The 57,005-nt window shown below is 59.3% G+C and carries 51 protein-coding genes, 4 tRNA genes and 4 pseudogenes (1 of these 59 running past the window's edge); 15 read left to right on the top strand and 44 right to left on the bottom strand.

The window, feature by feature from the left end; translation table 11 throughout:
- Positions 1-69: 69 nt before the first annotated feature.
- The 17 genes from AXW79_RS06930 to ruvA all read right to left on the bottom strand — a co-directional run bounded on the left by AXW79_RS06930 (position 70) and on the right by ruvA (position 12,050).
- Positions 70-145 (bottom strand) — tRNA-Val (locus tag AXW79_RS06930).
- Positions 146-166: 21 nt separating this feature from the next.
- Positions 167-242, bottom strand: a tRNA-Lys gene (locus AXW79_RS06935).
- 58 nt (positions 243-300) lie between these two features.
- A tRNA-Val gene (locus tag AXW79_RS06940) sits at positions 301-376 on the bottom strand.
- 30 nt (positions 377-406) lie between these two features.
- A tRNA-Lys gene (locus AXW79_RS06945) sits at positions 407-482 on the bottom strand.
- A 174-nt stretch (positions 483-656) separates the two neighbouring features.
- Positions 657-1,457 carry a tol-pal system protein YbgF gene (gene ybgF / locus AXW79_RS06950; protein WP_005313281.1) on the bottom strand — a complete coding sequence of 267 codons (801 nt, stop codon included), beginning with the start codon at positions 1,455-1,457 and terminating at the stop codon, positions 657-659.
- An 86-nt stretch (positions 1,458-1,543) separates the two neighbouring features.
- Positions 1,544-2,068: a peptidoglycan-associated lipoprotein Pal gene (gene pal, locus AXW79_RS06955; RefSeq protein ID WP_005313284.1), complete on the bottom strand. Its 525-nt coding sequence runs from the start codon at positions 2,066-2,068 to the stop codon at positions 1,544-1,546.
- A 49-nt stretch (positions 2,069-2,117) separates the two neighbouring features.
- Entirely contained in the window at positions 2,118-3,443 is a 1,326-nt protein-coding gene (gene tolB, locus AXW79_RS06960) for a Tol-Pal system beta propeller repeat protein TolB (protein ID WP_011898362.1), read from the bottom strand.
- A 94-nt stretch (positions 3,444-3,537) separates the two neighbouring features.
- Positions 3,538-4,704 (bottom strand): cell envelope integrity protein TolA, encoded by a 1,167-nt coding sequence (gene tolA / locus AXW79_RS06965; protein WP_005313288.1) that lies wholly within the window; start codon positions 4,702-4,704, stop codon positions 3,538-3,540.
- A 5-nt stretch (positions 4,705-4,709) separates the two neighbouring features.
- The gene (gene tolR / locus AXW79_RS06970) at positions 4,710-5,156 is read right to left on the bottom strand and encodes a protein TolR (protein WP_005313291.1); all 447 of its coding nucleotides are present in this window, start codon (positions 5,154-5,156) and stop codon (positions 4,710-4,712) included.
- On the bottom strand, positions 5,156-5,845 hold the full coding sequence (gene tolQ, locus AXW79_RS06975; protein ID WP_005313294.1) for a protein TolQ: 690 nt from the start codon (positions 5,843-5,845) through the stop codon (positions 5,156-5,158). Before tolQ ends, tolR begins: the two co-directional genes overlap by 1 nt.
- Complete coding sequence (ybgC, locus tag AXW79_RS06980) at positions 5,835-6,242, bottom strand: tol-pal system-associated acyl-CoA thioesterase (protein WP_005313296.1); 408 nt, start codon at positions 6,240-6,242, stop codon at positions 5,835-5,837. Before ybgC ends, tolQ begins: the two co-directional genes overlap by 11 nt.
- Positions 6,243-6,347: 105 nt before the next feature.
- A complete protein-coding gene (locus AXW79_RS06985; RefSeq protein WP_005313299.1) occupies positions 6,348-6,659 on the bottom strand; it encodes a cyd operon YbgE family protein in 312 nt (103 codons plus the stop codon).
- Positions 6,646-6,762 carry a cytochrome bd-I oxidase subunit CydX gene (cydX, locus tag AXW79_RS06990; RefSeq protein WP_005313303.1) on the bottom strand — a complete coding sequence of 39 codons (117 nt, stop codon included), beginning with the start codon at positions 6,760-6,762 and terminating at the stop codon, positions 6,646-6,648. The genes AXW79_RS06985 and cydX overlap by 14 nt, the downstream gene beginning before the upstream one ends.
- A gap of 14 nt (positions 6,763-6,776) precedes the next feature.
- Positions 6,777-7,913, bottom strand: a complete 1,137-nt coding sequence (gene cydB / locus AXW79_RS06995; protein WP_005313305.1) for a cytochrome d ubiquinol oxidase subunit II — start codon at positions 7,911-7,913, stop codon at positions 6,777-6,779.
- 12 nt (positions 7,914-7,925) lie between these two features.
- A complete protein-coding gene (locus tag AXW79_RS07000; protein WP_005313307.1) occupies positions 7,926-9,482 on the bottom strand; it encodes a cytochrome ubiquinol oxidase subunit I in 1,557 nt (518 codons plus the stop codon).
- Positions 9,483-10,416: 934 nt separating this feature from the next.
- Positions 10,417-11,427 (bottom strand): Holliday junction branch migration DNA helicase RuvB, encoded by a 1,011-nt coding sequence (gene ruvB / locus AXW79_RS07005; protein WP_005313309.1) that lies wholly within the window; start codon positions 11,425-11,427, stop codon positions 10,417-10,419.
- A gap of 8 nt (positions 11,428-11,435) precedes the next feature.
- The gene (ruvA, locus tag AXW79_RS07010; protein ID WP_005313314.1) at positions 11,436-12,050 is read right to left on the bottom strand and encodes a Holliday junction branch migration protein RuvA; all 615 of its coding nucleotides are present in this window, start codon (positions 12,048-12,050) and stop codon (positions 11,436-11,438) included.
- A gap of 239 nt (positions 12,051-12,289) precedes the next feature.
- On the opposite strand from ruvA, the gene AXW79_RS07015 reads away from it, so the two are divergent.
- Together AXW79_RS07015 and AXW79_RS07020 are read left to right on the top strand one after the other, a co-directional pair.
- Positions 12,290-14,299: a methyl-accepting chemotaxis protein gene (locus tag AXW79_RS07015; protein ID WP_011898361.1), complete on the top strand. Its 2,010-nt coding sequence runs from the start codon at positions 12,290-12,292 to the stop codon at positions 14,297-14,299.
- Positions 14,300-14,435: 136 nt separating this feature from the next.
- Complete coding sequence (locus AXW79_RS07020) at positions 14,436-16,160, top strand: proline--tRNA ligase (RefSeq protein ID WP_005313318.1); 1,725 nt, start codon at positions 14,436-14,438, stop codon at positions 16,158-16,160.
- Positions 16,161-16,268: 108 nt separating this feature from the next.
- Here AXW79_RS07020 and AXW79_RS07025 read toward each other — a convergent pair whose 3' ends face one another.
- Positions 16,269-16,835: a TetR/AcrR family transcriptional regulator gene (locus AXW79_RS07025; protein ID WP_005313321.1), complete on the bottom strand. Its 567-nt coding sequence runs from the start codon at positions 16,833-16,835 to the stop codon at positions 16,269-16,271.
- Positions 16,836-17,022: 187 nt separating this feature from the next.
- Between AXW79_RS07025 and AXW79_RS07030 the strand changes: the two genes are divergently transcribed.
- Positions 17,023-18,060, top strand: a complete 1,038-nt coding sequence (locus AXW79_RS07030) for an alkene reductase (protein ID WP_034283709.1) — start codon at positions 17,023-17,025, stop codon at positions 18,058-18,060.
- 205 nt (positions 18,061-18,265) lie between these two features.
- A pseudogene (locus AXW79_RS22110) lies at positions 18,266-19,198 on the top strand (bifunctional helix-turn-helix transcriptional regulator/GNAT family N-acetyltransferase).
- Positions 19,199-19,293: 95 nt separating this feature from the next.
- Here the strand turns inward: AXW79_RS22110 and prfC are convergent.
- Together prfC and AXW79_RS07050 are read right to left on the bottom strand one after the other, a co-directional pair.
- Entirely contained in the window at positions 19,294-20,883 is a 1,590-nt protein-coding gene (gene prfC, locus AXW79_RS07045; RefSeq protein WP_085941416.1) for a peptide chain release factor 3, read from the bottom strand.
- Positions 20,884-21,133: 250 nt separating this feature from the next.
- Entirely contained in the window at positions 21,134-23,014 is a 1,881-nt protein-coding gene (locus AXW79_RS07050; RefSeq protein WP_005313329.1) for a GGDEF domain-containing protein, read from the bottom strand.
- Between the two features lie 241 nt (positions 23,015-23,255).
- On the opposite strand from AXW79_RS07050, the pseudogene AXW79_RS07055 reads away from it, so the two are divergent.
- A pseudogene (locus AXW79_RS07055) lies at positions 23,256-24,251 on the top strand (diguanylate cyclase domain-containing protein).
- A 6-nt stretch (positions 24,252-24,257) separates the two neighbouring features.
- Here AXW79_RS07055 and AXW79_RS07060 read toward each other — a convergent pair.
- Positions 24,258-24,710, bottom strand: coding sequence for an Lrp/AsnC family transcriptional regulator (locus AXW79_RS07060; RefSeq protein ID WP_005313332.1), 453 nt, complete (start codon positions 24,708-24,710; stop codon positions 24,258-24,260).
- Between the two features lie 138 nt (positions 24,711-24,848).
- Between AXW79_RS07060 and AXW79_RS07065 the strand changes: the two genes are divergently transcribed.
- Entirely contained in the window at positions 24,849-25,733 is an 885-nt protein-coding gene (locus AXW79_RS07065) for a DMT family transporter (RefSeq protein WP_005313336.1), read from the top strand.
- On the opposite strand, the gene viaA is transcribed toward AXW79_RS07065, so the two are convergent.
- Both viaA and AXW79_RS07075 read right to left on the bottom strand, forming a co-directional pair.
- Positions 25,680-27,134: an ATPase RavA stimulator ViaA gene (gene viaA, locus AXW79_RS07070; protein WP_005313338.1), complete on the bottom strand. Its 1,455-nt coding sequence runs from the start codon at positions 27,132-27,134 to the stop codon at positions 25,680-25,682. The two genes, AXW79_RS07065 and viaA, sit on opposite strands and share 54 nt — an antisense overlap.
- Complete coding sequence (locus AXW79_RS07075) at positions 27,135-28,760, bottom strand: ATPase RavA domain-containing protein (RefSeq protein ID WP_005313339.1); 1,626 nt, start codon at positions 28,758-28,760, stop codon at positions 27,135-27,137. It lies immediately after the preceding gene.
- Between the two features lie 238 nt (positions 28,761-28,998).
- Between AXW79_RS07075 and AXW79_RS07080 the strand changes: the two genes are divergently transcribed.
- Together AXW79_RS07080 and rimI are read left to right on the top strand one after the other, a co-directional pair.
- Positions 28,999-29,415: a DNA polymerase III subunit psi gene (locus AXW79_RS07080; protein ID WP_005313342.1), complete on the top strand. Its 417-nt coding sequence runs from the start codon at positions 28,999-29,001 to the stop codon at positions 29,413-29,415.
- 97 nt (positions 29,416-29,512) lie between these two features.
- On the top strand, positions 29,513-29,962 hold the full coding sequence (gene rimI, locus AXW79_RS07085; RefSeq protein WP_005313345.1) for a ribosomal protein S18-alanine N-acetyltransferase: 450 nt from the start codon (positions 29,513-29,515) through the stop codon (positions 29,960-29,962).
- A gap of 24 nt (positions 29,963-29,986) precedes the next feature.
- Here the strand turns inward: rimI and AXW79_RS07090 are convergent, their stop codons facing one another.
- On the bottom strand, positions 29,987-30,532 hold the full coding sequence (locus AXW79_RS07090) for a thioredoxin domain-containing protein (RefSeq protein ID WP_005313348.1): 546 nt from the start codon (positions 30,530-30,532) through the stop codon (positions 29,987-29,989).
- Positions 30,533-30,717: 185 nt separating this feature from the next.
- On the opposite strand from AXW79_RS07090, the gene AXW79_RS07095 reads away from it, so the two are divergent.
- Complete coding sequence (locus AXW79_RS07095) at positions 30,718-32,508, top strand: AMP-dependent synthetase/ligase (protein ID WP_005313351.1); 1,791 nt, start codon at positions 30,718-30,720, stop codon at positions 32,506-32,508.
- A gap of 78 nt (positions 32,509-32,586) precedes the next feature.
- Here the strand turns inward: AXW79_RS07095 and AXW79_RS07100 are convergent, their stop codons facing one another.
- The 5 genes from AXW79_RS07100 to AXW79_RS07120 form a co-directional block, all read right to left on the bottom strand.
- On the bottom strand, positions 32,587-33,801 hold the full coding sequence (locus tag AXW79_RS07100; RefSeq protein ID WP_005313354.1) for an aldose 1-epimerase family protein: 1,215 nt from the start codon (positions 33,799-33,801) through the stop codon (positions 32,587-32,589).
- A 281-nt stretch (positions 33,802-34,082) separates the two neighbouring features.
- Positions 34,083-35,681, bottom strand: a complete 1,599-nt coding sequence (gene gshA / locus AXW79_RS07105) for a glutamate--cysteine ligase (protein WP_005313356.1) — start codon at positions 35,679-35,681, stop codon at positions 34,083-34,085.
- A gap of 59 nt (positions 35,682-35,740) precedes the next feature.
- The gene (locus AXW79_RS07110; RefSeq protein ID WP_005313359.1) at positions 35,741-38,554 is read right to left on the bottom strand and encodes a M16 family metallopeptidase; all 2,814 of its coding nucleotides are present in this window, start codon (positions 38,552-38,554) and stop codon (positions 35,741-35,743) included.
- Between the two features lie 26 nt (positions 38,555-38,580).
- A complete protein-coding gene (locus AXW79_RS07115) occupies positions 38,581-39,018 on the bottom strand; it encodes a YqaA family protein (protein ID WP_005313362.1) in 438 nt (145 codons plus the stop codon).
- 68 nt (positions 39,019-39,086) lie between these two features.
- Positions 39,087-40,085, bottom strand: coding sequence for an NADP-dependent oxidoreductase (locus AXW79_RS07120; RefSeq protein ID WP_011898357.1), 999 nt, complete (start codon positions 40,083-40,085; stop codon positions 39,087-39,089).
- A gap of 44 nt (positions 40,086-40,129) precedes the next feature.
- On the opposite strand from AXW79_RS07120, the gene AXW79_RS22800 reads away from it, so the two are divergent.
- Positions 40,130-40,297: a hypothetical protein gene (locus tag AXW79_RS22800; RefSeq protein WP_162096735.1), complete on the top strand. Its 168-nt coding sequence runs from the start codon at positions 40,130-40,132 to the stop codon at positions 40,295-40,297.
- 52 nt (positions 40,298-40,349) lie between these two features.
- Here the strand turns inward: AXW79_RS22800 and AXW79_RS07125 are convergent, their stop codons facing one another.
- On the bottom strand, positions 40,350-41,348 hold the full coding sequence (locus AXW79_RS07125; RefSeq protein WP_005313372.1) for a hypothetical protein: 999 nt from the start codon (positions 41,346-41,348) through the stop codon (positions 40,350-40,352).
- A gap of 258 nt (positions 41,349-41,606) precedes the next feature.
- Here AXW79_RS07125 and AXW79_RS07130 point away from each other — a divergent pair, with 258 nt between their 5' ends.
- Positions 41,607-41,900 carry a hypothetical protein gene (locus tag AXW79_RS07130; protein ID WP_225854264.1) on the top strand — a complete coding sequence of 98 codons (294 nt, stop codon included), beginning with the start codon at positions 41,607-41,609 and terminating at the stop codon, positions 41,898-41,900.
- Positions 41,901-41,919: 19 nt separating this feature from the next.
- Positions 41,920-42,282 carry a hypothetical protein gene (locus tag AXW79_RS07135; protein WP_011898355.1) on the top strand — a complete coding sequence of 121 codons (363 nt, stop codon included), beginning with the start codon at positions 41,920-41,922 and terminating at the stop codon, positions 42,280-42,282.
- Positions 42,283-42,333: 51 nt separating this feature from the next.
- Here the strand turns inward: AXW79_RS07135 and AXW79_RS07140 are convergent, their stop codons facing one another.
- From AXW79_RS07140 to rpsF, 4 genes are all read right to left on the bottom strand, one after another.
- Complete coding sequence (locus AXW79_RS07140) at positions 42,334-43,077, bottom strand: ferredoxin--NADP reductase (protein WP_005313383.1); 744 nt, start codon at positions 43,075-43,077, stop codon at positions 42,334-42,336.
- Between the two features lie 100 nt (positions 43,078-43,177).
- Positions 43,178-43,624, bottom strand: coding sequence for a 50S ribosomal protein L9 (gene rplI / locus AXW79_RS07145; protein ID WP_005313386.1), 447 nt, complete (start codon positions 43,622-43,624; stop codon positions 43,178-43,180).
- Positions 43,625-43,673: 49 nt separating this feature from the next.
- A complete protein-coding gene (gene rpsR / locus AXW79_RS07150; RefSeq protein ID WP_005313392.1) occupies positions 43,674-43,904 on the bottom strand; it encodes a 30S ribosomal protein S18 in 231 nt (76 codons plus the stop codon).
- A 30-nt stretch (positions 43,905-43,934) separates the two neighbouring features.
- On the bottom strand, positions 43,935-44,324 hold the full coding sequence (gene rpsF, locus AXW79_RS07155) for a 30S ribosomal protein S6 (RefSeq protein WP_005313395.1): 390 nt from the start codon (positions 44,322-44,324) through the stop codon (positions 43,935-43,937).
- Positions 44,325-44,561: 237 nt separating this feature from the next.
- On the opposite strand from rpsF, the gene AXW79_RS07160 reads away from it, so the two are divergent.
- Together AXW79_RS07160 and AXW79_RS07165 are read left to right on the top strand one after the other, a co-directional pair.
- Positions 44,562-45,785 carry an Nramp family divalent metal transporter gene (locus tag AXW79_RS07160; RefSeq protein WP_005313398.1) on the top strand — a complete coding sequence of 408 codons (1,224 nt, stop codon included), beginning with the start codon at positions 44,562-44,564 and terminating at the stop codon, positions 45,783-45,785.
- A 107-nt stretch (positions 45,786-45,892) separates the two neighbouring features.
- Positions 45,893-46,740: pseudogene (locus AXW79_RS07165) on the top strand (hypothetical protein).
- Positions 46,741-46,785: 45 nt separating this feature from the next.
- On the opposite strand, the pseudogene AXW79_RS07170 reads toward AXW79_RS07165, so the two are convergent.
- The 6 genes and pseudogenes from AXW79_RS07170 to rnr all read right to left on the bottom strand — a co-directional run bounded on the left by AXW79_RS07170 (position 46,786) and on the right by rnr (position 53,036).
- Positions 46,786-47,600: pseudogene (locus tag AXW79_RS07170) on the bottom strand (EamA family transporter).
- Between the two features lie 137 nt (positions 47,601-47,737).
- The gene (locus AXW79_RS07175; RefSeq protein WP_005313407.1) at positions 47,738-48,598 is read right to left on the bottom strand and encodes a DMT family transporter; all 861 of its coding nucleotides are present in this window, start codon (positions 48,596-48,598) and stop codon (positions 47,738-47,740) included.
- A gap of 217 nt (positions 48,599-48,815) precedes the next feature.
- Positions 48,816-49,265 (bottom strand): GNAT family N-acetyltransferase, encoded by a 450-nt coding sequence (locus AXW79_RS07180; protein WP_005313409.1) that lies wholly within the window; start codon positions 49,263-49,265, stop codon positions 48,816-48,818.
- A gap of 55 nt (positions 49,266-49,320) precedes the next feature.
- On the bottom strand, positions 49,321-49,887 hold the full coding sequence (locus tag AXW79_RS07185) for a Crp/Fnr family transcriptional regulator (RefSeq protein ID WP_005313413.1): 567 nt from the start codon (positions 49,885-49,887) through the stop codon (positions 49,321-49,323).
- 9 nt (positions 49,888-49,896) lie between these two features.
- Complete coding sequence (gene rlmB / locus AXW79_RS07190; protein ID WP_005313416.1) at positions 49,897-50,646, bottom strand: 23S rRNA (guanosine(2251)-2'-O)-methyltransferase RlmB; 750 nt, start codon at positions 50,644-50,646, stop codon at positions 49,897-49,899.
- On the bottom strand, positions 50,643-53,036 hold the full coding sequence (gene rnr / locus AXW79_RS07195; RefSeq protein ID WP_005313418.1) for a ribonuclease R: 2,394 nt from the start codon (positions 53,034-53,036) through the stop codon (positions 50,643-50,645). Before rnr ends, rlmB begins: the two co-directional genes overlap by 4 nt.
- 134 nt (positions 53,037-53,170) lie before the next feature.
- Between rnr and AXW79_RS07200 the strand changes: the two genes are divergently transcribed.
- On the top strand, positions 53,171-54,193 hold the full coding sequence (locus tag AXW79_RS07200; protein ID WP_005313421.1) for a GGDEF domain-containing protein: 1,023 nt from the start codon (positions 53,171-53,173) through the stop codon (positions 54,191-54,193).
- A gap of 62 nt (positions 54,194-54,255) precedes the next feature.
- On the opposite strand, the gene luxS is transcribed toward AXW79_RS07200, so the two are convergent.
- The 4 genes from luxS to AXW79_RS07220 all read right to left on the bottom strand — a co-directional run.
- A complete protein-coding gene (luxS, locus tag AXW79_RS07205; protein ID WP_005313423.1) occupies positions 54,256-54,765 on the bottom strand; it encodes an S-ribosylhomocysteine lyase in 510 nt (169 codons plus the stop codon).
- Between the two features lie 18 nt (positions 54,766-54,783).
- The gene (locus AXW79_RS07210; RefSeq protein ID WP_005313426.1) at positions 54,784-55,377 is read right to left on the bottom strand and encodes a transglycosylase SLT domain-containing protein; all 594 of its coding nucleotides are present in this window, start codon (positions 55,375-55,377) and stop codon (positions 54,784-54,786) included.
- A 61-nt stretch (positions 55,378-55,438) separates the two neighbouring features.
- A complete protein-coding gene (gene glnB / locus AXW79_RS07215) occupies positions 55,439-55,777 on the bottom strand; it encodes a nitrogen regulatory protein P-II (protein ID WP_005313429.1) in 339 nt (112 codons plus the stop codon).
- Between the two features lie 9 nt (positions 55,778-55,786).
- On the bottom strand, positions 55,787-57,005 hold the 3' portion of the coding sequence (locus AXW79_RS07220) for an NAD+ synthase (protein ID WP_005313432.1). Its footprint extends 404 nt past the window's final position; only the last 1,219 of its 1,623 coding nucleotides appear in the window; its start codon lies beyond the right edge, outside the window; its stop codon occupies positions 55,787-55,789.

Below are 57,005 nucleotides of genomic sequence, written 5' to 3' on the forward strand. Positions count from 1 at the left end.
ACCAATTGATTAAAAGTCAACTGCTCTACCGACTGACCTAACTACCCATCTAAATCATTTTTTACAAACTGGTGGTCGTTACTGGGATCGAACCAGTGACCCCCTCCTTGTAAGGGAGGTGCTCTCCCAGCTGAGCTAAACGACCTGGGAATGCTTGTTGCCAAACTGGTGGGTCGTGCTGGGTTCGAACCAGCGACCAATTGATTAAGAGTCAACTGCTCTACCAACTGAGCTAACGACCCCCACCTTTGCCTGGCACTGTTCGCCTTCGGCAAACAGTTTCAACTCTACTCACAAAACTGGTGGTCGTTACTGGGATCGAACCAGTGACCCCCTCCTTGTAAGGGAGGTGCTCTCCCAGCTGAGCTAAACGACCTGGGAATTCTGTCTCCACCTAGTGGAGAAATGGTGGGTCGTGCTGGATTCGAACCAGCGACCAATTGATTAAAAGTCAACTGCTCTACCGACTGAGCTAACGACCCTCACCACGACCAGGACCGGCTGCAATACTGCTCCGGCTCTGACGGCGGCCTATATTACGGATTTATCATCCTGGCGCAATAGAAAATTCTTAAATTAAATCTGTTTGTTCACTGCGCATACAAAGCAGGGCCGTATTTACAAGATTGTTACGAAAACAGTGACCTACGGCAATGTTACAACTTGCTCAGACTCTGCTTGGCCAATTGGGCCGGCGAGGTATTGGGGTAGCCCTTGATCACCTGCTCATAGAAGGTTTTGGCTTCCGCTTTCTTGCCATCGAGTTGTGCCAGCATACCCAGTTTCAGCAGGCCATCGGCCCGCTTGGGAGACTTGCTGAACTTGTTCGCTACCGTGGAGAACTGCGCCGCGGCACCGGTCCTGTCCCCCTTGTTGAACAGCAGTTGACCGAGCCAGTAGTGGGCATTCGGCACATAGCTCGAACTCGGGTACTGCTTGATGAACCCTTCGAAGGCGGGAATGGCCTTGTCGTAGTTCTTGTCCTTGAGCACCATGTTCACGGCCGCATCGTAGGCCTGGTTCTCATCCAGATTGGCAGAGTAGTTTGCCGCAGGGGCTGCACTCGCACCGGCCGCAGGCGTGGCGGGGGCAGCAGCAGGCTTGCTGTTGGCCACCTTGTCCAGCTCTTGATAGAGCTGACGCTGACGCTCTTGCGACTGTTCCATCTGGTAGGTTTGCTGCTCCAGCTGGCCACGCAGTTCAGAGACCTCCCCTTGCAGGGAATCCACCTGTTGCTGCAATTCGGCCTGCAGGCGCAGACGGGCATTGAGGGTGCGTTCCAGCAAGGCAACCCTGTCTTCCAGGCTGCCTGTGGGCATGATGGCGCCATTGTTGCCGCTGAGGGCCACGCCACCACCGCCATTGCCACTGAGGTCGCTCACAGGCGCAGCCGCCTGAGCACTCAGTGCAAATAAGACGGCCATCACAATAGTCGCTTGCTTATACACGAGCTTCATTCGGAATAAACCTTAGCGTTTAGTGCAAATAAAACGGCCATCGAAATGGCCGCTTGCTTATATACGAATTAAATTCGGATCAAACCTTAGTAAACCAGAACCGCACGGCGGTTTTTGGCAAAGGCATCCTCGGTGTGAGACAGATCCAGCGGCTTCTCTTCGCCATAGCTGACGATGGAGAGCTGCTCAGCCTGCACACCCAGGGTTTGCAGATACTTGGCAACAGCCTTGGCACGACGCTCGCCCAACGCGATGTTGTATTCCGGAGTACCGCGCTCATCGGCGTGGCCTTCGATCAACACCTTGACGGACGGACGCTCACGCAGGTAGCTGGCGTGTGCATCCAGCAGGTCGGCGTACTGACCCTGAATGTCATAGCCATCAAACGGGAAGTAGATCACGTTGTCACGTTGCAGTGCTTCAAACTTCTGACGCATCTGCTCTTCCGGGGACAACATACCGTTGGCGCCACCGGTTTGTACACCGCCCATGCCGTCGGTCATACCTGACTCGGCGCCAGCGGCGTCAGAATCAGAAGAGGAGCTACAAGCGGCCAGGGTGAACAGTGGCAGTGCGATGGCCAAACCCTTGAGCAGTTTATTGAGTTGCATGCTATTTCCTTAAACCTTTATAACAAAACAAAAAACAATCGAATTTTTATCAATTCAAGAAGGGCGACCAAGCTGGTGCACGAATTTCACCGCTACTGGTCGGAAGGACCGCCTTGAAACGACCATCGGTCGATACCAACGCCAGGCTCTTGCGACCTTGATAGATGGTGGCATAAATGATCATGCTGCCATTGGGAGCCACACTTGGCGACTCATCCAGAGCACTCTGGGTCAATACCAACATTGCTCCGCTTTCCATATCTTGACGAGCGATGCGATATTGTCCCTGAACCCGGGTCACCATCACCATGGACTTGCCGTCCGGCGTGACAGAGGCACCCTGGTTGGATTCTCCTTCCCAGGTCATCCGGCGAGTGACGCCAGTCGCCAAATTTACGCTATAAATCTGGGGTTTGCCACCACGTTCAGAGGTGAAAATCAAAGTTTGCCCGTCAGGCATCCAAGCCGGTTCAGTATCGATCACCCGGGTATTTGTCACCCTTGTCAGCTGCTTGCTTGCAACATCAATGACATAGATATCAGGCTGACCATCTTTGGACAGTACAATAGCCAATCGACGACCATCTGGAGACCACTTTGGCGCCCCGTTGATACCGCGGAAACTGGAGATCAGGCTACGCTGCTGGTTGTAGATGTCCTGCACATAGATTTCAGACTTCTGGTTCTCGAAACTCACGTAAGCCAGCTTGCTGCCGTCCGGCGACCAGGCCGGTGACATCAGCGGCTCGCGGGAGCGCAGCAGCGTCTTCTCGTTGTAGCCGTCGTAATCGGAGATACGCAGCTGATACGGGAACTGGGCCCCCTGCTCGATCGAGACATAGGCAATCCGGGTCAGGAAGGCACCACGTTCGCCCGTCAAACGCTCATAGACGATGTCGGAGATACGGTGAGCAAATTGGCGCATCTGGGCACCCGGTATGGTCGCCATCCGGCTGTCCAGAATGTAACCGTTGCTCTCCCCGCCCTGAGTCTTGGCCAGCTGGCCCTTCAGTACGTCGACCAGCTCGAAGTTGATCTTGTAAGTACCGTCGCCGACGGCAGCAATGGAACCGACCACGACTGCCTCAACCCCCTGGGACGCCCAGGGTGCGAAGTTGATCTCGCCACTGGAGCTAGGGGTTTGCGGCATCTGGCCACGGGCCAGCGGTTTGAACTTGCCACTTCGCATCAGGTCGTTGGAGACCACTTCCGCGATATCCTGCGGCAACTGGCCATTGCCTTCCCACTTGAAGGGTGCAATGGCAATCGGTCGCGCACTGTCGATACCGCCAGTGATGACGATGTCCAAGGCCGCCTGAGCACTCTGGCTCAGCAACAAGCAGCCAACCAAAGCAAAAAACACTTTTCTTATCATGGCTTAAATACTCGGTTCCAATAAAAATGAGAGGTTACATTCCATTCTCAGCAAGACGCTGCCAACCACAGTAAACGACCCCGTTTTCTCATGCCTAGATGCTCGGTTCCAACTTGAGGTTGAATTCCTTCAACATCTCGAAGGCCGCAGGATCCTTCGGTACCGGCAGTTGATTGGCCTTCAATACGGCCGCTTTGCCGGAACGACATACTGCCGGGTCACCCTGGCCGTTATCTACCGATATGACAAAGCCAGTGCTGGCAAGCCGCACACCGATAGTACATGTTTTGCCCCGCATGGTGGGATCCAAAATCATATAACGCTCAACAGTGGCCTTGATGAGAGCCGCATATTTGTCGACTTCACCTTGCGCTGCCGCGGATGCAGCCTGACTGCGGGCATTGGCCTCAGCCGCCAGCTGCTGCTGCATCATGTCTTCCATCTCTTTTTGCAACTTGGCTTGCTCGGCTGCTTTACGCTTGCGCTCGGCCGCTATCTTGGCCTGCTTGTCAGCTTCGGCCTTGGCTTTCTTCTCTGCGTCAGCTTTTGCCTTCTTGGCAGCTTCTTCCTTGGCCTCCTTGGCTTTTTTGTCCGCTTCCGCCTTGGCCTTTTTCTCGGTCTCTGCCTTGGCTTTCTTGTCCGCTTGGGCCTTGGCTTTCTTCTCGGCCTCCTGCTTGGCCTTCTTGTCAGCGTCCGCTTTCTTGGCTGCCTCCGCCTTGGCCTGCTTCTGTTCGGCCTCTTTCCTCTCTTCCTGTTCCTTTTTCTTCTTCAGCGCCAGCGCCTTGCTCTCGGCTTCTGCAGCCTTGCGCTCAGATTCCGCCGTCTTGGTTTTCTGCTCTTCCAGCTTGCGGGCTTCCTCGGCTTTTTGGGCCTTCTCTTCCGCTTGCTTCTGCTCGGCGACTTTTTTCTGCTTCTCTGCCTCGGCCTTGCGGGTCGCCTCTTCGGCTTCCTTGCGCTTGCTTTCGGCGATACGCAGCCGCTCCTGCTGCTGGGCCAGCTCACGCTTGGCGAGGTCCGTGTCTTCCTTATCCTGCTCTTTCTCTACCTTCTGGGGCTTGGGCTGAGACTTCTGCTGCTGGATCTGCTTGGCCTGCTCATTGAGGAAGTTCTCGTCGAGCATGACGGCATTGACAATCTGCCCCTTCGACTCTGGCCGCTTCGGTTTGCTGAAGTCGACCCCGACCAGCAAAATGATGCCGACGATAAGGTGCAGCAGCAGCGACGCGATGAGATAACCGGAAATACCACGCTTCACATCCATCTCCGTCAATTCACCGGATCTGTCATCAGGCCAACCTGAGGCACGCCCGCATTCTTGAGGGCCACCATCAGCAGTATCACCTCTTCGTAGCGCACGGACTTGTCACCCGCCACCACGACGGGGGCGTTCTGGTTGATGGCCAGATAGCCCATGGCCTTTTCGGTGATGTATTGCTGCATCGCCTCGGGCGTCCCGGCAGGCACCGGCTCATCGTCGGCCTCACCGGCCTTGATGACGTACTCGCCTTCGGTATTGACGCTGACAATGAAGGGGGGCTTGGCATCTTCCGGCAACTGCTCGGATTCTGCCTGCGGCAGGTCAACCTTGACACCTTGCGTGATCACCGGCGTCACCGCCATGAAGATGATAAGCAGCACCAGCATGACGTCGATATAGGGAACCACGTTGATCTCGCACACCTTCTTGCGCCGGATCCGCTGATAGGTTTGCATTACTGATCACCCTGCTGCTGTGCAATTTGACGGTTCAGTATGGTGGTGAACTCGTCCATGAAGTTGGCGTAGGCGTTCTCCAGCTTCTCTACCTTGTTGGTAAACCGGTTATAGAAAATAACCGCAGGAATGGCGGCAAACAGGCCCATGGCGGTCGCGATCAGCGCTTCCGCGATACCCGGAGCCACCATCTGCAAAGTAGCCTGCTGCACCTGGCCCAGGGCGATAAAGGCGTTCATGATGCCCCATACGGTACCAAACAGGCCGATATAGGGGCTGATGGAGCCGACGGTTGCCAGCACTGGCAGGTTGGATTCCAGCTCGTCCACCGCGCGGGAAAGCGATACCCGCATGGCACGATAGGTACCGTCCATCACCGCATCTTGGCCACGGGCACCCGCCTTGAGCAGGCGAGCATACTCCTTGAAGCCGGAATAGAAGATATCTTCCATGCCTTCGATATCATCGCGGCGGGAGGAAGACTCCTGATAGAGGCGGTTGAGATCGACCCCGGACCAGAAGCGGTCTTCAAACTGCTCGGATGCCAGATTGGCCGCCTTGATGACCTTGGAGCGTTGAAAGATCAGCGCCCAGGAGACAACCGACATCCCCATCAGGGTCATCATGACCAGTTTTACCAACAGGCTGGCTTGCCAAAACAGGCCAATAAACGAAATTTCAGCGTGCACTTAACAGCACTCCCTTCACATTTTCTGGTATTGCAACAGGTTTCATATGCGGATGACTGACACAAGCTATCTGTACCATGGCCTGGGTGATCAGTCGTCCATCAGCCGCCAGGATCTGCTGTGAGAAGCGCATGGATGCACGTTTCACTTCAGTCACTTGCGTTATTACGGTCAACAATTCATTAAAACGGGCCGCCGAGCGGAAATCGATCTCTGTTCGACTCACCACAAACGCGAATCCGGCTTGCAGCAAGACATCCTGTTCGATGCCGCCGCTGCGCAGAAACTCGGTGCGAGCACGTTCCATAAACTTGAGATAATTGGCGTTGTAGACGATGCCCCCGGCATCTGTGTCTTCGTAGTAGACACGTACCGGAAACTCAGAGACTTCCCCCATAAAAATCTGTGATCCATTCGACAGTCAGATGGGGGGCTATCATAGCGCAGGGCTGAATAGGAAAGAAGCAGGGGGAGACAGGGAAATCCTGCCTCCCCCCGTTTTTTATGAAAGGAAATAGCCTTGGGTCAACCAGAGCCCATACAACAAACTGGGCAAGGCGAGCCAGGGGCAAAACAACACTCGGCCAATGAGGCTGCGGGGATGGAATCCCAGCCCGTGCATGACGCCGCAACAGACCGCCCACATCAGCCAGGGAGCGAGCAACAGCCCATGCTCACTGGTGTTGGCGGCCACCAGGTTTGGGGCCTGTAAAATAGCGACGGCCAACAGGGCCGCCGCTACCAACATCAACCCCTGCCAGGGTTGGCGCTCCAGAGGAGCGGCCAACCGGGCGAGCCGATCACTTGTCTTCATCGATCTGACGATCCATGTTCTCGCTGTGTTCCAGCCAGAGCGCATTGATGATGCCAAATGAACACGCCAGCAACAGACCCAGGATCCAGGTGAAATACCACATATCAGGGCACCTTCTTAGTAGAGCGATTGTTGGTTGTCTTCGATGTGCTTGCTGGTCACCCGACCAAACATCTTGACGTAGGTCCAGATGGTATAAGCCAGCACAATCGGTACCAAGATAGCTGCCGCCACCGTCATCACCTTCAGGGTGTTGAACGATGCGGTGGCATCCCACATGGTCAGGCTCAGTGACGGCTCGAGGCTCGAGGGCATCACGAACGGGAACATGGAGAAGCCTGCGGTCAGGATCACGCCGGCAACCGCCAATGAAGAACAGGTAAACGCCACCCAGCCTTTATTCAGCTTGGCAAACAGCGCAGTGAGCAGGCTCATGGAGAGGCCCAGTAACGGCGCGGCTATCATCCAGGGATAGAGGGCGTAGTTGTTCATCCAGGCACCGGCCTGGCGCACCACTTCCTTGTTCATGGGATTGGAGACCGCATCGGTCGCAGCCGCCTTGACGACCACGTAGCCGTCCATGCCACTCACCCACCAGCCAGCCAAGCCGAACAGCACCAGGGTCAGCAGGGAGCAGATCATGGCGGCAGTGCGGGAACGCGCCAGCACCTCACCATCGGTCTTCATCATCAGCCAGGTCGCACCCTGAGTGACCAGCATGAACAGGCTCACCAGACCGGCCAGAATGCCGAACGGATTGAGCAGGCCGAAGAAGTTGCCGTGATAGGTCAGCATCATGAACTGGTTGAATTCGAACGGCACGCCCTGCAGCAAGTTGCCAAAGGCCACCCCGAACACTATGGGGGGTACAGCGCTGCCAATAAACAGCGCCCAGTCCCAGTTGCTGCGCCACTTGGCGTCTTCACGCAGGGAACGATACTTGAAACCGACCGGACGGAAGAAGAGCGCCATCAGGGTCAGGATCATGGCGATGTAAAAGCCCGAGAAGGCCGCCGCATAGACCATGGGCCAGGCCGCGAACAGGGCACCGCCCGCCGTGACCAGCCATACCTGGTTGCCTTCCCAGTGCGGGCCCATGGTGTTGAGCATCACCCGACGCTCCACATCCTTCTTGCCGACGAAGGGGAGCAGTGCGCCCACCCCCATATCGAAACCGTCGGTGATGGCGAAGCCGATCAGCAAGACGCCAACCAGTACCCACCAGACCAGACGCAACATTTCGTAATCAAACATGGGTTACTCTCCTTATACCTTGCTCTGTTCGAAGTGGTACTTGCCCGTCTTCAGGCTGCTTGGGCCCAGACGCGCATACTTGAACATCAGGTACATCTCGATGATCAGCAGTACGGTATAGAACAGGAAGATCCCGATCAGGGAGAACCAGATCTCGGACGCAGGCACGTTGGATGCAGAGAGCGAGGTCGGCAGCACTTCGGCTATGGTCCAGGGTTGACGGCCATACTCGGCGACAAACCAGCCCGCCTCGATGGCGATCCAGGGCAGCGGGATACCCCACAGCAGGGCTTTCAGCAGCCACTTGCGCTCACCGATACGGTGACGAGCACTGTCATAAAAGGCCAGACCGATCAGTACCAGCATCAGCATGCCGCAGGCAACCATGATGCGGAAAGCGAAGAACAGCGGCAGAACCTGCGGGATGGAGTCATCCACGGCGGCCTTGATCTGTTCGTCGGTCGCGTCTGTCACATTGCTGGTGTAACGCTTGAGCAGCAGACCGTAGCCGAGATCCTGTTTCACTTCATCGAAGCGTGCCAGGGTATCTTCGGACTTGTCGCCGGATTGCAGCTTGGTCAGCAGATCGTAAGCGTTCATGCCGTTACGCACACGCAGCTCATGCTCGCTCTTCAGATCCTTGAGGCCGGTCACCTGGCCGTCCAGAGAGCGGGTAGCAATGATGCCGAGCGCATAGGGGATCTTGATGGCGTAATCGGTACGCATCTCTTCCTGATTCGGAATGCCGAACAGGGTAAATGCAGCCGGTGCAGGTTCTGTGTCCCACTCGGCTTCGATGGCCGCCAGCTTCACCTTCTGCACTTCACCTGTCTCGTAGCCGGACTCGTCACCCAGGATCAGCACAGAGAGGATGGAGGCCATACCGAAGGCAGCTGCGATGGCGAAGGAGCGACGGGCGAAGGCCACATCACGATTCTTCAGCAGGTAGTAAGAAGAGATGCCCAGCACGAACATGGCGCCCGTGGTGTAGCCAGCCGCGACCGTATGGACGAACTTGACCTGAGCGACCGGGTTGAAGACCAGCTCGGCGAAGCTCACCATCTCCATCCGCATGGACTCGAAGTTGAACTCGGCACCGACCGGATTCTGCATCCAGCCGTTGGCAACCAGGATCCAGAGGGCGGAAAGGTTGGTTCCCAGCGCCATCAACCAAGTTGCAGCCAGATGCTGACGCTTGGTCAGGCGGTCCCAACCAAAGAAGAACATACCGACAAAGGTGGACTCCAGGAAGAACGCCATCAGCCCTTCGATGGCCAGCGGGGCCCCGAAGATATCGCCGACATAGTGGGAGTAGTAGGCCCAGTTGGTACCGAACTGAAACTCCATGGTCAGCCCTGTGGTAACCCCGAGGGCGAAGTTAATACCAAACAACTTGCCCCAGAACTTGGTCATGTCCCGGTAGACAGTGTTGTTGGTCATCACATAGACAGATTCCATGATCGCCAGAATGAAGGCCATTCCGAGCGTCAGGGGCACAAACAGGAAGTGATAAAGGGCCGTCGCAGCAAATTGGAACCGCGATAGGTCTACCACATGCTCAGCAATCATGATGTTTCCTCACCGATTATTGGCACGGCTATTTTAAGTTTTAAGGACAAAGCTTCCGTTGGAAGTCCCCGAATGATCGGTCATGTTCCAGTTTGCACTGACGACCGGTTTCGACTGCTACCAGCATTAACAACAAGGCAATATCGAGGAACAAAAAAAGCTAATGTTTAACAATTGTAAAACAATCTAGCTTGCTTTATTCCTGCCCATAATGACCGGTGTTTTATATCACCTTTATTTGATTGAAATCAATGTAAAACCACCATGAATACATGCCTTTTAAAGGCATTTTCACGCTCAATTCCATTTAATTTGGAGAGCTGTGTCACAAAAAACTGAAAATCACAAATCATTGATTTAAATCAACTTTATTATCTCGATCAATAAGTGGCAGTTCTGTTAAAAAATGACTTCCAACGTGAATTTCATTATGTTTCCCCCGCCTGCCAGCGCTGCCAACCAACTCAATTTAAAACCAGTAAAAACGCATTTTCATGCTAATTGAACAGACCAGATAAATGATTAGTTAATCTAATCTGACATGCTCAATTTTTCTTGTTTGTCCGAGTCAGACAGAGCCCCTACAATGCGCCTCGCAGTGAGGGCATCCCCTTGGATACAGGCCGGTCAATCCGGGTTCCCGGCACGTATTCGATGAACATGTCGAACCTGTCTATTGGAATTTAAGATGAAAAAGTTTGTTGCTAAAACCATCCGTTACTACAAGCTTTCGTTCGTTCAGCTCTATCAAATGAACCGACTCTGAGGCCTCGCGACGGCTCCTCTGTTTTTTCCGGTCTGTGTCCAGACGCACTCACTGTCTGTGAACATCCATCCTGAATTGTCTTTGCCCACCGCCTGTGCCGTGGGCTTTTTTATGTCCGGATAACAAAAAACCGCCCTTGATGGCGGTTTTTTGTTCAAACAGCTGTTTTCACCTTTCATCTGGCCGTTGCAGGCCAAAATGTGCATAAGCTCTTGGTGTCGCCATCCGCCCTCTGGGTGTACGTTGCAGGTAGCCCTGCTGGATCAAATAAGGTTCCAGTACATCCTCGATAGTATCTTTTTCTTCACCTATGGCAGCCGCCAGGTTATCGAGACCCACAGGGCCCCCCATAAACTTGTCTATGACAGCCAACAATAGCTTGCGGTCCATGAAGTCGAAACCTTCATTGTCCACGTCCAGCATGTCCATGGCACGGGCCGCTATGGGTCCATCTATCCGGCCATCAGACTTGACCTGGGCAAAGTCGCGCACCCGGCGCAACAAGCGGTTAGCAATACGCGGCGTACCGCGAGAGCGACGGGCCAACTCCAGGGCCCCGTCACCTGTCATCTCCAGTCCCAGACAGCGAGCACTGCGAGAGACGATATCGGTCAGATCCTTGACGTTGTAAAACTCCAGCCGCTGGACGATGCCGAAACGATCCCGCAGCGGGCTGGTCAGGGAACCGGCCCGGGTGGTGGCCCCGATCAGGGTAAAGGGTGGCAAGTCGAGCTTGATGGAGCGAGCGGCAGGGCCCTCCCCTATCATGATGTCAAGCTGGTAATCCTCCATCGCCGGATAGAGCACCTCCTCCACCACTGGGCTGAGACGATGAATTTCATCGATGAACAAGACGTCGTTCGGTTCGAGGTTGGTGAGCAGGGCCGCCAGATCACCGGCTTTCTCCAGCACAGGGCCCGAGGTGGTCTTGATGTTGACCCCCATCTCGTTGGCGACTATGTTCGCAAGCGTTGTCTTGCCCAGACCCGGCGGGCCGAAGATAAGCAGATGATCGAGTGCCTCACCACGCTGGCGGGCCGCCTCGATGAAGATCTCCATCTGCTCGCAGACGGGATCCTGACCTGTGTAATCGGCCAGCATCTTTGGCCGGATGGCCCTATCGATGATCTCATCCTCACGCACGCCAGTGGCGGAAATGAGACGGTCCGCTTCAATCATTGCCTACCTCACACCAGACTACGCAGGGATTCACGGATGATATCTTCAACCGACATTCCCTCTTTGGCTATCTTGCTGACGATCTGGCTGGCCTGCTGCGGCTTGTAGCCAAGCGCCACCAGTGCACTGGCCGCCTCTTCGCTCGAATCCGGAGCACGCAGGACGCTCTCCCTGGCTGGCAGGCTGATCTCGGCCGGCGAGAAGAGATCGTGGCTGACCCAGCCCTTGAGCCTGTCCTTCATCTCTACCACCAGCCGCTCGGCGGTCTTCTTGCCCACGCCTGGCAACTTGATCAGGGAGCTTATCTCCTCACGCTCGACACTCAGCACAAACTGGGTGGCTGTCATGCCGGAGAGAATGGCCAGCGCCAGCTTGGGGCCGACGCCATTGGTTTTGATCAGCTCGCGAAACAGCGCCCGCTCCTGCTTGTGATTGAAGCCATACAGCAGCTGGGCATCTTCACGCACCACGAAGTGAGTGTGGATGGTCACTTCCTTGCCGATCTCGGGCAGATCATAGAAGCAGCTCATGGGCATCTGTACTTCATAACCCAGGCCCCCGACTTCCAGCAGCACCTCGGGGGGTTGTTTCTCAATGACTACGCCTCTCAAGCGACCAATCACGGCTCTCTCCTCGCCAAACCATCTATCTGTAAATTGGGTCATAGCATAAAGAATAACTGGATAAGTATCCAGCATAGGGCGGTAACGGATGACAGAGGATTCTCGGCATTCTGGCGCTTTCGGAGCCATGCTTGGATCGGATCTGGGCAGTAACTTTATTTTCCACCGGGAATGGCGAATCTTGGCCATTGATAGAACACTGAATTGGGTTTGTTCGGAACCAGGGAAGGTCCTGCATCATGAAAATTGTCACTACATCGAATCTTGGGCTGACTATCCTGCTCGGTTGCACACTGGGCATGGGAGCGATCGGCTGGTATGGCAGCCAGCGGCTGGCCGACTTGCTCTCCTATGTATTGGGCGCCGCCTGGCAAACCGCCGATGGCGCCATGGAGGGATCCATCGAGCTGGGCAACCAGTCTCTGTATATCCAGAAAATGCTAAGAGGCATGCCCCTCGACGAGCCTGAGCTGCAGCGAGCCAAACAGGCAGCCACTGACGCCCTGCAGCGGGTTGAGGAAGGCAAGCTCATCGATACGACGGCCATCAGTACCATGAACCAGCATGAGCAGACGTATCAGCAACAGCAGGAAAAACTGCTGACGCTTTACCGCACCTTTACCGGTATCGATCAAGCACTGCGCGCCAGTTCGGAGCGCATGTCACGCCTCTCAACCCAGCTGGAGGTGATCGGTGATGGCGCCGTCGAGAGCCTCACCCAGTCACCTGATCAGGCCATCAGCTGGAACGGCGGCCTCTCCACTCGCTGGCAGGCGGCTGACGGCGGCATGGAGGCCAACATTGGTTTCCTACGTCAGCTCTATGCCCTGGAGAAGATGCAGAGTGAAGGCCCCACCCCCGCCATCCAGACCGAACTGGCGGAGGCAAACCGCTTCTATCAGGAAGCGGTGGACGGCATGCTGGCGACCGGCCTGTTCGATGTGCCCGGTGAAGGGGAGTTTGCCGGCCAGTCGCTTTCCACTCAGTATCGCGCCCTGCTGGCCGACAGCACGCGGCTGACAAGTGAGTGGATCGCGGCCCTGACTGATTACCAGCGTCAGCTGGCTCTTTACGAGAGCAGTGCCGAACAACTCAAGCAGGCGCTGGTCGAGGTCGAGGCCCAGGGCGATGCGACAGTCGAGGATCAGGTAAACCAGCTCAATACCATCATCGGCTATACCAAAAACCTGATCCTGGGCGGTCTGGTGCTGAGCCTGCTGATTGTCACTCTGTGTGGCTTCTGGCTGGTACGCACCATAGTCAACCCCCTGCTGCAAGTTGACAAACGCATGCAGGACATAGCCGCGGGCGACGGGGATCTCAACGCGCGCATCAACCTCAAGCGGGACGACGAGCTAGGTTCGCTGGCGGGCAGCGTGGATCGCTTCATCGAAAAGCTGCAAAAAATGATCAGCTCCACCATGGACAACAATCAGCACATCAGCGACCACGTGCACACCTCGGTCAACCGGGTCGAGGCCATCAGCCAGAGCAGTCGTCAGACCGCCGAACACGCCCAGGCGTTGCACCACGACAGCGAGCAGATGGTACAGGTCGCCACCTCCATCTCGGATAACTGCAGTCTGGCCGCGCAAAACGCCAATCAGGTCCGTCAGCTGACAACAGAGAGCAGTCAGTATGTGGCCTCTGCCAGCGCAGGCATGCAGCGAGTGGTGGTGGAAGTGGGGGAATGTGCCAATGCCATCAACGCCCTCAAGGAGCAGGCCAGCCAGATTGGCCAGATCATCTCCACCATCAGCAGTATCTCGGAGCAGACCAACCTGCTGGCCCTCAACGCCGCCATCGAGGCAGCCCGGGCCGGCGAAATGGGCCGGGGCTTTGCCGTAGTGGCGGACGAGGTACGTACCCTGGCCAACCGCACCGCCGCTTCCAGCGCCGAGATAACCGAGGTGATTAACAGCATTCAGCAGCAGACCGAGAAGGCTTATCTGATGATGCAACGCAACCTGAAAACCGTGGAATCGGGGATGGAAGACTCCGACAACACCAAGCAGATCCTGTTCAAGGTGGAGGAGGCCATCGACCATCTGGCCGACATGGTGCAGCAGGTGGCGGATGCCACAGGTCAGCTCTCCCGCACTCTGAGCCACACCTCGGACAAGGTCTCCGGCATCAGCCTGCAGGCCCAGACAGGGGAGCAGGAGGCGCAGGAGTGCCTGCAGCTCGCCTCCTCCCTCCATCAGGCCAGCCTGCTGCAACAGCGACTGCTGTCGCAATTTCGGGTCTGACACGGGCGGGGGCCCCGCCCCCGCTTTCTCCCGCTGCGCTAAATTTAGCCCTTGGGCCACAGGGCCCTCCCTGTTAAAATTCCGCTCTTGAATTTATCCAGGGCCCCGCGGCCCGTCTTATCTAAGGTCACGAGCGATGCGTACCAGCCAATACCTGCTTTCCACTCTCAAGGAAACCCCGTCCGACGCCGAAGTCGTCAGTCATCAGCTGATGCTGCGCGCCGGCATGATCCGCAAACTGGCCTCCGGCATGTATGCCTGGCTGCCGTCCGGCCTGCGGGTACTGAAAAAGATCGAGAACATTGTTCGCGAAGAGATGAACAATGCTGGCGCCATCGAAGTCTCCATGCCGGTGGTACAACCCGCCGAGCTGTGGCAGGAGTCAGGCCGTTGGGACGACTACGGCCCCGAGCTGTGCCGCCTGACCGACCGCCACAACCGCCCCTTCGTGCTGGGTCCGACCCACGAAGAGGTGATCACCTCCCTGGTCCGTTACGAAGTGAACAGCTACAAGCAGCTGCCGCTCAACCTCTACCAGATCCAGACCAAGTTCCGCGATGAAGTGCGTCCTCGTTTCGGCGTGATGCGCGGTCGCGAGTTCCTGATGAAGGACGCCTACTCCTTCCACATCGACAAGGCCTCGCTGATCGAGACCTACGAGCGGATGCACGCCGCCTACTGCGCCGCCTTTACCCGCATGGGGCTGAACTTCCGTCCTGTACAGGCCGATACCGGCTCCATCGGCGGCACCGGCTCCCACGAATTCCAGGTACTGGCCGAGAGCGGTGAAGACTTGATTGCCTTCTCCGATACCTCAGATTACGCCGCCAACATAGAGATGGCCGAAGCGCTGGCGCCGGCTGGCGAGCGTCCTGCTGCCACCGCCGCCCTGACCAAGGTTGCCACTCCAAACGTCCACACCATCGACGACGTCGCTGCTTTCCTGAGCGTGGCACCGACCGCCATCGCCAAGACCCTGTTGGTACTGGCCGAAGCGGATGAGCACGGCAAGCAGGCCGTCATCGCCCTGGTACTGCGTGGCGATCACGAGCTGAACGAGATCAAGGCCGAGAAGCTCCCGGGTGTTGCCAATCCGCTGACCTTCGCCAACGACGAGCAGATCAAGGCTGCCGCCGGTTGCGATGCGGGCTCCATCGGTCCGGTCGGCTTTGCCGGTCGCATCATCGTCGATCGCAGCGCTGCCCATCTGGCGGACTTCGTCTGCGGCGCCAACGAGACCGGCTTCCACCTGACCGGTGCAAACTGGGATCGCGACATCGCTACCTATGAAGTTGCCGACCTGCGCAACGTGGTGGAAGGCGACCCGAGCCCGTGCGGCCAGGGCAAGCTGCTGCTCAAGCGCGGCATCGAAGTGGGCCACATCTTCCAGCTGGGTACCAAGTACTCCGAAGCCATGAAGGCGAGCGTGCTGAACGAGGGCGGCAAGTCCGTCACCATGGAGATGGGTTGCTACGGTATCGGGGTTTCCCGTCTGGTGGCGGCTGCCATCGAGCAGAACAACGACCAGTACGGCATCATCTGGCCAGACGCCATCGCTCCGTTCGAAGTGGCCATCGTGCCGATGAACATGCACAAATCCGAGCGAGTGGCCGAACAGGCACAGCAGTTCTACGCCGAGCTGAAAGCGGCTGGTGTGGACGTGCTGTTCGACGACCGTAAAGAGCGCCCGGGCGTGATGTTCGCCGATATGGAGCTGCTGGGTGTGCCGCACGCCATCGTCATCGGCGATCGCGGTCTGGACAACGGCGTGGTGGAGTACAAGTGCCGCCGCTCCGGCGAGAAGCAGGAAGTGGCGATCACAGAGATCGTTGCCATGCTCAAGGCCAAGCTGGGTCGTTAATCCCACGCCGCCACTGCTGGTATAAAAAAGCGCGCCAATCGGCGCGCTTTTTGTTTTCTGCTGACCCTGAGCCTGACAGGCCGAAGGGCCATCAGATCCCCCTACGACTCAGGCTCGCAGGGCTGTCATCAGCTGGGTGACGACGCCATCGAGCAGGGCGCGGTCGGGGCGACACTGGGCGAAGGTGACCAGGCCCTGGATGTTGATCAGCAGGAAGGCGGTCAGAGTCGGGATGTCGCGGTCGGCCATCAGCTCGCCGCGCTGCTGGGCGAGACTCAGGATCTGCGCCAGATCGGCGTCCAGCTCGGCATAGATGGCCTTGAGCCGCAGGTGCAGCTCTTCGTCCTGCTCCGCCAGCTCCATCAGGGTACGCGTCACCAGACAGGTGCCGCACAGGGCATCGTTCACTATCTGGCTGAGGTAGGCCTGCACCCCCGCCAGCGGACTCTGGCCGGCAAAGAAGCCTCGGCGCAGCGCGCTTTTTTCCTGCACATAGTGATCGACCGCCGCCAGCAGCAGGCCGCGTTTATTGCCAAACGCCGCGTAGAGGCTGCCCGGATGCAACCCGGTCGCCGCCACCAGCTCCTGCATGGTGGTCTTGGCGTAACCCTTGGCCCGAAATGCCTCCATGGCATTTCGCAAGACGTCGTCCCGGTTGAACTCGGCGCTGCGCATGGTTTCTCCGTTGAAAAAGCGATCACCGGCGCAGAGCCGATGAGGGGGAACAAAAAGGGCGGCAAGTTTACCCCAGCGGGCAGGCAAGACCAACCCATGTTGAATGCTCGTTCAAAAAAGACTTGCACACAAAACAAAAAACGTCTTGAATGCACATTCAAGAATCACTCCCTCAGGACAGATGATCATGAATACCCTGTTTCAGCCTTATCGCCTCAACGACACCCTCACCCTCGCGAATCGCTTCATGATGGCACCGCTCACCCGTTGCATGGCCGGCCCGGGCCTGGTGCCCACCGAACAGATGGCCGCCTATTACGCCCGTCGTGCCGATATCGGCCTCATCATCTCCGAAGCCACCATCATTCGCCCGGATGGCCAGGGCTATCCCAATACCCCCGGACTCTACAGCCCGGAGCAGATCGAAGGCTGGAAAAAAGTCACCAGTGCCGTACACGCCAATGGCGGCAAAATCTTCGCCCAACTGTGGCACGTGGGTCGTCTCTCCCACCCCTTCTTCCATCATGGCGAAGTGCTGGCACCGTCTGCCGTCGCCCATGAGGGGACTGTGCCACGCATGCGCGAGCTGGAGTATCAGGTGCCCCGTCCCCTGACAGTGGCCGAGATAGGCCAGCTGGCAGAGGATTACGCCCAGGCCGCTGCCAACGCTATTGAAGCAGGTTTTGACGGGGTGGAGATCCATGGTGCCAACGGCTACCTCATCGACCAGTTCCTGCACCATTCGAGCAACCTGCGTACCGATCAGTACGGCGGCAGCCCGGAAAACATGAGCCGCTTCGCACTGGAAGTGGTGGATGCGGTCAACGCCCGCATCGGGGCAGATCGAGTGGGACTACGCCTCTCCCCCGGTGCCTATGTGCATCTGGAAGGTGACAAGCGGGATCGCGCCGTGTTCGATTATCTGCTGGCCGAGCTGAACCAGCGCGCCCTGGCCTATGTGCATCTGGGCATCTTCGATGACAGCCTCACCTTCGACTATCTGGATGGCCACGCCTCCGACTATCTGCGCGCCCACTACGACGGCCATCTGGTCGGGGTTGGCAACTACAGCGCCGACACCGCCCTGGATGCCATCAAGGCCAACCGGTTCGACCTCGTCGCCATTGGCCGCCCGCTGATCGCCAACCCGGACTATCTCGCCAAAGTGCAGAAGGGCGAGGCACTGACCCCTTATGCCGACGCCATGCTGACAGAGCTGGTGTAAACACGCCGGTTCATGACCAACCAAGGATGGGATCCGCGCCGCCGGGCGCGGGTTTCCAATGTTTGGGCCCCTTTCGGGCCCTTTTTTATGTCCGGCCTCTCCTTGTCCGCCTCATGATCCACCACTCCCCCCCCATAAAAAGGTTGCCAGTGACAACTAGTTGGCTATATTAGTTGTTAAATACAACCAAATAGGAAGCCCTGATATGGATCCCCGTCCCCTGCGCGCCCTGTCGCGCGATCTGGTTCGCGAACTCGGCATGCTCTCCCAGCAGTGTGGCGAGCTGGCACTGACCCCGCTCGAAGCGCATCTGCTGATCGAACTGGAGAACGGCCCTGCTACCAACCAGCAACTGGCCGAGCGGCTGCGCATCGACAAATCCAATGCCAGCCGCCCGCTGGCCCGTCTCGCCGAGCGCGAGCTCATCAGCTGGCACCCCCATCCGTCCGATGGCCGCAGCAAGGAGGCGCGCCTCACCATCGCCGGCCAGGCCCAACTGCTGGTGCTGCATCAGGAGATGGACAGCTCCATGGAAGAGACCCTGGCCCAGCTCACCCTGAGCGAACGTGAGCAACTATGGGCCGGCCTGCGTCTCTAGCGCAGCGCCCTCTCCCGCGCCCGCCGTCAGCAGGGCTACCGCATCCGTCCCATCACAGCCGCCGACAATCCCCATATCGCCGCAGTGGTGCGCGCCGTCTCCGCCGAATACGGCCTCACCGCCGACAAGGGCTATGGGGTGGCCGACCCTGACCTCGATCGGCTGCACGAGACCTATCTGGGCGAGAAGAGCCGATACTGGGTGATCGAAGGGCCTGATGGCACCATCCTCGGCGGCGGCGGCATAGCGCCGCTGGCGGGGGAAGAGGAGCAGGTCTGCGAGCTGCAGAAGATGTACTTCATGCCCTCCCTGCGCGGGTTGGGGCTGGGTCGACGGCTGGTGCTGCAGGCACTGGACGAGGCACGCACCCTCGGTTACCAGCGCTGCTATCTGGAAACCACAGAGGTACTGCGCGAGGCGACCACGCTCTACGAATCCCTTGGCTTCGAACATCTGCCAGGGCCGCTTGGCTGTACCGGCCACGATGCCTGCGAGATCTGCATGATGCTGTCGCTCACCCGAAGCCCCTCAGCATCCTAGCAATCGATAAATCCGGTTCAGACCGGGCCCCCAAGTCGCCAACAAAAAAGACCCCGCCGAAGCGGGGTCTTTTTTATCTTGCAGGCAAGCCATTATCAATGCTCGCGAGTCTGACGGAAGTGAACGTCCGGATGACGTTCCTGAGACAGACGCAGGTTGACCATGGTCGGTGCTATGTAGGTGAGGTTGTCACCGCCATCCAGCGCCAGGTTCAACTCGTTCTTGCGCTTGAACTCCTCGAACTTCTTGACGTCGGTCCCTTCCACCCAGCGGACGGTGGAGACGTTGACCGCCTCGTACAGGGCTTCGACGTTGTACTCGCTCTTCAAACGCGAAACCACCACATCGAACTGCAGCACACCGACGGCGCCGACGATGAGATCGTTGCTGATGAGCGGACGGAACACCTGCACTGCGCCCTCTTCGGAGAGCTGCACCAGCCCCTTGAGCAGCTGCTTCTGCTTGAGCGGATCGCGCAGGCGGATGCGGCGGAACAGCTCGGGCGCAAAGTTCGGGATGCCGGTGAACTTGAGATCCTCACCCTGGGTGAAGGTGTCGCCTATCTGTATGGTGCCGTGGTTGTGCAGACCTATGATATCGCCCGCGACGGCCTCGATGGCCTGCTCCCGATCACCGGCCATGAAGGTGACGGCGTCTGAGATGTTCACGTCCTTGCCGATCCGCACGTGGCGCATCTTCATGCCCTTGCTGTAAGTGCCGGACACCACGCGCATGAAGGCGATACGGTCGCGGTGTTTCGGATCCATGTTCGCCTGGATCTTGAACACGAAGCCGGAGAATTTCTCCTCGGTCGCCTCGACCAGACGGCTCTCGGCCTTGCGCGGCATAGGCGCAGGGGCCCAATCGGTCAGGCCGTCCAGCATGTGGTCGACGCCAAAGTTACCCAGCGCAGTACCGAAGAAGACCGGGGTCATGTCGCCGGCGATAAAGGCCTCGTGATCGAACTCGGGAGAGGCGCCCTGCACCAGCTCCAGTTCACCACGCAGCTGGGCTGCCAGATCTTCGCCGATGGCGGCGTCCAGATCAGGGTTGTGCAGGCCCTTGACCACCCGCTTCTCCTGGATGGTATGGCCCTGACCGGTCTGATACAGGTAGGTCTCGTCCTTGTAGAGGTGATAGACACCCTTGAAGGATTTGCCGCAGCCGATGGGCCAGGTGATGGGGGCACACATGATCTTCAGCTCGCGTTCCACCTCGTCCATCACTTCCATGGGATCGCGCACTTCGCGGTCCAGCTTGTTCATGAAGGTGAGGATGGGGGTATCGCGCAGCCGGGTCACTTCCATCAGCTTGCGAGTACGATCTTCGACACCCTTGGCGGCATCGATGACCATCAGGCAGCAGTCGACCGCCGTCAGAGTACGGTAGGTATCTTCGGAGAAGTCCTCGTGACCCGGGGTATCGAGCAGGTTGACCAGGCAATCCGCATAGGGAAACTGCATCACAGAGGTGGTGATGGAGATACCACGCTGCTTCTCCATCTCCATCCAGTCGGATTTGGCGTGCTGGCCTGAGCCACGGCCCTTGACGGTACCGGCGCGCTGAATGGCATGTCCGAACAGCAGAACCTTTTCGGTGATGGTGGTTTTACCCGCATCCGGGTGCGAGATGATCGCAAAAGTGCGTCTCTTGGAGACTTCACTCAGAAATTCAGCTGACATAATTCAACGTTCTTCTATTGGGCGGCGGCCTTGGCCACCGTGGGAATAAATACGGGATGCCGCTCACGGCACATGTATACGCAACGAAAGCCACGCCAGCTGGCGTTTTGCCAACCCGGTGGAGAGAGGGAGGAGGGCTGCGTTACATGGGTCTTCTCGCCTGAGTCAAAGCAAAATTGCGCGACATTATACCCGCGCGAGTGAAAAATACCCAGCCCGGCTTAGAGCCGTTCGCGAAGGGTGTCAGATCGCCCTATTCGGCCCACATTACCTGGTTGCGACCGGCTTGCTTGGCTCTGTACATGGCCTCATCGGCCCGTTTGATCAGATCCCCCAGACTCTCATCGAGCAGGCTGCATTCGGCACAGCCGATGCTGACATGCACCGGATGGCCCTCCGGCATCTCCTCTATGTGCAACCGGGAGACCTCATGACGGATCCGCTCAGCCACCTCGAGTGCCTCCTCCATACGGGTATCAGGCAGCAGCACCAGAAACTCTTCGCCACCGTGCCGCCCGACCCTGTCCAGATGACGCATCTGGGCGCCGATGCAGCTGGCCACGGCAGTCAGCACCCTGTCTCCCATGTGGTGACCCAGGGTGTCATTGACCTGCTTGAAGTGGTCTATGTCCAGGATCAGCACGCACAGTGGCTTGCCATTGTCTCTGGCCTGCCTGAACAACACCTCTCCCTTGGCCTGGATCTGGCGACGATTGTGGATGCCGGTCAGCTCGTCGGTCATGGCAAGCTGACGCAGCTTGCGGGAGCGATTTAACAGGTAGAGCGCCAGCATCCCCATGACGACCAGCAACAGTACCACCACGATATATTGCCACTGGCGCCGCTCCTGCAACTGCTTCAACCGCTCGGCCTGAACCAACTGCCGGGTCTTGAGGGTCTGGTTCTCCAGCTCCTTGTGCGCCAGATCGAACTCCAGGCGGATCTGGGCCGAACGCTGTTCGTTCAGCAAGCGATCCAGCTCGCTCTTTATCTGCACATACTGCTGGAGCGCCGCCAGCGCACCATTGACCTGACCCTGCTGCTCAAGAATTCTGGCCCTGGCCTGATAGATCCAGGCGAGAAAGCGCTGGTTCTGCTCCTGACTAAAGATGGACTCGGCCCTGGCCAGATAGTGCAGGGCCTTGTCCCACTCCTTTCTGGCATCCAGCGTCAATCCCATCACCAGTTGCCAGAGCCCCAGCGTCGCCTCGTCCGTATCTTTTTCATATCGATACAGAACAGGTTTCGCCTGCTCCAGCTTGGTCAGCGCCTCGTCAACCCGTTTCAGATTCAGCAGGCACCAGGACAACTCGACCCTGAGCCAGGCGAGATCCATCTCTCTCTGCTGCTGACGGTAATAACGCTCACCCGCTTCTAGCAGGGGCAAGGCCTGCTCGTAACGGCCCTGATCGGTATAGAGGATGGCCAGCGGGGTACCGACATCGATCAGGTTGCTCTGATCATGCCGTTGCAGATAGGCCTGCATCAGCTCTTCAAAATACTCATGGGCTCGCGCGTATATCCCCATTCGCCGGTAGGTATTGGCAATCTGGGCCAACACCTGCAGCCTCATCCCCTCCAGTCCCAGCGCAACATAGCCGTTATAAGCGGCGAGCAGGTCTATCAAGCCCTGGGCCAATGCCCCCTGATAGGCAAACATATCGCCCCGATAACTGAGAGCATCGCTCTTCAGACGAGGATCCTCAAGAGCCTCAGCCAGTACCAGGGCGGCATCATAATCCGCCTTGGCCTGGGTCATATTGCCCAGCATCTGCTGATTGAAGCCCCGGCAGATAAAGAGGCCGGCCTCCGTCTCTCTGTCCTGCTGCTTGCGAGCCGACGCCAACTGCTCACTGGCAAACGCAATGGTCGCCTCATATTCGCTGGTACGCTCGGAGTCGCGCGCCCAGCACTGCAACCGGGCGATGCGTCCCTGCAACTGTGGTGAGTAGCTCTCCCTGTGGGCCGCCAGGGCGGCAACCCGCAGCCGGAAGACGCGAGGGGGAAGAGCATCATTTTCCAGCTGGCTCAGCTCCCCGACGAGCACAGGTTCCGGCAAGGGGCCACGGGCTGCCCACACCGGCGCGGCCCACCCTGCGAGCAGGAGCAGCGGCATCAGACAAAGTGAAGCCATTTTAGGAATCATGAGAGGAAACAAGCTCATTGCGGCGCAAACATGGACTTATCATATCGCTCCTTGGGTGGCTCGCCAATAAAACCTGTCCATGCGGTACCACTCACAGGCCATCAGCCCCGGCAAGAAGCTTTGCAGAGTGCAAGACGAGAGGAGGGCTGCATTATCGTTTTGTCGCACTTTACAGGCTCACAGCCAGCATCGACTATAGGCCGCAACGACCACAGGGAAGAACGAGTTCATGACATACGAGGAGCTGCAGGCCGCCTATGACAAGCTGCTGCAGGAGAATGAGCGCCTGAAGCGGGTGGCCGACGATGCGCGGGAGAAACTGGATGCCGCCATGGACGGCACTGGCCTGTGTATCTGGCAGAATCACCTTCCCACCGGCAAGCTCATCATCTTCAACCGACGCTGGGGAGCCATGCTCGGCTACCAGCCCAAGGAACTGTCGGCCCACTTCGATGTGTGGCGTGAACACCTGCATCCGGAAGACAGGGAGCGGGTACTGCAGGCCTTCTTCGATCATCTGAGCGGCAAGAGCCTCTTCTATCAGGCGATGCACCGCATGATCGCCAAGGATGGCAAGACCACCTGGGTGCTGGACAGGGGCCGGGTGGTGGAGTGGGATGAGCAGGGCCAACCGCTGCGGGTGATGGGTACCCACATCGACATCACCCATTAGAAGGAGTACGAACAGCAGCTCGCCCATCGGGATCCTCTCACTGGCCTGCTCAATCGCACTGCATTGCAACGCCAGTTCCCGCAGGAGTTCAGGGCCATCTGCTTCATCGATCTTGATAACTTCAAGCAGGTGAACGACAACCTGGGCCACAGGGCAGGTGATGAGCTGCTGATCGCCCTCACCCAGCGGGTCAAGGCCTGTTGTGACGAAGGGGTGAAGCTGGGCCGCCTCGGCGGGGACGAGTTCGTGTTGCTGCTGCCCTGGCACAGTGACGATCCCCGCCCCCATCACCTGGCCCAGCAGTGCGTCAATGTCATCTCGACTCCGTTCGAGCTGCCCAACGGCGAGGCCGAGGTGGGATTGAGCATGGGGATAGCGCAGATCCGGCCACAGGATGACTTCAGCACGGCGCGGGCCAGAGCCGATCAGGCCATGTACCGGGTCAAGCGCAGCGGCAAGCGGGGTTTTTATGTCTCCCAGCCCAGCGGCCAGCCCCTGCTGGATCAGGATCAGGTCAACGAGCTGGGTCTCGGCCACCAGCCCGGTGCCTGAAAAAGGTCAAATGGGCAGCGGCCCCATCACCTTGACCGCGCGAATGGCGAAGTGGCTGCTGATGTCATTGACCATGTCCTGGGACTGCAATCGTCTGATCCACTGCTCATAGGCGGGCAGATCCGGCACCACCACCTCCAGCAGATAGTCGTAATTGCCGGAGACGGTGTGGCAGTTGATCACCTCAGCCATGGCCGCCACCGCCTGCTCGAAGGCATCTACCAAGGGCTCCTTGTGCTGGCTGAGCCGCACGTTGACGAAGATGGTGATGCCAAGGCCAAGTTTCTCCCGCGCCAGCACGGCACGATACCCCTGAATGTGTCCCTCCCCCTCCAACCGCCTCAGGCGCCGCGCACAGGGGGAGGCTGACAAACCAACCTGCTCCGCCAGCTCCACTGTGGAGAGGCGACCATCCTGTTGCAGCAACCGCAGCAGATGTAAATCAATTCTGTCGAGCATCTTGGCGATATCCGGTAAAAATCCCTGTTGGATTGGCTGAAACTAGCAACTACATCCGGATTTCTCAAACAGTTTGCCCTGAAACACCCTACCTCCTGGCCGGATAATGGCGCAGGACATTCCATGGAGGGAACCCTTATGTCATTCACCCTGTCACCCCGTTGCAGCGGCTGGGCCGCCGCCCTCGCCACTGTGCTGCTCTGGTCCGGTTTCTTCCTCTCCCTGCGCCTTGGTGCAGAGGAGAAGCTCCCGCCACAGGCGCTGGCGCTGCTGCGATTTGGTATCCCCGCCTTGCTGCTGCTTCCCTACTACTGGCGCCACCGCACCCGGCTGCACAGCGTTCCCCTGCGTTGGCAGCTGGCCATGCTGACCGGGGCCGGTCTGCCCTTCTTCTGGCTCGGCGCCACCGGCATGCAGCTGGCTCCGGTCGCCCAGGGCAGCGCCCTGATACCGGGCACAGCCCCCCTCATGGTCAGCCTGCTGGGCCTGCTGCTGTGGCGCGAACCTTGTCCCGCCCAACGGCGCTGCGGGCTCTCCCTCATCGCCCTGGCCACGGCGACCCTGCTGCTGAGCGGGGAGCCCGGTTTATGGCAGGGGCAAGTCTGTTTTCTGGGGGCGGGCCTGCTGTGGGCCCTGTTTACCCTGGCAGTCAGGCATAGCGGACTCGCGGCACTGGATGCCGCCGCTCTGGTGGCAGTGCCCTCAGCCCTGTTGCTGCTGCCGACACTCCTGTGGAGCCCCTTGCCCACTGTGGGTCATGCCAGCATCTGGTTATGGCAGGGTTTGTTGCAGGGAATTGGAGCCGGTTTGCTGGCGGCGCTCTGTTACGCCCACGCCATTCGCACCCTGGGGGCCGAGGTCAGCTCGGCACTCGGCTCCCTGACCCCTGTGATGGCGGCCATACTGGCCTGGTGGCTGCTGGGGGAGACCATCTCACAGCCAGTATGGCGCGGATCAGGGGGGTCAATATCAGCTACGCAACCAGCGGCGCAGCAAGCGGCCGCGCAAACCGCAGTCGAGTAGCCAGCTTTTGTCGAACACCCGCAGCAGGGCCGGCTTGGCGTGACGGGACATGGCAACGGCGTTGAACCGGGTGCCACGGCCACGCTGGCGGTCCATCAGCTCCACCAGCGAAGCGGGCAGACGCTGGGCAATGAAGTCGGAGATCACCAGCACATCCGCCAGCTCAAAACCGGGCGCCTGTAACTGTTGCAGAGTGGCGCTCAGGCAGGGCAGCAGATCCGTGCCGCCATTGAAGGTCATGGCCAGAAAACGCTGAGCCTCATCGAGGCCGTTGGCATCGGTCAGCTCGAAGGTCGCCACATCGGTGGAGAAGAGCATCACGAAGCAGCGCCGCTGCTCGGTCAAGGCAAGCTGCAACAGCGCCAGCGCCAGCGCCTTGGCACACTGCTCAGGGTACCCCCCCATGGAGCCGGACGTGTCGATACAGACAATCACTGGCCCCATGGGCTGCAACTCCTGATCACCCCGATCCGTGGTACGAGGCAGCAACTGATGCCTCGGCAGGGTACCTCTGGCCTGATAGCTGAGCAGGCGCCGCTCCAGATAGCGGCGGTAAAACTCCAGCTCCAGCTCGGGCACCCCCAGCATGACGGCCTCACTCGGCAGCATTCTCATCAGATCATTGGCCGGGTGGATCCCGACCAGATCATCGGGCACATCGTCACTTAACACCGGCTCCTGGATCAGGGTGGGCTGCGGCGGCTGGGGCCGCTGCAACTGCTCGCTATCGTGCAGACTGCGCCCCATGCTGTCTGCGATCTCCTGCAACATGGGCTCTTTGCGCAGCATGGCGGCATATTGGCGGATCAGCACCAGAGAGGCAGGCTGCCAGCGTCCCTGAGCCAGGTTCCACAAGCCACCGGCCGTGCGCCGCTGGGGATCCAGCACTTGTTCCAGCTCCTCGCTGGCGCCGATCTGTTCCTCCAGCTCCTGCTGCAACCTGAGCCGCTCCGCCTCGGCCAGCTCCTGCTGCAAACGCAGCAAAGCGCCCACCAGGCTGGCTCGCCACTTCTCAAGCATCAGCCGCCTGGCTCCCTCGGTGGGATGATCCACCAACTGATGGGCCAGCTGTCGCCCCTCATCGGCAAAGTCGCTACCCCGCTCCAGAGCACTGAGCAGGGTAGGCAACTCGGCCACAAGGCGAGCGAGGGAAAGGGAGATAAAGTGCTGATAGAGCAGAAACTCCTGTTCCAGCACGGGAGGCACAGGAGTATGGGCTATGGTGTCGTTCACCTGATGGCGCCAGCGCTGCAGCCGCTGTTTCAGGGAACGCCCCTGTGCCTTGCCTATCCGGATAAAGCGGGAGATCTGGGTACTGGCCAGCAGGGCGACCACCATCTCGGACACCATCTCTCCCTCCGAGATCGCCAGCAAGGCGCTCATGGTGCCAATTTCGATCATTTACCCCTGCTCCCCGCACAGCAGTGGCAGGCGCTGCTGCCACTGGGCCAGTTGCTCAGCCGTTTGATCAAGTTCACGGGCCAGGGTGAAGAAGCCCTCCTCGATGGCAACCAGCCAGCGCGAGCCGATGAAATGGTGGGGTTGGTGGTCATCAAAACGATGACGCTGGCGACGCAGCTCGGTGCGCAAGGCCGCCAGCTGGTCATTGAGGTTGGCAAGGGTCTTGTACCAGGGGGCGCTTATCAGACCAGGCAAGGGCTCACGGCACACCAGCACCAGAGGAATCGGGTGGCGCTGGCTGTCGAGCAGATTCAGACGCTGGCTGCTGTCGAGCTCAAGCTCCAGCGTCAATCCTGTCTTGCTGCCAACGGGATGGAACATCACCTTGTCGCCACCGAACTGCCAGTGACCCAGCACCACCTTGTCACACTCCAGTGTCTCTACCAGCAGATCCGGCTCCTCCGGGCTGAGTCGGGCCGGGGTAAGCAGGTGCAGCTGGATTTGCAGGCCCCGCTCCCCCTGCTTGCGGGCATCCTCCAGGGGCAATTGCCAGCCCTTGCTGCGCTTGCCCAGCATCCCCTTGTGGGGATCAGCCTTGAGCGCCAGCCGGATACTCATCTGCTGTTGCAACTCCTGCAAGGCCGAGGTGACAGCCATATGACGGGAAATCAACACCTGCTGCCGGTAACAGTGCAGACGGGCAAACTCCTCCATCAGCGTCAGCAGGGCGGTGCGGCTCTCTTCGTTATGCCAGAGACAATCTTTCAGCAGCAGCAGATCCAGCGGCGCTACCTCCCGCCTGCCATGGAAGAAGGCACTGGCCTTGCACAGGCGTACCGCCTTTTTCCAGCGCCGATCCGAGACATAGCAGGGTTCGTCGCCCATGCTGTCGAGCCGCTGTCGCAGCTGATAGACAAGCTCGAATACCTCGTCGGGCAACACCACCTGCTCGATCTGCCGTTGCCACAGTTGATACTCCTCGCTTTGCACCTGCAGGCCGGGAGAGAGGTGACGGGGGGAGGCGCCATCACTGGACAACATGGCCTGGAAGTTGGATTTCTCTTGCACCCTGTCCATCCAGACGCGCACCAGCATGCGGTCATAGAGCGCATCCAGCCCGCTGTCCGGGGCAGGCAGCTCGTTGGAGGCGCTGATCAGCAGACGCATCGGAATGGGGAGTGTCTCGTCGCCGTTACGGAACTGACGCTCGTTGATGGCAGTCAGCAGGGTGTTGAGGATGGCCGGGCCCGCCTTCCAGATCTCGTCGAGAAAGACCACCTCGGCCTGAGGCAGATATCCGGCGGTCAGGCGCAGGTACTTGCCATCTTCCTTCAGGGCCTGGATAGACAAGGGGCCAAACACCTCCTCCGGCGTGCTGAAGCGGGTCATCAGGTACTCGAAGTGACGGGCTTCATGGAAGGCAAGCTTCAGACGACGGGCAATCAGGCTCTTGGCAATCCCGGGGGGGCCCAGCAGAAACACGCTCTCGCCGCTCAGTGCTGCCAGCAGGCCTAGCCGCAAAGCATCCTGGCGTTCATAAAGCCCCTCGCCGAGGGCGGCCAGCAGGTTGGGCAGGCGTTCATGAATGGGCACGGCACGGGCAGAACTGTGAGCAGATAATGACATAGAGAGCATTCCGAAGCTGGGATCACGATAATTCCGGGTCACGTTATGACGACCAGATTGCCCGGGGTTGGTTTTATTATGATGTTGTCTGTTATGGTCTGCCTGCCAACCCCATCCCGACTGACCGGACTGGAAGCACAGCAGAATGGCAAAGGGCAAAGAGTGCAGAAAAAGGCGTTCGAGTGTACCCTTCGCAGCACATTTTTCACCAACTCAGATCAAGAGTGAGTCATCATCCATGCAAGATCCCGTTCGCCAGCACATCTTGGCCAGAATCGGTATTCAAGGCTGGCAACTCAGACGCCCCCAGTTACTGGCTGGCTCTCGTGATGAGGCAGCACAGACCGGGCAGCCAGATCCCCGGCCTCATGTCGACCTGCCCACCGGCAAGCTCTGGGTGCGGGCACCGGCGCTGCCGGATACCGCTCTGCTCCATGACATCTGCCAGCTGCTGGGGATTGCCCCCCATGAGGTGAGCCTGCTGCAGGAGATGCCTGAACAAGCTGCCCCCCCGCTGCTCTGGCTCACCGAGCCGGATCCTCGCTGGCCAGAGGCGCTGATCTGTCCGCTCTCTCCCGATGCGCCCCACAAACGGGCGCTGTGGCAACAGCTGCGTCAACGGGTGCCATCCTGCCAGGAGCAGAGCCCATTGTGATCGGCTCCGGGCCGCAATACAGCCCGGCCATCTCATCTTTACCAAACTTTACATTTGGCCGACCGGGCCAGCCGTCCCCGCATTAACCGGAGTGATCATGCACCTCTTTCGCCCCCTGCTCGAATCCGACTTCGAGCTTGTCTATCCCATAGAACAAGCCGCCCACAAGGAGCCCTGGAGCCAGGCCAATCTGCTCTCCTGTTTCGGGCCGCGCTATCTCAATGGTTTGATGCTGGTGGATGGGCGGCCTGCGGGGTTCTACATCTCGGATCTGGTGGCGGGCGACAGTTCGCTGATGAACATCTGCGTGCACCCCGATTTTCAGGGCAAGGGGCTGGGACGGGCACTGCTGAAGGAGTATCTCGCCCGCAGCAAGGAAAAGAGAGCCGAGGCCTGGTTTCTGGAGGTGCGCGCCAGCAACAAGACGGCCATCGGCCTCTACGAGAGTGAAGGGTTTGCCGAGTATTGCCGCCGGGTCGACTACTATGGCACCGGCAACGAGCGGGAAGATGCCGTGCTCATGTCCCGCCTGTTCGACTTCAGCTGAGCCACACCCTCATGCCGACGCCGCTCAGAGCAGCGGTGCATTGTCGAGGGCCGGATCCTGCAGGCTCTGGGTGGTGTGCAGCACGGCTTCGAAACCGGCCGCCGACAGCGGCATGAAGAAGCCGCGCTGCCAGGTAACTCCCGGCATCCAGATCTGCTCGAGATCTACCACTATCTTGATGGGCTTGAGGGGTTCTCCCGGCCGTTGCACATAGATGCCTGGCGGGGTGGCAACCTGCGGGAAGCGGCGCAGTATATGTTCGCTGCCATCCTTCGCATGGGGATTGAGCCGTACCTTGATCAGCTTGGCCAGCACGGGTGACATGTCGTCAGACTGCCACAGCATCTTGTCCAGCAGTTTGCAGCGTCGGCACTTGGCACTCTCAATCACATAGAGCAATGAATACCCCTTGTGCAGAGCCAGCTGCTGCGCTTTTTCGTACCCCTGGGCCCCAGCCAGCCAGGGGGTCTCCTCCTCAGCCGGCGTGCTACTGAACACAAACCAGAGCCCACCCGTCCCGGCCAGCAACAGCAATACCCCCGTGATAATTCCCTTGATCCCGACACGCATTGTTCACCCTCTCTGAATGACTCCGTTCACTTGTCGACCATCATGCCTCAGCTCGCTCTGGTTGGCGACTTTGTGATCCAGGACAAACAGCGAACACTTGTAAGCTGTAATGTTGGAGTTTAAACTCTAGCGCGAATTTTAGTGCCCTCGCGGGCGTACAACTGTTACTTGAGGATGTTTGACTGATGCCGAAACTCCATCTGGTTCGACTGATGCGTGAACGTATTGCCCGGCTTGGCAACAAGGCCGCCCTGCGCGTACAACAGGATGGCCAGTGGCGCGCCATCGGCTGGCGTACCCTGGGACAGGCCATGGACTACTGTGCCCAGGCGCTGATCCGCGCCGGCCACCAGCCAACCGAAATGGTCGGTCTCTACGCCCGCAACATGCCGGAGTGGACCCAGGCAGATCTCGGCATCCTCGCCGCCCGCGGCGTCAGCGTGCCCATCTACCCCACCAGCACCCTTGAGCAACTCAGGTACATAGTGCGCGATGCCAGTATCGGCCTGCTGTTTGTCGGTGAACAGCCCCAGTTCGATCAGGCGCTGACCTTGTTGAATGATGGCGAGATCCGCCAGATAGTCGCCCTCGATGGCAAGGTCAATCTGCGCGGCTGCGCCCAAGCCAGCCACTTTCAGGAATTTCTCGCTTCCGGCAACCATCAGGCCAGCGAGCAGGAGCTGCGGGGGCGGGAAAGCCAGTACCGGATGGATGATCTGCTGACCCTGATCTACACCTCGGGTACCACGGGCGAACCCAAGGGGGTCATGCTCGATTTTGCCAACATCGCCGCCTGTTTCGAGATGCACAACAGTCGCCTCGATCTCAACGAGCAGGATGTGTCGCTCTGCATGCTGCCGCTGAGCCATGTGTTCGAACGCGCCTGGACCTACTATGTGCTCTACTGCGGCGCCGAGAACGTCTACATTCGCGACCCGCAGAAGGTGATGGACGTCATCGGCGAGGTGCAGCCGACCGTGATGTGCGCCGTACCGCGCCTCTACGAGAAGGCCTACGCCATGATCCAGGCCAGGGTTGCCCAGGCGCCGCGCCTGCGCCGCGCCCTGTTTGGCTGGGCCACCCGCGTCGGCAAGCAGATGGTGGCGACCCGTCAGGCGGGCAAATCAGCCTCTCCCCTGCTCTGTGCCCAGCTCGCCCTGGCGGAGCGACTGGTGTTTCGCAAGCTGCGCGCCCGCTTTGGCGGCCATACCCGCTTCCTGCCGGTGGCCGGCGCTCGTCTGGCCGACGACGTGAATCTCTTCTTCCAGGCCATGGGCCTCAACCTCAAGTACGGCTATGGCATGACAGAGACCACGGCCACCGTCTGCTGCTACGAAGATCAACAATTCAAGCTGGGCTCCATCGGCACCGCCCTCAATGGCATCGAAGTGAAGCTGGGGGAGAACAACGAGCTGCTGGTGCGCTCACCGACAGTGATGCGCGGCTACTACAACAAGCCGGAAGCCACTGCCGAGGTGATGACCGCAGATGGCTTTCTCTGTACCGGTGATGCGGGCGAGCTGGACAAGGACGGCAACATCTATTTCACCGAGCGGCTGAAGGAGCTGATGAAAACCTCCAACGGCAAATACGTGGCACCGCAACTGGTGGAAGGGACCATCGGCAAGGATCGCTTCATCGAGCAGATCGCCATCGTCGCCGATGCCCGCCACTTCGTCTCGGCGCTGATAGTGCCCTGCTTCGAATCGCTTGAAGAGTACGCCCGCTCCATCAACCTGCAGTACCAGTGCAAGACGGAGCTGCTGCGCAACTCCCGGGTGATGGAGTTCTTCGATGCCCGCATCCAGGATCTGCAAAAGGAGCTGGCCAAGTTCGAGCAGGTGAAGAAGTTCACCCTGCTGCCGAGCGCCTTCTCCATGGAGCTGGGAGAGATCACCCCCACCATGAAGCTGCGCCGTAAGATCATTGAATCCAAGTATCAAAACGAGATTGAGGCCATGTACAACCATGTTTGAGTACAACCACGTCTGATCCCGCCCGCCATGAAATCAAAAAGCCGCTCATCGAGCGGCTTTTTGCTGTCTGACAAGTGATCAGGGCAGTTTGACCAGTGGCAGCTCGCGCATCTCGGTGGGACGGCCCCCCTGGATCTTGTCGACCTCTGCCAGCGCCTGCCTCACCTCATCCCCATTGCGCAACAGACGATAGGTCAGATCGAAGGTCTTGGTCTCGCCTGGCTGGATCTTGGGCACCAGCCCCAACGGACGCTGGTACTTGGTGCTGTAGGCATAGCTGGTGCCAGGCTCGATACCCGTCACATACCCCTGGGCCCGGGTGTCGGTATTCTTCCACAGGGTCAGCACGGGCAACTGGTGGGTGTTGTAGGCCACCGCCACACCGGCGCTGCCCTGCCGGTTGTTGAGCACAGCCAGCGTATTGCCATCGGCATCGCTGTAAGGCACCAGGTTGAACACCATCTCGTCGAAGCCCTTGGTCGGCCCCAGATAGGTTTGCCAGCTCTTCAGGCCCGCCTTGGCGTAGTCGTTGAACGGGGATATCTGCTTCACCGGCGTGCTGACTTGCGCCCCCTCTTCCAGGATCGGCGCCCCGAAATTGCTGTGGTAGATGATCTGGTACTCGTTCTCATAATCCGCGTGGTTGGTCAGCTTGTCCTGCAGGGAAAATTCCGCCTGACCGGGCACTACGCTCAGCTGGGTCCAGGTAACCAGCTCGCTCATCTTGAAGGTGCGCTCATCCACCCGACCCAGCACATGAATGGCATAGGGCGGCTCCTCATCTATGGTCACGCTGACCACGGATGCCGGTATGTTCTGCACCCGACCATGCAGGCTCTTGAGTCGACCGTCATCGTCCACCCCGGGGTGGCCTGTCCACTCGTAACCGCAGCGCACCAGCATCTCGTTGAAGCCATCGAGCCAACCGAGACCGGCGCGGCTCTCCAGATCGATGAAGGCCGGGTTGACCACCTCCTTGACGGGAGAATCCCAGCCGAGGCGCAGATCGGCCCCCTTGACCTCCTTGATCCCCATGCCTCGGGTCGGCACCAGGGTAATTTTCATTACGCCGTTGTCGACGATCAGCAGATCCACCCCCTCCTGCCGTCCGCCGTGCAGCCGCTTCTTCTCGATGGAGAAGGGGACCGGACTCTTGATACCCAGCTTGTCGCTGCTTATCTTCCAGTCCCCCACATCCAGCCCCTGCTGGGAGTCGGTCAACAGGAATTCGGCGGCCTGGCCCGAGCTCGCGCCCAGGGCGAGCAGAACGGCAATGGAGAGTTTCTTCAACATGGATTTATCCTCGTGTCTCTTGTTCTTGTGAATGGTTTTCGTGAAAGCTGAATCGTTTCAGTTACCGAGACGTTAGGCCCCCATCCCACAAGACTCAAGCTGCAAAAGGGCGAAATGTGAGCCGATTGACAATAAAAGCACCACAAGCCCTGCTGAAGTGAAGGCTGACTCACACTTATTTTCGGGTACTTTTTGGACGCGTTGGCATGCTGGCTGGAATGACAAACCGCGCAATAAAAAGCCGCTCCCGAGAGCGGCTTGCAAACAGAGAAGCAGAGGGATCAGGTCGTGGTCTGACGGATACCGAAGTAGTCGGCCAGGAAGTCATCGAACGACAGGCTGTCGCTGCGTTCACGCTCCCGCTGCTTGGCGAGGGATTCCCGCGCCTCGGCGGCGAAATAGGCTTGATCCCAGTACTGCAGCTCACCGGCCAGCATCTCTTCCCGGTAGCGGCTCGCCAGCTCGTCGCCGAAGCAGCCGTTGTCCTGGCCGCTCGAAAGCAACTGCTTGAGCAGACGGGCAGAGTAGGTCAGATCCGGGTTGAGCAGCTTCTCCCTGTGCATCGCAAGGGTCTCGCGGTAGCGATTGCGGCCACAGCAGCGATCCAGCAGCTCGGCCACCTGGGCCAGCTCGTCAAACAGCTGGAGGCCGTACTCCTTGAGGCCGATGGCGTTGCCCTGCTCGTCTTCCAGTTTCAGGCCGGGGCGACGCCCTTCCAGCACCACCTTGTTCTGGTTGCGGCGATTGCGGGCAATCTCCTCGTCCCCCAGCACGGGAGACGGGCGCAGCAGACACCAAACTAGGAAGAGATCGAAGAAGCGGATCTGATCCGCATCGATGCCGAATGGCGTGAAGGGGTTCACGTCCACGGTACGCAGCTCGATATATTCGATGCCGCGCTGCTCGAGCGCATCTGAGGGCTTCTCGCCGCTGCGCGGCGTGCGCTTGGGCCGGATCGGGGCGTACAGCTCGTTCTCCAGCTGCAGCACGTTGTCGTTGAGCTGACGATACTCGCCGTTTACCTTGACCCCTATCTTGGCGAAGTCGGGATCATGGGTGTTGATGGCACGACGCAGGCTGCTCACATAGTCGGGCAGGCTGTCGTGGCTTATCTTCAAGCCTGCCTGAGCGCTGTTGGTGTAGCCGAGATCGGATAACCGCAGCGCTGTGGCGTAAGGCAGATAGAGGGTGCCCTTGCCGGTTTTCTGGAACGGCAGGCTGCTCTTGCGCCCCTTGAGGAAAGAGTCACAGATGGCCGGCGAGGCGCCAAACAGATAGGGCACCAGCCAGCCGAAGCGGTAGACGTTGCGAATAAGCCCCATGTACTTGTCGGAGATGAAGCGCTGGCTGCAGCAGCCCTCGCCCACCAGATCCTGCCACTCGCACCAGAAGCTGTCCGGCATGGAGAAGTTGAAGTGTACACCGGCAATCACCTGCATCAGGCTGCCGTAACGGTTCTTCAGCCCCTGCCGGTAGAGGGTCTTCATCCGCCCTATGTTGGAGCTGCCGTACTGGGCCAGCCGTATGCTCTCCTCGTCGCCGACGAAGCAGGGCATGGAAAGCGGCCAGATCCGCTCATCACCGAGATGGTGGATGGCGTGACGATGAATGTCGCCCAACTGCTCCATCAGGCTGTCGATGGAGTCGGTCGCCGGTGTGATGAACTCCAGCAGGCTCTCGGAGTAGTCGGTAGTGATGTTGGCGTGGGTCAGCGCAGAGCCCAGACTTCTCGGGTGATCCGTCTGGGAGAGAGTCCCTTGCGGGGTAATGCGCAGACATTCACGTTCGATCCCGCGCCGGATCCCCTTGAGGGCCGTCAGCCGATCAGGCGAACCCAGGGCGGTCAACAACTCGGTGAGTGACAAGCTAGTCGTAGTCATATTCACGGCTCATGTGTGGCCGCCCCTCAGGGGGGCGACGCTATTTTTATGAAGCGCCCTCAGGGCAGCTGCAACGGATAGATGGGAAGATGAAGCTCCTTCAGGGGTTTTTCAAGCTTTTGCTTGTCACCCACCACCACAATCACCATGTCAGCCGGATCGAGCCAACGGGCGGCACTGGCCTTGAGCGTCTCGGCCGACACCGTCTTGATCAGCTTGCTCTGGGCTTGCACATAGTCCGGCTTCAGGTCAAACATGATCATCTGCAGCAGGAAGCCCGCCTTCTGGCCGAGGGTTTCGTAGGAGAGGGCATCCTGCTGGGAGACGGCACTGCGCATATAGGCCAGCTCCACCGGCGTCGGCCCGCTCTTGCGGTAGTTGTCCATCTCCTTGAGGAACTCACGAAGGGCATCCACGGTCGCATCGGCCCGCACATTGGCGCCGGTGGCGAAGGTCCCCACCTCGCGGTTGGCGGAGAAGCCCGAGCTGGCACCATAGGTGTAGCCCTTGTCTTCACGAAGATTTTGGTTAATCCGACTACTTGTACTTCCCCCGAAATTAAAATTCATTAATCCGGCTGTAAAATAGTCACCCGTGGTATCAAACGCCATGGCACGGCGGCCGATGCGAATCACCGACTGGGGCGCCCCCGGCTTGTCCACCAGATAGATGCCCGGCTTGGCCTGCTCGCCCTCGGGCTTGAGGCTGCCAAGGGTTGGCGCTGCCCCCTTCCACTGGGTCAGGAAGCCAAGTTGCTCCTCCACCTGCTGCTGGGCTACGTCACCCACCACCACTACCTTGGCGTTGGTAGGGTTGTAGTAGTTCTGATAGAAGCGCTTCACGTCCGCCAGGGTCAGCTTCTCGACATCGGCCAGCACACCGTCACCCGGTTGGCCGAGGCGGTTCTGCTTGCCGTAGACCAGCTCACGGAAGGCCTGACCGGCCAGCCACTCTGGCTCCTGTTCGCTCTGCTTCATGCCTTGCAGCATCTGCGCCTTGACCCGCTCGAAGTCCGCCTCCCGCATGCCGGGGCGCTCGAATACCTCGCGTACCAGACCCAGGGTCTGGGGCAGCTTGTCGGTCAGGCTGCTGATGGTGACCAGATTGCTGTACTGGGCACTGGAGACGCTGACGCTGGAACCGAGCTTTTGCAGCTCGTCGCTGAGCTGGGCCTCGTTCAGGCGCACCGAGCCCTGACCCAGCATGCTGGCGGTGAGGCTGGCGAGTCCAAGCTCTCCCTTGCCCTCGGCACGGATGCCACCCGGCAGGGCGATCATGATGGAGACGGCCGGGATCTCGTCACTCTGGGTACCTATGATCTCGATGTTCTTGTCGAGCTTGCCGTGCCAGATGGCAGGTACCTTGACGCTGACCGCCTCGCTCGCCTTGGGCTGCACGCTGCGATCGAAGTTGTCCTTGACCGGACGCAGCGCCAGCGGTTCGTCGTGCTGGCTGTAATCCGGCAACACCCGCTTGGCAGGGGTGAAGTTCGGCTTGGCCACCTGCCAATCCGTCTTGCCCTTGGGCACAACGCTCAGCACTACAGCGGGCTTGCCCAGGATGAACTTGTCGTAGGCCGCCTTGACCTGTTCAGGTGTCACCTTGCCGATGGCATCCAGGCTCTTGAACACATAGTTGGGGTCCTGGGCAAACACCTGGCCCATGGCGAGCTGGCTCACCTTGCCGGAGACGCTACCCAGCCCCCAGATGGCGGAGGCACGGTAGCTGCTGATGGCCTTTTCCAGGTCCTCCGGTTTGAGGCCGCGACCGGCAAACTCGCCGATCACCTTGTCCACTTCGCCCTTGAGAGTCTTGAGGCTGCCATCTACCGTAGGGTTGGGATAGGCATAGACGGTCAGGGTGCAGGCCAGCTCCTCGCAGTAGTGGGACGCGCCCACGTCGATGGCCTTGCCGGTTTTCACCAGCGACTGGTAGAGCATGGAGCTGGCGGAGCCGCCGAGCACGTCGGCAAACATGTCCAGCGCCGGCTCCTGCGGATCGCCGAGGGCGACGGTCGGGTAGCTGATGTAGAGCAGCGGCAGATGGACCTTGTCCTCCAGCGTCACGTAGCGGGTCTCGGGCAGGGTCACGGGGGCCGGGGTCGGCTCTGCCACGTCAGGGCCACGGGGGATGGAGCCAAAGTATTGCTCAATCCAGGCCAGCGCCTGTTTGGTATCGAAGTCGCCGCCCAGGGTCAGGGTGGCATTATTAGGGCCGTACCAGCGCAGGAAGAACTGCTTGAGGTCATCTACCCCGACCCGGTCCAGGTCCTCCACATAACCGATGGGCTGCCAGGAGTAGGGATGGGTGCGCGGATAGAGCGCCTCCCCCACCTTCTCGCTCACCAGACCGTAGGGTTGGTTGTCATAATTCTCACCTCGTTCATTCTTGACGGTAGCGCGCTGGATCTCGAACTTTTTCTGGCTCACCGCATCGAGCAGGAAGCCCATGCGATCCGCTTCCAGCCAGAGCACCTTCTCCAGCTGATTGGCCGGCACAGTCTCGAAATAGTTGGTTCTGTCCTTGTTGGTGGTGCCGTTCATGTCACCACCCGCCTCGTTAATGATCCGCATATGCTCCTGATCACCGACGTGTTTCGAGCCCTGGAACATCATGTGTTCGAAGAAGTGGGCGAAGCCGGATTTGCCCACCTGCTCACGGGCCGAGCCTACGTGATAGGTCACATCCAGGTGTACCAGGGGATCGGACTTGTCGGGCGCCAGGATCACGGTCAGGCCGTTGTCCAGCTTGTACATCTGATAAGGGATGCCGAGCTTGCCCTCTTCCTTGACCTGCTCCGACACCAGAGTAGGTGCCGCGAGCGCCGGCAGGGTGAAGCCCAGAAGAATGCTGAATGGAATGAGTTTGTTCACGGTTACCTCGTGAGTGAAGAAAGGGGCTAGAAAATATGACTAGCCAGCAGAAAAATCAGGGCATAACGCAATAATTTGCCGAGCCCGATCAGGATGAGAGAGCGCCAGAAGGAGAGACGCAGCCAACCGGCCAGCAGACAGAGACCATCGCCGACCACGGGTGTCCAGGCCAGCAGCAGACACCAATGACCATGTTGTTTGAGCCAGCCGAGGGCTTTTTGTTCCCCACGGCCTTGAAAATCTTCCGGTTTTTTCTTGAAGGTGGCTAGCCAGCCAAGCCACCAGGTGGTCATGGAGTCGAGGGTGTTGCCCAGGGTAGCCCACAGCAGCAGGCTGGTCATACTCCACTGCCCCTTGGCGGCCATGGCCCCCAGCAAGACCTCCGAGCTGCCAGGCAGCAGGGTGGCGGAGGTGAAGGCGCTCAAAAACAGCCAGCCCAGCCCCATCTCCATCAGGTCATTCATGGGGGATCACCATAAGCAGCAAACTGACGACGCTGGGTGACCCAATCGATCATCAGGTACGGCCGCCATCATGACTTTCCTATGAGGTCGTGCTCGGCCGCAGGCATGCGCAGCAGCAGCTTGCCACGAACGTGGCCCTCCTCGATGGCCTGATGGGCCAGCCCGCCGTCTGCCAGTGCAAACTCGGCAGAGACGGTCACCTGTACCTGCCCCTGACGCAGCAGAATCAGTATATTGGCCAGTTGCTCGCTGTCGGGGTGCACCAGCATGCCGAGCACCTCTACGCCAGATCCCGCCGCCGCCTCCTTGATCTGCTGCGCCGTGATGGTGGGCACAGTCACCAGTTTGCCACCGGGCTTGACGCAGGCCAGCGCCGCCTTGCCGCTCTCGCCCCCCATCAGATCCAGCACCAGATCAACCTGACCGGTGTGGTCCACGATCTGGGCAACCCAGTCAGGGTCGTGATAATCCACCATCTGACTGGCTCCCAGACTATGGAGAAAACTGTGATTGTCGCGGCTGGCCGTTGCCACCACCTCGGCACCATCGGCAGCAGCAAACTGCACCGCCAGATGGCCCACGCCGCCCGCACCGGCCAGGATCAGCACTCGCTGTCCCGGCTTGAGGCCACCGTGCTCAAACAACCCTTGCCAGGCGGTGAGGCCCGCCAGCGGCAAGGCAGCCCCTTGTCCCAGGGGCACGCCATCGAGCTTGATCAGCTCCCCCTCACTCGCCACGACGGATTCGGCATAGGCGCCCCCCGCCAGCGGAAAACCCACCATGCCGCACACTAGATCACCCTCTACCAGTGAAGTGACGCCAGGGCCGACTTTCTCTATCACGCCCGCCACATCATAGCCGGGTGTCCAGGGCAACTTGTCCTTGTTCTCGGCCGCCGCCCAGCCAAGGCCGGCGCGGGTCTTGGCATCGATGGGATTGACGCCCGCAAAGTAGATGCGCACCCGGACCTCCCCTTCTGCAGGCACCTTATCGAGGGAAGGGTTGAGCTTGAGTACCGAGGGGTCACCGAATGCGGTAATCTGTAGCTGCGTCATTGCACAATCCATCCTGTTGATTGATCAAGGGTCAACAGAATAACAGCGAGGACACCATGGCTCGAATGTTTCTTATTCCTCTGTTGCTGGCTCTGGGGTGGTGGGCCTTGCTGCTCTACTTCCGCATCCCGCTCAAACAGGGGGCCAAGGGGTTTTACTGGATCATCGGCATAGGTGGCGGTATCGCGGGCTTTCTCAGCCTGATGATGGTGCTGACTCACTAGCCAGGCGCCGCTCACGTCGCAAAAGAAGGGCCACCCCGAGGTGGCCCTGATGTCAACCGGCTTGCGAGCTGAGATGGTAGTGACGGTTGCTGCCCTGCCCCAGCACCCCCTCCGCCAGCAGATGCTGAAATACCCTGTCCACCTCCTCCAGCGACAGCGAAAGGGCCTGCGCCACCGAGCGCTTGCTGCACTTTAGCTCGCCGCTCTCCAGCACTGAGCGCACCTGGGCCACCACAGCCGGCTCGGGTTCCGGCTTGCTCGCCACCATGGGCACTGTGGCCGCCAATTCGGCCTGCCGTGCGGCGGCCTGTTCCCGCGCCTGCTGCCAATGCCACATGCGGCGAAAGCGGTTCTCCTCGCCAATCAGGCTGACGAAGAAGGCGCCGAACACATCCAGCAGCACGGAGAGGAAGCAAACCAGCAGGAACTGTACCTGGCTGAGGCTCATGCCCACCCCGTCCGCCAGGCTGCTCATCAGCCCCAGCATGGAGGATTGCTCGTTGACCGGCTTGGCGTCACGCTCCTGGCGCAACTCATCCTGCTGCAACCTGAGCTTGGTGTTGGCCTGCTGCAAGCCGCTGACGCCGCTGGAGATCCGCGCCATCTCTATGTACTTGCGCGCCGCCTCCTCGTTGAGCTGGATCTGGCGTTCTATGCTGGCGATCTGCTCGTCGAAACGGGCCAGCTCCCGCTCATGTCGCGCCTGCTGACTCAGCACAGTGTTGGTGGCACTGTTGATGCCGCCTATGCTGCCGCCGATGGAGATGGCCGCCAGCACGCTGTAGAACAGCAGCGACCAGAAGGCACCGCCGAGATCCCGCCGCGCCTTGCACTCGCCATATTCGTACCAGACATAAAACTTGCCCAGCTCGAAGATGATGGCCAGGCCGCCGAACAGCCACTTCATCAGCGGGTTGTCATCGATGGAGAGAAACAGCAGCAGGGAGAAGACGATGGAGGCCAGAATGGCCAACCCGGTAAAACTGTACACCGTGGTCAGTGCGAACCACCCCTTGGGGTAGCGCAATACGGCAGAAGCCTGTGTGGTCATAATGAAGAGGGGATGCCGTGCAGGAAAAGTTGGCTGCCGATTATAGTCGCCGGACTCACAGAGAGAAGGGCAAACTCTTGAATTCCTTCATATAGAGAACCAGCTGCCCAGAGTGCGACCAAATCGAACAAATCGGCAACAGAGACGCGCTACAATCGCTCCTCTGACTGAATCCCGTTATGCGGTTATATGCGGTTCCGCCCAGGTTCAGCCCGGCAGGACTACACTGATCCGCAACTGTCACTACCCGAGGCCATCATGAACAAAACGACCACTATGCTGCTGTCCCTACTACTGGTGAGCGGAACCCCCGCTGCGCAACAATCACAGGATAATGGCGGTTCAACCTTCTCCGTTGATGAGCTGTCATTCAATCTGGACTGGGACGACAAGCAGTTCAACTGGTCGCAAACTGACTGCCTCGATCTGGGAATGGGGGACGCGCGCGCTACCGATTGCAAACGGGTAAGGCTCAATCTGGACGATCAGGAAAACCGCAACCAGCCCCCCAGCACCAACGAAATGCCGGCCAATCAACAGAATGGCCAGTAACAACGGGAGTATTCTTGCCATGAATCCATTCAAGCGCTACCCCACGATTAACCGCAGCGCACTGCTGCTCTCCCTGCTCGTAGTGCAGGGCACCGCTCTTGCTGCGCCCCCCTCCAAAGGAGGCGACGGCATCAACATCTCCGGCAATGACATCAAGATCGATCTCGACTGGGATGACAAAGAGTACGACTGGTGGCAGAACCACTGCCTGGATCTCGATATTGGCGATGGCCGCATCAAACTCAACTGCGACAAGATGGATGGCAAGTACCGGGATCACTACAACCGCAGCATCCACAGCGGCAACAACCCGGGACAAGGTCACGACAAACACAAGGACAAGAGCAAGGGCAACGGCAACGGCAACGGCAAGAAAAACTGACCGTCCCTTTCCTCAATACAGCAGGGGCCTGATGCCCCTGTGCTCATTTCGTTACCAGTAATTCTCCGCACTGATGTTGCCGGGGGCTCGCCGCAGGTTCTTGGCCAACCCGAGTTCCAGCAAGGTCTGCTGGGTCTCCTTCACCATGGCCGGATTGCCACAGATAAGCACCTGGCTCTGCTCGGGTGAAAATGCGAGCCCGACTCGCGCCTGCAGTCGCCCGTCGGCGATGGCCGCCGGGATCCTGCCAGCCATTGCCCCTGACCACCCTTCGCGACTGACGAAGGGAACATAATGAAAGCGCGCCCCGTGCTGCTCGGCAAAGCTGGCGATCAGCCCCTGGTAGCTAAGCTCTTCTCCTCTTCTCACCCCATGCACCAGCACCAGGTTCTCGAAGCGCTCGAAGGCCTCGCCATCCGCCAGCATGGAGAGAAACGGGCCTATGGCAGTACCGGTGGAGAGCAACCAGAGATCGCGACCGGACGGCACCTCGTCAAGGATCAGAAAGCCGGTGGCCTGAGACTGCACCAGCAGGGTATCGCCCTCCTGCAGAGAGCCAAGAGATGGCGTCAGCTCACCGTCCGGGATCTCGACCAGATAGAATTCGTGATAAGGGGCTGAGGGGGGATTGACGAAGGAATAGGCGCGCTGGATGCGGCGCTCGCCCTGCGCGAGGGCCAGTTTGGTAAATTGTCCTGCCTTGTAGGGGGCAAGCTCTGCCGCCACGCGCAGGGAAAACAGGGTGGGGGTCCATTCGATGCGCTCGATGACCCGACCTTCGACCCAGGCTGCCATAGGGATCTCCTCAAGAGGAACAGAGCTTCACTCTACCCTTTGATCCCAAAATAAAAAACCCGCGCAAATGCGCGGGTTTTTTTGCAACAGCGAATCGCTATTACAGGGCAACAACCTGAACTTGTACGGTTGCTTTGACGTCAGCGTGCAGCTGAACAACAACTTCGTACTCGCCGGTGTTACGCAGAACGTTGCCCATGCGGACCTCGCTCTTGGCAACAGCAACGCCGGCAGCAGTGATGGCATCAGCCACGTCACGGGTACCGATGGAACCGAACAGCTTGCCTTCGTCGCCAGCTTTGGAGGCGATAACAACAGCAGCCAGTTCACCCAGCTTGGCAGCACGCTCTTCAGCGGCAGCTTTACCGGCAGCCAGTTTGGCTTCCAGTTCAGCACGGCGAGCATCGAAAGTCTCGATGTTGGCCTTGGTAGCCATAACGGCTTTGCCTTGCGGGATCAGATAGTTACGGGCGTAGCCAGCTTTAACAGCGACTTGATCACCCAGACCGCCCAGTTTGGCGATTTTGTCGAGCAGGATAACTTGCATTACCTTTCCTCTATGGAAGTTGAGTTAGGCTTAAGTGCCGGGCCGATTCTTACTTGTTGTGCAGATCGGTGTACGGCAGCAGAGCCAGGTAACGAGCACGCTTGATGGCGCGTGCCAGCTGACGCTGATACTTGGCGCGGGTACCGGTGATACGGCTCGGTACGATCTTGCCAGATTCAGTGACGTAGTTTTTCAGAGTAACGATATCTTTGTAGTCGATCTCGGTAACGTTCTCGGCAGTGAAGCGGCAGAACTTACGACGACGGAAATAACGTGCCATGGCCTTTATCCTCTATTCAGTGATCCAGAATTACTCTTCGGAAGACGCTGCTTCAACAGTATCTTCGCGGCGCTCGTCGTCACGACGGACGAAGCGCTCTTCCTTGGCCTTGGCCATCGGAGAAACTTCAGTCACGGCGTGCTTGGTGCGCATGATCATGTTGCGGATAACGGCATCGTTGAAACGGAAGTTGGTTTCCAGTTCATCGATAACGGCTTGCTCTGCTTCCACGTTCATCAGAACGTAGTGAGCTTTGTGCAGCTTGTCGATCGGGTAAGCCAGTTGACGACGGCCCCAATCTTCCATGCGATGGATAGTACCACCCGCGGTGGTGATAGCACCGGTGTAACGCTCTATCATACCGGGTACTTGCTCGCTCTGGTCCGGATGAACCATGAAGACGATTTCGTAATGACGCATTTTAGCTCCTTACGGATTAATTCAGCCTCCGCCCAGGTGCAGCCAGACCTCGGAGGCAAGGAACGTATGGTGTGTTTAGACGCTGCTTTCTAGGGCGGCATATTGTACGAAATCACATCCCTCACTGCAACTGGCCACCGCAGATGTTTTTATCTATGGGTATGATACAAAACATCAATTGATAACAATTATCATTTAGATCTATTCTATCTCCATAATCTTATGGAGGGTGTTTCCATGCAATCCGCGCTGACCACGGCCATCCCGGCCCGCAAATTCAAGCTTACCCTGCTCGGGCCCGCCTTTATCGCCGCCATCGGCTATATAGACCCAGGCAACTTCGCCACCAATATCCAGGCAGGCTCCACCTTCGGTTATCAGCTGCTGTGGGTGGTGGTATGGGCCAATCTGATGGCCATGCTGGTGCAGACCCTCTCCGCCAAGCTCGGCATCGTTACCGGCAAGAACCTGGCTGAACACATACGCGACAGGCTGCCCAAACCGGCAGTCTGGGCCTACTGGGTACAGGCGGAGATCATCGCCATGGCGACCGATCTGGCCGAATTCATCGGCGCAGCGGTCGGCTTCAAGCTGCTGCTCGGCGTCACCCTGCTGGAAGGCGCCGGCATCACGGCCGTGGTGACCTGGGGCATTCTCATGCTGCAGAGCCGCGGCCAGAAGCCACTTGAGTTCGTGGTTGGCGGCCTGCTGCTGTTCGTGGCGGCGGCCTATATCGTCGAGCTGGTGTTCTCCCGCCCCCACCTGCCGAGCCTGCTGGAAGGGGCTCTCTTCCCCGGCCTGCCCAACAGCGAGGCCGTCTACCTGGCCGCTGGCGTGCTTGGTGCAACAGTCATGCCTCACGTCATCTACCTGCACTCGGCGCTGACCCAGCACACCCAGGATCAGGGCACAGTGCCTCAGCGGCTTCACACCACACGGGTAGACGTAGCCATTGCCATGACCATAGCCGGCTTCGTCAACCTGGCCATGATGGCGATGGCGGCCGCCGCCTTTCACAGTTCTGGCAACCAGCAGGTGGCCGAACTCGAATCTGCCTACCAGACTCTCACTCCCTTGCTCGGGCAGGCCGCCGCCACCCTGTTCGGCCTGTCCCTGGTGGCCTCGGGCATCTCCTCCACAGTGGTCGGGACCCTGGCAGGACAAGTAGTAATGCAGGGTTTCGTGCGTTTCACCATACCGCTCTGGCTACGCCGTGCCATCACAATGGCTCCCGCCTTCGTGGTGATCGCCATGGGGCTCAATACCACCGAGATCCTGGTGCTGAGCCAGGTGGTGCTCAGTTTTGGTATAGCGCTGGCACTCATTCCGCTGCTGATCCTGACCGGCGATCGGGCGCTGATGGGAGAGTATCGCAACCATCCGGTGACTCAGGCTGTCGGTCGCCTTATCGTCGCACTGGTGATCGGCCTCAACGCCTACCTGCTGGTCGCCATGATCTAGCGCTCACGACCCGCTACTCAGGCCGGCTCATTAACCCAGGTTAATGAGCCGGTCTGCGCTTTGGCGTATGCTGCTCTCTTTTCATCTGCGATTAGCGGGAGCCATCCATGGAACATACCCGAGCCAGCTTCGTGCTGGGCCATCATCATGAACCGGCCAGCGTGGTCTTCTGCCAGAGTGGCGATACCAGCCTGCTGGTCACCGACCTCACCCCCTTTCATCCACAAAGCCACCTCTGGCCCGATCAACCGGGGGATGTGGGCACGGTTTGCTGGGATGGCGGTGACGCCAGTGTCGGCCCCTGCCGGATGGGCGCCATCAGCCCGGAGGGCGAACTGTTCGTGGACAAGGATATACCGGTCAAGCGGGGCGCCGAAGGGTGGGCCTTCGTGGTGGTGCACCCCTGGCAGGCCATCACACTCTGGCCGTGGGCTCCCGGGTTGAACTGAAGGTGGATGCCGCTGCCCGCCACTCCTTAAGTCTGGGTCACAGCGGCTGCCATCTGGCGGCGCTGGCCCTCAATCGGATGCTGACCCCCTACTGGCGCAAAGAGGTGAGCGAGCGCGATGCACTCGATCAGCCCGACTTTGACCGCCTCGCCATTCAAACCTCGCGGGTCGAGCCCATGGGCTCCCGGGAGCAGTACCGCATCGGTAAGAGTCTGCGCAAGAAGGGGGTCAATAGTGACGCTTTGTTGGCGGAACTGGCGCAGATAGAGACCAGCGTAAACAAGCAGCTGGCCGACTGGCTGGCGGCCGATGGCGAGATCCGCCGCAGCCGTGCTGGCGAGGCCATCATAGACTCGCGCTACTGGCACTGCATGCTTGAAGGTAAAGAGGTGACCATTCCCTGCGGCGGCACCCATGTGGCCACACTGGCCGAGCTGGGCAAGGTGCGGGTACAGCTCGCCCCCTGCGAGGAGGGCTTTACCCTGACGACTCTGGTCACCCCTTGAGTCAAACATCAGGCCGGGCGGCGCCCGGTCTGATGCAGCCAGGGATCAGGCAAGACGGATCAACAAGATACCGCAGAGGATCACCAAGGCGGCGCACAGTCGTACCCGCCCCAGTGTCTCCCCCAGCCAGCACCAGGAGAGCAGCACGGCAAACAGCACGCTGCTCTCGCGCAGCGCCGCCACCAGCCCGATGGGCGCCTGCCGTAGGCAAGCAGGGAGAGGGCGCCGCCGAGCGCTCCGGTACGCCACGCCGCAAGATCAAGCGCGCGCCAGGCGGTGCGACTCTGCCAGCGCATCAGCAGTGGCATCATCAGCGCAGTCAGAGCAAACAGCCAGAGGGTGTAACGCAGCGGTGCACCGGCCGAGCGGGCACCCGCCCCGTCCGAGAGGGTATAGGCTGCGGTGAACAGCGCCGTGATCAGCACGGCGCGCAGGGCCCCAGACGCCAGTTTGATGCCGCCGCGCCAGGCCATCAGCAGCACACCGCTCACCAGCACCAGAGCGCCCGCCACCGCCAGCACTCCCGGCACTTCCCCCAATAACAAGGCCCCGAACAGCAAAGTCACCAAGGGCGCACTGCCACGCGCCAGCGGGTAGATCTGGCCGAATTCCCCCAGCCGATAGGCCCGACCGAGAAACAGACAATAGCCACAATGCAGCAGGATGGAGAGCGCCAGCCAGGGGTATTCGGCAGGCACAGGCAGCCCGACCAGCGGCAAGAAAGGGGCGGCAAACAACCCGGAACAGAGGGAGACAAGAAGCACGCTGACACGCCCCTCGGCCTGGCGTTTGGCCAGCGCATTCCAGAGGGCGTGCAGGAGCGCGGCCAGCAAGATGGCCGCAAAGATGGTTGGCGTCATGACAGGGTTCCGATAATCACAAGCCGCCAAGCCTAACCGATTTCCTGTGCGGTAACCGAGACAGGCTTCATAAGCTGCCCATATGACAAACCGGTCATCCGCCGGTTTGTCATATATATGGAGTCAAGTTGACTGGGCTAGCGCAAACGCCGCTGCCAATAGATGGCCAGCAAGATGAAACTCACCCCGACCCAGAGGTTCCAGGCCGGGATCTCGCCAAACAGCCAGATCCCCATCAGTACCACGAACATCAGGCCTGAGTATTCGGTTGCCGCAATACGGTTGGCCTCCACCTGCCGATAGGCGTAGATGCAGCTGGCATGATAGAGCAGTTGCATCACGCCGCTGCCGCCGATCAGTGCCAGCAGGTGCCAGTCCACAGGTTGCCATTGATTCACCGCCAACCCAGCCGTCAATGGCAGCGCCAGCAAGTTTGCCCAGAACAGGGTCGCCACCACAGAGATCCCCGCAGGCAGCTTGCGGCCGGTGACATTGAACAGCGCCAGAGTGAAGGCGGTCACCAGGGCACCCAGACCCGCCAGATGAAAATCCCCTGGCTTGAGCACGAACACGACACCAAGCAGCCCCATGCCCCCCAGCAGCCAGACCCGGGAGTTGATCTTCTCCTTGAGCAGCCAGGCAGCCAGCGGCAATGTCAGCAAGGGTGAGACATAGAAGATGGCGTTGGCCGTGGCCAGCGGCAGCTGGGTCAATGCCAGCATCATGCCGCCACCACCGAGCAGGCAGAGGTGACCACGCAGCAGGTGCCATTTCCAGGCACCCAGTCCCCAGGCCGCCCTCGGCACCCGCAGCATGAAGGGCAGCAACACCAGCAGGGTCAGCAGCTGGCGCAGGAACATGTATTGGAAGGGGCTGAAACCGGGGCCGATCAGCTTGACCAGCACATCGGAGAAGGCCTGGGCCAGATTGCCCAGTACCAGAGTGATGATGGCGAAGGTTTGCAGGTCCAGAGCGAACCGCTTGCGCAACAACTCCATCAGCGACAGCCACTCGAGTGACGAACGCAGATAAAATGGCTCAACGGCTTAATTGCTGAATCTTGTTTTGTATTAATGGGATAAAAAACCATTTTTAAACCTATCCATCAACGGTTGCCGATTAATCACTCAAAGGGTACCCAGTAATATGGCGTCGAGCACCCGTTTTCTTTACTACCTCAAGACATAATAATTTCATTGTTATGCTTTAAAGGTATTAAGACGAGGTCATGCCAATGTGGGGAATGTCATCTTCCAGATAGGGTTCACCCACGGCGGTGAAGCCATGGCGACCATAAAAACCCTGCAGATGGGCCTGGGCTCCCAGATAGATGCTGACCCCGGGCCACAATTGTTCGCACTCCACCAACGCCTGCTGCATCAGTCGATGACCGAGACCGTCGCCTCTGGCCTCCGGCGATGTCACCACCCGGCCGATCACCACCTGACTCGCCTTGGCGACACCAGGTGCCATCAGTCTGGCGTACGCCACCAGCACGCCATCCTGCCAGCCGAGCAGGTGCTGCACGTCGGGACGCTTGTCGACGCCATCCAGATCGAGGAAGACGCAAGTCTGCTCCACCACGAAAACGCGGGATCTCAGCACGAGTAATTCATAAAGCTCATTGACGTCGAGTTGTTCAAAAGATTTGAGGGACCAGTTCATGGGAACTCCTTGCTCATCGAGAAAGGCAGCATAGCCAGCCGCGCGGGCGCAGGCATTAACCTTTGTTAAGATCCTTCAGCCGCTTGCGAATGCGGCTCAAGCTGATGGGGGTGATGCCCAGATAAGCGGCTATCTGGTGATCCGGCACCCTGGCATCCAGCACGGGGAAACAGTGCAGGAAGTGTTGATAACGGGCTTGGGGGCTCTCGGTCAACAGCAGCAGCTCTTTCTCTTCCTTGATACGCAGCTGCACCGCCAGCAAGTGGTGATACCAGGCGGACCAGCAAGGGAGCTGACGCAAATCCCTCAGGTTGAAGAGTTGCAGGCGGCATGGCTCCAGCGCCTCCACACTGTAGCGGGTGGGCTCACCACTGAGCAGATGGTGGAAGTCGATAAACTCGTCCCCCTCCCAATAGAACTCCTTGATGTACTCGCGGCCATCCACCAGCACCACCTTGGCGCGCAGCAGCCCCTGCTCCACCTTGACCAGCAGATCGGGCTTGTCACCGGCATGCCAGAGGCAGGTACGAGGGCTCAGGGTCAAAGGCCGGGCAAAAGAGAGGAGGCGCGCGGCCTCCTGCTCATTTGTGACCTGATCCCGACTGAACGGGGGTCTGTCCATCCCGTTCCCTTAAGCGCGACGCTGACGCACGGCTTCGAACAGACAGACACCGGTCGCCACCGAGACGTTGAGACTGGATACAGCCCCCGCCATCGGAATGCTGACCAGCTCGTCGCAGTGTTCGCGAGTCAGGCGGCGCATGCCCTTGCCTTCGGCACCCATGACCAGCGCCATGGGACCGGTCAGCTTGGCCTGATAGACATCGTGATCCGCCTCACCGGCAGTACCGACGATCCAGACACCGCGATCCTTCAACTCCCGCAGACTGCGGGCCAGATTGGTGACCTGGATAAGCGGCACCACTTCGGCGGCGCCACAGGCAACCTTGCGCACCACCGAGGTCAGGCCGCTGGCCTTGTCACGCGGCACTATAACCGCATGGACCCCGGCCGCATCGGCACTGCGCAGGCAGGCGCCGAGGTTGTGCGGATCTGTCACCCCGTCCAGCACCAGCAGGAAGGGTTGAGCCTTTTGCTCGGCCAGGTTGTCCAGCAGGCTGGCCAAGTCGTGCTCGGCCAGCTTGGGCGCCTCTATCACCTTGGCCATGATGCCCTGGTGATTGTTGCCTTCCGCTTTGTCATCAAGGGTCTTGCGGTTCACGCTCTGCACCTTGAGGCCGAGAGATTCCATCTCGGCCAACAGGGGGTGCAGCCGGTCGTCATCCCGGCCCTTGAGGGCCCACACTTCGATGAAACGCTCCGGGGTGCGCTCAAGCAGCGCGGATACAGCGTGAATGCCGTAGATCAGTTCAGTACTCATTTAGTGCTCTTGGCCTTATCGTGAGCCTTTTTGCTCGGTCGTCTGTTGCTGGGCTTGGCACGGCCACCCTTGTCGGATTTGCCGATATTCTTGCCCTCTTTGCGTTTCTCGTGGCGCTGGGCGCTCTTGGCTTTCTCGCTCTTGATCTCGGCCTGCTTGCGCGCCATCTCTTTGGCGTTCTTGCCGGTGGCCTGGAGCGGCTCTTCCACCATCACGAAGTCGATCTTGCGATCGTCCAGGTTCACGCCCATCACCTTGACGCGTACCTTGTCACCCAGACGGTAGCGACGGCGGAAGTTCTCGCCGATCAGCTGCATGTGCAGGGGATCAAACTGGTAGTAGTCGTTGGTCAGGGTGCTGACGTGGACCAGACCGTCGATGTGGATTTCCGCCAGACGGACGAAGAAACCAAAGCCGGTGACGCTGGCGATGACGCCGTCGAACTCGTCACCCACGTGATCCAGCATGTACTCGCACTTGAGCCAGTCGGCCACGTCGCGGGTCGCATCGTCGGCACGGCGCTCGGTCATGGAGCAGTGCTCGCCCATGGGATCCACTTCTTCCAGCTGGTAGTGATAACCACCGCTCGGGGTCCACTTGTGGCGCAGGTTGGGCTGCTGCTCCTTGGCCGCCTGATACTTGATGGCACGGTGCAGGATAAGGTCGGGGTAACGACGGATCGGCGAGGTGAAGTGGGCATAGGACTTCAATGCCAGACCGAAGTGGCCGATATTGTCTGCCTGATAAACAGCCTGACGCATGGAGCGCAGCAGCATGGTGGAGAGCAGCTCGGCATCCGGGCGCCCTTCAAACTTGGCGGCCAGCTCGGCAAAATCTTTCGGCTCGGGCTCGAGGCCGCCCTTGAGCTCCAGACCCAGTTCGGCCAGGAAGTCACGGAAACCGGTCAGGCGCTCTTCGCCCGGACGGTCGTGCACCCGGAACAGGGCAAAGGCTTCGTTCTTCTCGATGTAACGGGCTGCGGCCACGTTCGCCTGGATCATGCACTCTTCGATGATCTTGTGGGCGTCGTTGCGCACCAACGGCACGATCTGGTCGATCTTGCGCTGGGCGTTGAAGATGAAACGGGTCTCTTCGCTCTCGAACTCCACCGCACCACGCTGGTGACGGGCATGTTTGAGCGCTTTATAGAGGTTATTCAGCTCTTCGATGTGGCCCACCAGCGGGTCATATTGCTGACGCAGCTTGGGATCTCCATCCAGAATGGCCGCGACCTTGCTGTAGGTCATCCGCGCGTGGGAGTTCATCACCGCTTCGTAGAACTTGTAACCGGACATGCGACCGGCGGCGGAGATGGTCATCTCGCACACCATGCACAGACGGTCGACCTGCGGGTTCAGAGAACACAGACCGTTGGAGAGCACCTCCGGCAGCATGGGCACCACGAACTCGGGGAAATAGACGGAGTTGCCGCGCTGATACGCTTCGGCATCCAGTGCAGTGCCGGGCTTCACATAGGCAGAAACATCCGCAATGGCAACCCACAGACGCCAGCCGCCACCACGCTTGGCTTCACAGAAGACGGCGTCATCGAAGTCGCGGGCATCTTCCCCATCGATGGTTACCAGTGGCAGGGCGCGCAGATCGATACGACCCTCTTTGGCCTTTTCCGGCACCTGTTCGCCGAGACCGGCAACCTCTTTGGTCACCTCTTCCGGCCAGGTATGCGGGATACCGTGGGTACGCAGGGCGATTTCAATCTCCATGCCCGGTGCCATGTTCTCGCCCAGCACGTCCAGCACTGTACCGACCGCGTTGATGCGGGAGTTGGCGCGCTGGTTGATACGCACCACCACGACCTGGCTCTGGCGAGCGCCCTTGTTTTCCCCTTCCGGGATTATGATGTCCTCGCCGATACGGCTGTCATCCGGCACCACGAAACCCACGCCATTTTCGACGAAGTAACGGCCGACGATATCCGCTTCACGAGACTTGAGCAGACGTACCAGTCGCGCTTCCTGACGACCCTTACGATCGATCTCGGTCGGTTGCACCAGCGCATAGTCGCCATGCATCAGGCGCTGCATCTCGCGGTTGTTCAAATAAAGATCCGGTCCACCACCTTCCGGGCGCAGAAAACCGAAACCATCTTTATGGCCGAGTACATACCCTTTTACCAGATTCAGACGATCCGGCAGGGCGTAACATTGGTTGCGAGTGAATACCAGTTGCCCATCGCGCTCCATGGCGCGCAGACGACGGCGCAAGGCTTCCAACGGCTCTTCGTCGGTCAGCTTGAGGGCCTTGGCCAACTCCTCGCGGGTCATGGGTTTTTCATGACCCTTGATGAGCTCCAGCAGCATCTCGCGACTGGCGATGGGGTTTTCGTATTTTTCGGCCTCGCGTTGGAGGAAAGGATCTTTTTGAGACATAAGCAGGCCTTAGGGTAGGTAGTAACGCAGACATTATATCGAAGGGGGGAGCTAATGGCATCCATCGACTGCCTTTTGGCCAATCTCTCTGTCATACTATGCAAAGTTTGCAGGCATGATGAGACACGGAACTCATGAGCAAGGACTCGTTCGCGCAATCCGCCGCCTATCTTAAGCAGGCGGTTCCACTGATGATCAAGTATCAAATTCCCACGACGCCGGATAACTATACCCTTTGGTATAACTACGTGTCGGCCAGCATGCCAGAGCTCAATCAGGCCATCGATCAGGCGATCAAGCTGCAGGGCACCTGCTCACTCACCACCTGCGAGCGGCTCTATCATCAGCACCTCGCCGCCCAGGATGAGCAGCAGATGGAGGCCATGAAACTCAGTCTGGCCGCCATGGCCAACGAGCTCGGCCACACCATGCAAGACGCCATTTCCGACACAGGCATGTTTCAGGAGATGCTCGACAAGAGCTTCGATCGACTGAGTCTCATCGACGATGAAGGGCTTAGCCTTGACGACACCATGGGCATCTTGCGGGATCTGGTGCGCGAATCGCGAGATGTGCGCATGTCGACCATGCACTTTCGCAATCAGCTCAGCAATGCAGAGAAAGAGATCAAAGAGCTGCGTGAGGCACTGAACGAAACCCGCAAGCTGGCCAACGAGGATGCCCTCACCTCCCTGCTCAATCGCCGCGCCTTCGATCTGGAGATAGACGGCCTGATCCGCAGCAAGCAGACCTTCTCCCTCATTCTGTCGGACATCGACCGCTTCAAGAATTTCAACGATGAATATGGTCACCTGCTTGGTGATCAGGTGCTGCGTGCCTTCAGCAAGCGGCTGCGGGAAACGTGCAAGGAGGGCGTCACCGCCTATCGGCTCGGTGGTGAGGAGTTCGCCCTGCTGGTGCCCATGCGCAACTTGGCCCTGAGCCGCCAGATGGCCGAGAGTCTACGCCGTGCCATAGAGAAGATGTCCATCCTGGATCGCAAGTCCGGCCGCCGCATCGACCACATCACAGCCTCGTTCGGAGTGGGTGAGTACAATGGTCAAGAAACAGGCGATGCTCTGGTCGAGCGCACCGACAAGCTGCTCTACAAGGCAAAAGAGCTGGGCCGCAACCGGGTCATGCCCTTGCCGTCCTGAATCCTCCAGACAACAAAAAGGCCGGTCAGTGACCGGCCTTTTTCATTTTTGCCATGCACAACCTAGAGGCTTTTCAGCTTTTCTTCAGGCAGTGCCAGCTCGTCGTTGTGGTTGACGCCGATACCACGCGCCAGCACGTTACGAGCGATCTCATGGGCTTCCTCCAGCGAATGCATGCTGAAGGTGCCGCACTGATATTCGTTCAGCTCTGGGATCTTGGCCTGCTCCTGCACGGTCAACACATCGCTCATGGCAGCCTGCCAGGCGGCGCCCACACGGGCTTCGTCCGGTGCGCCAATCAGGCTCATGTAGAAACCGGTACGGCACCCCATGGGGGAGATGTCGATGATCTCCACACCATTGCCGTTCAGGTGATCACGCATGAAACCGGCAAAGAGGTGCTCGAGGGTGTGAATGCCGCGTTCGGAGAGGATCTCCTGGTTCGGCACACAGAAACGCAGATCGAACACGGTTATGGTGTCCTTGTTCGGGGTCTGCATTGTCTTGGCCACGCGCACTGCTGGCGCTTCCATACGGGTGTGGTCAACGGTAAAACTGTCCAATAACGGCATTTCTGACTCCTGATTTGGTTACCAGAACCAGCCCCCGCTGGAGAGCTGATCCTTGCATTGTCGATACTGGGCGCCGTAGCGCTGGGCACGCGCCTCTACCTTGCGGGAGGTCTTCATCAGCCACCCCTTGCTGCGGTAGCTGCCACGCCGGTAGCCACCCCACCCTTCGTGATAGTTGAGATACTGGCCATAGGCATCCCACTTGGAAGTGCCATTCAGCCGCTGGGCCTTGTTAGTGTACCAGCCCATGAAATCGATGGCGTCGGCAAAGTCGTCGCGGCTGCTCCAGCTGTTGCCGGTTTCCCGTTGGTAATCGTCCCAGGTCTCATCTTTCACCTGGGCATAACCATAGGCGGAGCTGGCTCGCCCGGTCGGAATGAAGAGGAAGTAGCCCATTGGTGGCTGGGCATCGTGTACGAAGGAGGACTCCTGATACATCATGGCCATCACCACCTGAACAGGTGTACCCCACTTCTCGTTCATCTTGAGCGCCGCCTTGTGCCAGTCGGGCTTTTCCCGAAAGATCTGGCATAGATTTTCCGGCTGGGCCGGCGGGCGGGTACTGCAGGCGGTCAGGCCGATCAGCAGGCCCGCCGCCACGAAGAGGCGCATCCATGACATATGAAGGCTTGTCTCTTCGTTCTCTTGGTCGATACGAGGCACATCCATCACATCAAATCGCGTCTTCGTTCTCTTCGCCGGTACGGATACGAATGACACGCTCCACCTCGCAAACGAAGATCTTGCCGTCACCAATTTTGCCGGTACGGGCCGTGTTCTGGATGGCTTCGATGCAGGCATCCAGATCCTCGTCCTGCACCACCAGCTCCACCTTCACCTTCGGCAGGAAATCCACCATGTACTCGGCACCGCGATAGAGCTCGGTATGCCCCTTCTGACGGCCGAAGCCTTTGACTTCGGATACCGTCATGCCGTTGATGCCGATCTCGGCCAAGGCCTCGCGCACATCGTCCAGCTTGAACGGTTTGATTATGGCTTCAATCTTCTTCATGGTGACTCCTTACCAGTTCTGTTTGCCGAACCCGGATGTGATGGGGTAACGACGATCCTTACCAAAGTTGCGGGCCGTAATACGGGGCCCGACGGCAGCCTGACGGCGTTTGTACTCGTTGAGATCCACCAGCCGAATCACCTTGCGCACCACCACCTCTTCAAACCCTTCTGCCACCATGTCGGCGACAGAGGCATCCTCTTCCACATAGCGCTTGAGGATGGCATCCAGAATGTCGTAGGGGGGCAGACTGTCCTGATCCACCTGATCCGGCGCCAATTCTGCCGAAGGAGGACGGTCGATGACCCGTTGCGGGATCACATAATCGACTGAATTGCGATATTCGCACAGCTTGAAGACCAGGGTCTTGGGCACGTCTTTGAGCACATCAAAACCGCCCGCCATGTCACCATACAGGGTGGCATAGCCCACGGCCATCTCGCTCTTGTTGCCCGTGGTCAGCACTATGCGACGACGCTTGTTGGAGAGCGCCATCAAGAGTACCCCGCGGCAGCGTGCCTGCAGGTTCTCTTCTGTCGTATCGCGGGCCGTGCCGGCAAACAGCGGTGCCAGCTGGGTCATAAACCCTTCAAACATGGGCTCGATGGAGATGATGTCAAACTCGACCCCCATCCGCTCGGCCTGCTCCTTGGCATCCTCCACACTCATCTGGGCGGTGTAACGGAACGGCATCATCACCGCCTGCACCTTGTCTGCCCCGATGGCGTCAGCAGCGATTGCCAGGGTCAGGGCGGAGTCGATACCACCGGAGAGGCCCAATACGGCGCCCTGGAAGCCGTTTTTGGTGATGTAGTCGTGCACCGCCAGCACCAGCGCCTGATAAGTCTCGGCCAATGGCTCGAGCGGGGCGGCCGGTTCACGCTCTTTCACCGGTTGACCATCGGCAAAGTGCACCAGGGCCAGCTCTTCGGCAAACGGGGCCAGCTTGTGGGTCAGCTCACCCTGGCTGTTGAACACCTTGGAGCAGCCATCGAAAATCAGCTCGTCCTGGCCGCACACCTGATTGAGGTAGACCAGCGGCAAACCGGTCTGGCTGCAACGCTCAGTCATCAGTTCACGACGGATCCAGGGTTTCTCCTGATCGTAGGGCGAGGCGTTGATGGTGAGCAGCAGCTCGGCCCCTGCCGCCTTGGCGGCCAGCACCGGGCCCGGTTGCCACAGATCTTCGCAGATGAGCAGTCCCAGCTTATGACCACGGAACGGCACC

The sequence above is a fragment of the Aeromonas salmonicida subsp. salmonicida genome, assembly GCF_001643305.1.
GTDB lineage: Bacteria > Pseudomonadota > Gammaproteobacteria > Enterobacterales > Aeromonadaceae > Aeromonas > Aeromonas salmonicida.

Bases quoted from the DNA above. Each gene is read 5' to 3' on its own strand.
- ybgF (WP_005313281.1), bottom strand. From the start codon at position 1,457: ATGAAGCTCGTGTATAAGCAAGCGACTATTGTGATGGCCGTCTTATTT.
- pal (WP_005313284.1), bottom strand. From the start codon at position 2,068: ATGCAACTCAATAAACTGCTCAAGGGTTTGGCCATCGCACTGCCACTG.
- tolB (WP_011898362.1), bottom strand. From the start codon at position 3,443: ATGATAAGAAAAGTGTTTTTTGCTTTGGTTGGCTGCTTGTTGCTGAGC.
- tolA (WP_005313288.1), bottom strand. From the start codon at position 4,704: ATGGATGTGAAGCGTGGTATTTCCGGTTATCTCATCGCGTCGCTGCTG.
- tolR (WP_005313291.1), bottom strand. From the start codon at position 5,156: ATGCAAACCTATCAGCGGATCCGGCGCAAGAAGGTGTGCGAGATCAAC.
- ybgC (WP_005313296.1), bottom strand. From the start codon at position 6,242: ATGGGGGAAGTCTCTGAGTTTCCGGTACGTGTCTACTACGAAGACACA.
- AXW79_RS06985 (WP_005313299.1), bottom strand. From the start codon at position 6,659: ATGAAGACAAGTGATCGGCTCGCCCGGTTGGCCGCTCCTCTGGAGCGC.
- cydX (WP_005313303.1), bottom strand. From the start codon at position 6,762: ATGTGGTATTTCACCTGGATCCTGGGTCTGTTGCTGGCGTGTTCATTT.
- cydB (WP_005313305.1), bottom strand. From the start codon at position 7,913: ATGTTTGATTACGAAATGTTGCGTCTGGTCTGGTGGGTACTGGTTGGC.
- AXW79_RS07000 (WP_005313307.1), bottom strand. From the start codon at position 9,482: ATGATTGCTGAGCATGTGGTAGACCTATCGCGGTTCCAATTTGCTGCG.
- ruvB (WP_005313309.1), bottom strand. From the start codon at position 11,427: ATGATTGAAGCGGACCGTCTCATTTCCGCCACTGGCGTGCGTGAGGAT.
- AXW79_RS07015 (WP_011898361.1), top strand. From the start codon at position 12,290: ATGAAAATTGTCACTACATCGAATCTTGGGCTGACTATCCTGCTCGGT.
- AXW79_RS07020 (WP_005313318.1), top strand. From the start codon at position 14,436: ATGCGTACCAGCCAATACCTGCTTTCCACTCTCAAGGAAACCCCGTCC.
- AXW79_RS07025 (WP_005313321.1), bottom strand. From the start codon at position 16,835: ATGCGCAGCGCCGAGTTCAACCGGGACGACGTCTTGCGAAATGCCATG.
- AXW79_RS07030 (WP_034283709.1), top strand. From the start codon at position 17,023: ATGAATACCCTGTTTCAGCCTTATCGCCTCAACGACACCCTCACCCTC.
- AXW79_RS07050 (WP_005313329.1), bottom strand. From the start codon at position 23,014: ATGGCTTCACTTTGTCTGATGCCGCTGCTCCTGCTCGCAGGGTGGGCC.
- AXW79_RS07060 (WP_005313332.1), bottom strand. From the start codon at position 24,710: ATGCTCGACAGAATTGATTTACATCTGCTGCGGTTGCTGCAACAGGAT.
- AXW79_RS07065 (WP_005313336.1), top strand. From the start codon at position 24,849: ATGTCATTCACCCTGTCACCCCGTTGCAGCGGCTGGGCCGCCGCCCTC.
- viaA (WP_005313338.1), bottom strand. From the start codon at position 27,134: ATGATCGAAATTGGCACCATGAGCGCCTTGCTGGCGATCTCGGAGGGA.
- AXW79_RS07075 (WP_005313339.1), bottom strand. From the start codon at position 28,760: ATGTCATTATCTGCTCACAGTTCTGCCCGTGCCGTGCCCATTCATGAA.
- AXW79_RS07080 (WP_005313342.1), top strand. From the start codon at position 28,999: ATGCAAGATCCCGTTCGCCAGCACATCTTGGCCAGAATCGGTATTCAA.
- rimI (WP_005313345.1), top strand. From the start codon at position 29,513: ATGCACCTCTTTCGCCCCCTGCTCGAATCCGACTTCGAGCTTGTCTAT.
- AXW79_RS07090 (WP_005313348.1), bottom strand. From the start codon at position 30,532: ATGCGTGTCGGGATCAAGGGAATTATCACGGGGGTATTGCTGTTGCTG.
- AXW79_RS07095 (WP_005313351.1), top strand. From the start codon at position 30,718: ATGCCGAAACTCCATCTGGTTCGACTGATGCGTGAACGTATTGCCCGG.
- AXW79_RS07100 (WP_005313354.1), bottom strand. From the start codon at position 33,801: ATGTTGAAGAAACTCTCCATTGCCGTTCTGCTCGCCCTGGGCGCGAGC.
- gshA (WP_005313356.1), bottom strand. From the start codon at position 35,681: ATGACTACGACTAGCTTGTCACTCACCGAGTTGTTGACCGCCCTGGGT.
- AXW79_RS07115 (WP_005313362.1), bottom strand. From the start codon at position 39,018: ATGAATGACCTGATGGAGATGGGGCTGGGCTGGCTGTTTTTGAGCGCC.
- AXW79_RS07120 (WP_011898357.1), bottom strand. From the start codon at position 40,085: ATGGATTGTGCAATGACGCAGCTACAGATTACCGCATTCGGTGACCCC.
- AXW79_RS22800 (WP_162096735.1), top strand. From the start codon at position 40,130: ATGGCTCGAATGTTTCTTATTCCTCTGTTGCTGGCTCTGGGGTGGTGG.
- AXW79_RS07125 (WP_005313372.1), bottom strand. From the start codon at position 41,348: ATGACCACACAGGCTTCTGCCGTATTGCGCTACCCCAAGGGGTGGTTC.
- AXW79_RS07130 (WP_225854264.1), top strand. From the start codon at position 41,607: ATGAACAAAACGACCACTATGCTGCTGTCCCTACTACTGGTGAGCGGA.
- AXW79_RS07135 (WP_011898355.1), top strand. From the start codon at position 41,920: ATGAATCCATTCAAGCGCTACCCCACGATTAACCGCAGCGCACTGCTG.
- AXW79_RS07140 (WP_005313383.1), bottom strand. From the start codon at position 43,077: ATGGCAGCCTGGGTCGAAGGTCGGGTCATCGAGCGCATCGAATGGACC.
- rplI (WP_005313386.1), bottom strand. From the start codon at position 43,624: ATGCAAGTTATCCTGCTCGACAAAATCGCCAAACTGGGCGGTCTGGGT.
- rpsR (WP_005313392.1), bottom strand. From the start codon at position 43,904: ATGGCACGTTATTTCCGTCGTCGTAAGTTCTGCCGCTTCACTGCCGAG.
- rpsF (WP_005313395.1), bottom strand. From the start codon at position 44,324: ATGCGTCATTACGAAATCGTCTTCATGGTTCATCCGGACCAGAGCGAG.
- AXW79_RS07160 (WP_005313398.1), top strand. From the start codon at position 44,562: ATGCAATCCGCGCTGACCACGGCCATCCCGGCCCGCAAATTCAAGCTT.
- AXW79_RS07175 (WP_005313407.1), bottom strand. From the start codon at position 48,598: ATGGAGTTGTTGCGCAAGCGGTTCGCTCTGGACCTGCAAACCTTCGCC.
- AXW79_RS07180 (WP_005313409.1), bottom strand. From the start codon at position 49,265: ATGAACTGGTCCCTCAAATCTTTTGAACAACTCGACGTCAATGAGCTT.
- AXW79_RS07185 (WP_005313413.1), bottom strand. From the start codon at position 49,887: ATGGACAGACCCCCGTTCAGTCGGGATCAGGTCACAAATGAGCAGGAG.
- rlmB (WP_005313416.1), bottom strand. From the start codon at position 50,646: ATGAGTACTGAACTGATCTACGGCATTCACGCTGTATCCGCGCTGCTT.
- rnr (WP_005313418.1), bottom strand. From the start codon at position 53,036: ATGTCTCAAAAAGATCCTTTCCTCCAACGCGAGGCCGAAAAATACGAA.
- AXW79_RS07200 (WP_005313421.1), top strand. From the start codon at position 53,171: ATGAGCAAGGACTCGTTCGCGCAATCCGCCGCCTATCTTAAGCAGGCG.
- luxS (WP_005313423.1), bottom strand. From the start codon at position 54,765: ATGCCGTTATTGGACAGTTTTACCGTTGACCACACCCGTATGGAAGCG.
- AXW79_RS07210 (WP_005313426.1), bottom strand. From the start codon at position 55,377: ATGCGCCTCTTCGTGGCGGCGGGCCTGCTGATCGGCCTGACCGCCTGC.
- glnB (WP_005313429.1), bottom strand. From the start codon at position 55,777: ATGAAGAAGATTGAAGCCATAATCAAACCGTTCAAGCTGGACGATGTG.